This is a genomic window from Collinsella aerofaciens ATCC 25986 (assembly GCF_964237925.1).
Taxonomy (GTDB): domain Bacteria; phylum Actinomycetota; class Coriobacteriia; order Coriobacteriales; family Coriobacteriaceae; genus Collinsella; species Collinsella aerofaciens_BJ.
The window spans coordinates 1-57,671 of sequence record NZ_CAXSKI010000003.1 but is presented as its reverse complement, the minus strand read 5'-3'; the positions used below and the strand labels follow the sequence as shown (position 1 = coordinate 57,671).

The window sequence follows — 57,671 nt, the reverse complement described above, 5'->3', positions numbered from 1 at the left end:
CGACTTAAGCCCCCGTCCTACCCCAGCTCCTGCATGCGGCGGTAGATTTCGCAGATGCCCTTGATGGTGAGTTGTCCGTCGACCACGTCGAAGGCATCGGTCGAATCGGCGACGATGCCGGCGAGACCGCCCGTGGCGATAACGGTGGCGTCCTCGCGCCCCAGCTCGCGCTTCATGCGCGCAACCAGGCCCTCGGCCATGGCGGCGGCGCCCGTTACGGCGCCGACCTTGATGCACTCCTCGGTATCGCGGCCGATGGCATGCTCGGGCGCCTCGAGCGGAACGCTGGCGAGCTTGGCGGCGCGGGCGGCGAGCGCGTCCATCGAAATGCGGATGCCCGGCGCAATCGCTCCGCCAATGTAATAGCCGTCCTCGTCGATGACGTCGATATTGGTTGCGGTGCCAAAGTCTACCACGATTGCCGGGGCGCCGTAGAAGGTTTCGGCAGCGACGGCGTTGGCGATGCGGTCGGCACCAACGGCCTGGGGGCGCGCCGCCCGCAGCTTGGTCACGGCGGCCGTCTGCGGTCCGATGACAATGGCATCCGCCGCGATGCGGTCGGCCACGGCGTGCCACTCGCGCGAGAGCTGTGGCACCACGCCGGCAAAGGCGATCGCGTCGACTGCGCCGAGCGAGAGGTCGTACATCTTAAAGAAGCCCATCAGGCGCACGTGGATCTCGTCGGCGGTATAGGAGCGGTCGGTGGGCATACGCCACGACTGCACCAGCTCGTCTCCGTCAAACAGGCCCATGGCCGTCTGCGTGTTTCCCATATCGATAGCGAGCAGCATGTCTACTCCAGGTGTCGGCGTAAAAGGACGCGCACCATTGTATACGCGCCGCCGACGCCGCTCGGCTGCGATTCGTTTACGGTGATATGGCTGAGGGGTTTAAATATGAAGGAATTATGCTCTACGAGATTTTCCTTGCCGTTTACCGAACTCCCGCGTAATATTCTTTCTTGCGCACATGAGGCGCCCAGACATTGCGGGGTGGAGCAGTCTGGTAGCTCGCCGGGCTCATAACCCGGAGGTCGTAGGTTCAAATCCTGCCCCCGCGACCAAGAACTTGCAGCTCGTCGGCCTAGCCGGCGAGCTTTTTTGTTATCGCGGGACTGTGTTTTCGGTCCAATTCTCGGCCTCTCAAACAAAATCTCAATCTGTAACATCTAGACCCGATTTGGGCGGATAGGTGTTACAGATCTAGATATTCCGGTGGGTTGGGCCCCGTTTGTCTAAATCTGTAACACGAGGAACGGATTTTGCCGAGTTGTTGTTACAGATTGAGATCTTTCGGCAGGCCAGATTGGTTTGTCTCGATCTGTAACAGTAAGACCCGGTTTTGCCGAGTAACTGTTACAGATCGAGACAAACCGACGGGCCGCCCCGTTCCATCCACCTGCCGCCACCTGATATTCGCCGATTTTCGTTGTGCCGCCGTGCCCCCATGCCATATCCTCTAGACAACTACGCGGCATCATCGCCGCCGCGCCTACAAGAGAGGAATGTCCATGACCGCACCTGCATCCAAGCTGCTCCAGCCCATTACGGTTGGCCCCCTTGAGCTCAAGAACCGCATTATGTTCCCGCCGCTGACCACCGGCTACGAGGAGCGCGACGGTTCCATTGGCGAGCGCAGCCTGGCTTTTTACGAGCGCCTGGCCCGTGGCGGCGTGAGCTACATCGTCATCGGCGACGTCGCTCCCGTCATGACCGCAAGCCCCACGCCCAAGCTGGCGACCGACGCCCAGATCCCCACGTTTAAGGCCCTGGCCGACACCGTTCACAAGCACGGTGCCAAGGTCGCGCTGCAGCTGTTCCACCCCGAGTACGACGTGCCCGGCGTCGGCCGCATGGTCATGGGATCCATGGCCGCTGCCAAGGCCGCGCAGGAGGCCAAGGCCGCCGGCGACGAGGAGACCTTTGCCGCCAAGATGGCCGAGTCCAACGAGATCCGCAATCAGGCCTACGCCAAGCTGCACCACGACATGCAGCACTTTGTGAACGAGGCCAGTGTGGAGCAGCTCACCCAGATCAAGGAGGCCATCGCTGCCTCGGCCGCCCGCGCGCAGCAGGCCGGCATCGACGCCATCGAGGTCCACGGCGACCGCCTGGTGGGTTCGCTGTGCTCGGCCATCCTCAACCAGCGCACCGACGAGTACGGTGGCTCGTTCGAGAACCGCGTTCGCTATGCGCTGGAGGTCGTCGCTGCCATTAAGGAGGCCGCGCCGCAGCTGATGGTGGAGTACAAGCTCCCCGTGATCATGGAGAACCCCGACGGCACGCCGCGCGGCAAGGGCGGCCTGCAGCCCGACGAGGCCTGCAAGTTTGCCAAGCTGCTCGAGGGCGCGGGCATCGATATGATCCAGGTCGCGCAGGCAAACCACACCGGCAACATGGGCGACACCATTCCGCCCATGGGCGCCATGCCCTATAACTGGACGCTGCCCGTGGCCGAGCGCGTCAAGGCCCTGGTCTCCGTGCCGGTGGCAACCGTGGGCCGTGTTGTCTCGGTCGAGGCCGGCGAGAAGATTCTGGAAGACGGCGCTGCCGACATCATCGCCTATGGCCGCTCGCTCATGTGCGACCCCGACATTGCGCTGAAGGCCGCGACCGGCGAGCCCATTCGCGAGTGCCTCAACTGCAACAAGGGCTGCGTCGACGCGATTCAAAACCGCAAGTACATCTCGTGCGTGCTCAATGCCGAGAACGGCGACGAGGCGACCATCGCCATCAAGCCGGGCGAGGGCGACAAGAAGATCGCCGTGGTAGGCGGCGGTATTGCCGGCCTGGAGGCCGCGCGCGTGGCGGCCAAGCGCGGCTACGATGTGACCGTCTACGAGGCGAGCGATCATCTGGGCGGCCAGATCGTGCTGGCGGCCGCGCCTCCGCGCAAGGACGAGATCATGCGCTCGGTCGAGTACTACGAGAAGATTCTGCCTGGCCTGGGCGTGAAGGTTGAGCTCAACCATGCCGCTACTGCTGAGGACCTCAACGCCGCCGATGCCGCGATTGTGGCCGTGGGCGCGCACGACGTGGTCATCCCCGTTCCGGGTGCCGATTCGGACAAGGTCGTCTCGAGCTGGGACGTGCTGGCCGGCAAGGTGGAGCTTACGGGCCGCGTCGCCGTCATTGGCGGCGGCCTGGTGGGCACCGAGACTGCCGAGTACCTGCTGCAGCACGGCTGCGAGGTGGCGATCGTGGAGATGCTCGACAAGATTGCCGCGGGCGAGTCCGAGACCATTCTGCCGCTGATTATGAGCGACTTCGCCGAGCACAACGTGGAGCAGCACGTGAAGACCCGCCTGACCGCCATTACCGACGAGGGCGTGGAGGCCATTCGCACCACCGAGGACGGCGCCGAGGAGCCGGTGAAGATCGCCTGCGATTACGTGGTGATGGCCGTGGGCTCCAAGGCCAACGCGTTTGACCTGGATGGCGTGACGGTGCCCGTGACCTGCGTGGGCGACTGCTCGGGCGAGCGCACCGCCGATATCGCGAGCGCCATTCGCACGGCATATCACGCGGCCAACGAGCTGTAGTTAACTTCGCGGCCAGGCGGGGCGGTAGCACGGATCCGTTTCGCCCGGCTGTGTCCCGTCGGGTGTCAATCGGTGCGGGGCCTGCAAGCGCAGCAGGTCCCGCCCTTTTGTTTTGCTCCGGTGGATGGCAATGCGCGGTAATCATGAGGAGTGAGGACGTCTACTGCCTTGCAGATCACTCAAAATTATTGGGGGAGGGGTTAATAACTATATCCTCTATACCAAAGGACATAAAGAGATGCCAATTTTGTTGACAAGCGAATGACGATTAGCTGCGAGTCAGCTACCAGCGTAAATAATCGATAAAGAAATGTCGTAATTTGGTGCCAAATGCCCAGATAACGCCGCGTCTATTTTAATTAACTGCTTTGAGCAAACAGTAAAATGCTACTATCTAACTTGCACGTAAGAAAGCAGATTAACGGCTAAGGCTAAGAAGTGGCAGGTATGTCGGAAGCAACTAGGACTCGCACGCATGCGCCCGAGGTTAGACAGCGCGCCGTCGAGATCCTCCAAGAGGGGGTCGGTCATCGCGCTCTCGCCGCGGAGCTTGGCATTCCCCAGGCCACGGCTCGTCAGTGGGCCCGCGCGTATGCCGTGGGCGGTGCCGACGCCGTTCTCAATGCCGGTTCGCATCATCACACCTATTCGTACGACGTAAAGCTCGCTGTGGTTAAGGACCGTCTGGAAAACGGCTTGACGGTTCGCGAGGCCATGATCAAGCACAAGATTCCCAGCGAGTCTTCGGTCAAGGCTTGGTGCCGTCAGTACCGCGAGAGCGGTGAGTCCGCACTGGTCGATAAGCCGCGCGGTCGCAAGCCGCGCGTTAAAAAGGCGGAATAGCAAACGGGATGGTGCGCCCACAGGGGCGCATTTTTCTTGCCGCCCCTCTACTCCAATGCGGACAGGCTCCTTGCCTCGTACGCCTAAAACTCCCCAGTTGACCGAAAACCTGTCGCCGCTACTCCTCAATTGAGCTATAACGTTAAACAATTGCAGCGTTTTTGCACGGGGGAGTGATGGTATGACGCTACTGTATTTCCTTACCCTGTTTCCGCTGGTACCGGCGCTGGGCATGCTGCTCGCGCGCGGTGACCGCGCCCGCGATGCGGTGGGGCTTGTAGGCTCCGGCATTATTATGGCGGTGACAGTTGTAGTCGCCGTCATGTTTTTTGGCACGGGTCCGCAGAGCTTTGAGGTTGCCCCCGGCACCTCGCATGTGCTCTCGATCATCAGCTCCGTCATCGACGTCATCCTGTGCGCCGTAATCCTGTACAACGCGTACAAATATAGGAACGCGCTCACCACGGTGCTCGGCATAGTCCAGCTGGTGGGCTCGCTCGCCTTTGCAGCCATGACGTTGCCCGCGGCCGAAGCCGTCACGGCAACGCCGCTCTACCTGGACTACATGAGCGTGATCATGGTGCTCGCCGTCGGCATCGTCGGCAGCCTAATCTGCGTGTATGCCTTGGGTTATATGAAGGACTTCCAGGCCCATGACGAGCACGAGGCCGCGCTGCGCGGGCAGACCGCGCCCGACCGTCGCCCGCAGTTCCTGGCGCTCATGTTCCTGTTCCTCTCGGCCATGTTCGTCATCGTGACGAGCGATAACCTTGAGTGGCTGTTCTGCGGCTGGGAAATCACCACCGTGTGCTCGTTCCTTATGATTGGCTACACGCGCACGCCCGAGGCCATCAAAAACGCCTTCACCCAGATCATCCTCAACATGCTGGGCGGCATCGCGTTTTTGGTCGGACTCATGTACCTGCACGTTAACGGCATGCCGCTGACCATCTCGGGCATGATCGAGCTTTCCGGCGCCGGCACCGCGCAGTCCGCGCTGCTGGTGATGCCGGTCATCTTGCTATCGCTCGCCGCCCTTACCAAGGCCGCACAGATGCCGTTCCACACTTGGCTGCTTGGCGCCATGGTTGCCCCCACGCCCACGAGCGCCCTGCTGCACTCGTCAACCATGGTCAAGGCCGGCGTGTTCCTGATGGTCAAGCTGAGTCCGCTCTATGCCATCTATCCCGTGACCGGCTTTATGGTTACGAGTGTGGGTGCCATCACGTTTTTGCTCGCGGCCCTCATGGCCATCTCGCAGAGCAATGCCAAGCGCGTGCTCGCATTCTCCACCATTTCCAACTTGGGTCTCATCAGTGCCTGCCTGGGTGTCGGCGCGCCCGAGGCCGTATGGGCGGCCATCTTCCTGATCTTGTTCCACACGGTGGCTAAGTCGCTGCTGTTCCTGTGCGTAGGCACCGCCGAGCACCATATCGGCAGCCGCAATATCGAGGACATGGACGGCATGTTCAGCCGCATGCCGCACCTGACGCGTCTGATGATGCTGGGCATTATGGGCATGTTTGTGGCGCCGTTTGGCATGCTCGTGTCCAAGTGGGGCGCCCTGGTGGCGTTTGCGCAGACCGGCAACGTGCTCATGATCATGGTGCTTGCCTTTGGCTCGGCCGCGACGTTTTACTTCTGGGGCAAGTGGCTTGCCAAGCTTTCGGGCGTCGACCCCACGGCTCAAAACGTTGAGGTCAATGTCCATAAGACCGAATGGATGGCGCTCAACACCATCGCCGCGCTGCTGATTCTGTGCTGCGTGGCGTTCCCGCTCATCTCGAGCGGCCTGGTGTCGCCTTACTTGGCCATGGTGTTTGGCCGCGTGCCGTACGTTATTGGCAAGGACGCCATGTATCTGATGGTGGTTATCGTGGCGTTTATCGCCGTGGTGCTGCTGACTTCATTCCGCGTGAGCAACAAGCCGCACGTAAACGTGTACCTTTCGGGTGTGGGAACCGACAATTACCGCCATTTCCGCGGATCGATGGGACACGAGGTGAAGGCCGAAAAGCGCAATTGGTACTCGGAGGACGCCCTTGGCGAGAAGCGTATTGGCCCCGCGGGTAGCGTCGTGTGCTGCAGCATTATCTTGTTTGCGCTGCTGTGTTGCGCGTGGATTGGGCCCGAGCGGCTTGCCATGAGCGCACCCTCGGTGCTGCGCGGCAAGTATTTCGAGGGTTCGGGCGTCGTGGGCATCTTTATAGGCACCGTGGCGTTTGCCCTGATTGCGCCTTTGGTTGGTGGCCTGATCGATGGTCTTGACCGTAAGCTTTCGGCCCGCATGCAGGGCCGCGTGGGCCCGCGCCTGCTGCAGCCCTTCTACGACGTTGCCAAGCTGCTGCGCAAGGCCCCCGCCAGCGTAAACACCATGGACGATACCTACATGGCGTGCGCGCTCATCTTCACCGTCGTGGGCGGCGGCATCTTTGTGTCGGGCTCCAACACGCTGCTGTGCGCTTTTATGGTTACCCTCGCCGCGATCTTTGTGGTGTTGGCGTCCGCCTCGACGCAAAGCCCGTTTGCCCAGGTTGGCGCCGATCGTGAGTTGCTGCAGGTTATGAGTTACGAGCCCGCCGTTTTGCTGATGAGCGTGGGCCTGTACCTTGCCACCGACAGCTTTGATTCCATCGCCGTGACGGGGCAGTCGGCCCCCATCATCGTGTACAGCGCGCCTATTTTCCTGGCGCTGCTCGCGGTGCTTACCATCAAGCTGCGCAAGTCGCCGTTTGACCTTTCGTACTCGCATCACGCGCATCAGGAGATTGTCCAGGGCGTCGCCACCGAGATGAGCGGCGGCACGCTGGCCAAGATGACCCTTATGCACTGGTGCGAGACCGTGCTGTTTTTGATGTGGGTGGGCATGTTCTTTGTTTGGGACAACCCCGTGAGCTGGGTCGTAGCCCTGGTCGTGATGGCCGCGACGTATTTTGTCGAGGTCCTGATCGATAACACCTTCGCACGCAGCACCTGGCGCAGCTGCTTTAGGCTCGGATGGGGCGTGGCGCTGGTGTTTGGCCTGCTCAACCTTATGCCCATCCTCGTCGACGTATTTATTTAGGAGGCGGCATCCATGGATCATAAAATGTCGCGCTCGCCGTGGGTTATTCATTACGACGGCTCGAGCTGCAACGGATGCGATATCGAGGTGCTGGCCTCGCTTACCCCACTGTTTGATGTGGAGCGCTTTGGCGTGGTCAACACCGGCAACCCCAAGCATGCGGATATCTTTTTGGTGACGGGGTCGGTCAATGCCCAGAACCTGCCTGTCGTGCGCCAGATCTACAACCAGATGCTCGAGCCCAAGTGCGTGGTGGCGTGCGGCATCTGCGCGTGTTCGGGCGGCGTGTTCCGCGATGCCTATAACGTGATCGGCGGCGTGGACCGCGCGATTCCCGTGGACGTGTACGCGCCCGGGTGCGCCATTCGCCCCGAGACGGTGATCGATGCCATCGTGGAGGCGTGCGGCATCCTGGACCAGAAGGAGGCCGTGATGCGCGCCGGTGGCGACCCGCTTACCGTGGGCGGTGCCGCTACTTGGGACGGTGGCGTTGAGCTGGGCGAGGACGGGTTTGTGACCGCTGCGGAGGCCGGCGACGCGCCCGCCGCTGCAAAGGAGGCCGAGTAATGCAAAAGGCTATCTATACCGCCGTCGGGATCGATGAGCTGTTGCCGCATGTGCAGGCGCTCAAGGGTGCCAGCGCGCGCTTTGTGCAGATGCACGCCGAGCGCAACGTCGACGATGGCTCGTATCGCTTGGTCTATACGTTTATCAACGTTCGTGCTGCTCAGGAGCATATTGCGCAGGACGGCAGCTATGCGATTGAGAACCTGGTGGTTGAGGGCATCGGCCAGTACCAGGAGATTCCGTCCATCAGCTCGTATTACCCCGCGGTGTTCCCGTTTGAAAATGAGGCCCACGACCTGTTTGGTCTTGCCATCACTGACATGCAGGTCGACTTTAAGGGCTTTTTCTACCAGGTTTCGACTGCCGAGCCCATGAGCGTTATCACGCCCGAGGTGAAGGCCGCGCGCGAGAAGGCCATGAAGGTCCGCGCGGCTGCCGAGGCCAAGGCGCGCAAGGCTGCGGCCGAGAAGGCCGCCGTTGCCGCTGCGGGGGAGCCCGCTGCGAGCGCCGGCGATGCCGCGGGCGCTGTTGCTCAGCCCGCTGCGGCTGCCGGCTCCGATGCTCAGCACGATGAGGCTGCTGCGAAGGCCGCGCTCAAGGCTGCCGAGATGGAGGCAAAGCTCGCCGCCATGGATCCCGAGAAAGCAGCCAAGGTCCGCGCGGCGCTTGCCGCCAAGGCCGCCCGCGACAAGCAGAAAAAGGAGGCGTAAGGCCCATGGCACATCGCTCCGTCATTCCGTTTGGCCCGCAGCACCCGGTGCTGCCCGAGCCGCTTCATCTAGACCTGGTAATCGAGGACGACCGCGTCATCGAGGCAATTCCGCAGATCGGTTTTGTGCACCGCGGACTCGAGAAGCTCACCGAAAAGCGTGACATGCACCAGTTTGGCTACATCGCCGAGCGCATCTGCGGCATTTGCGCCGTGGGCCACAGCTGCGGCTATGCCAGCGCCTGCGAGCGCATGCTCGACATCGAGGTACCCGGCCGCGTGCAGTATATCCGTACCATTTTGCACGAGCTTTCGCGCATTCACTCGCACCTGCTGTGGCTGGGCCTGCTCGCCGATGCCTTTGGCTTCGAGGCGCTGTTCTATCGGTCGTGGACCCTGCGCGAGCAGATTCTCAAGATCTTCGAGAGCACCTGCGGCGGCCGCGTGATCCTTTCGATTAACGAGATCGGCGGCCTTAAACACGACATTGAGGACTCCGAGCTGGCGGGCATTGTCCAGACGCTCGACGCCATGCGCCCCGACTACGAGGCCCTGGTGCATACGTTTTTGGACGACAATAGCTGCGGCGAGCGCCTGCATGGCGTGGGCGTGATCAGCAAGAAGGACGCGCTGGAGCTTTCGATGGTCGGCCCGTTCGGCCGCGCCTCGGGCGTGGACTACGACGTGCGCATGTTCGGCGACGGTGCCTATGCGGACTTGGCTGCGTTTGAGCCCATCATTGCTAGCGATGGCGACTGCTATGCCCGCTGCCAGGTGCGTTGTGCCGAGGTCACGCAGGCCATGGACATCATTAAGGAGCTTGTCGGCAAGATTCCGCACGACGGAATCGGCGGGCGCACCAAGCTCACGCCGGCCGACGGTGCGCGCGGCGAGGTTGTGATTGAGCAGCCGCGCGGCGAGGCGTATTACTATGTGCGCGGCAACGGCACCAAGAACCTGGACCGTTTCCGCGTGCGCACGCCGACGTCGCAGAACTTGGCGGGTCTGACGCATGCGCTGCAGGGCGTACTCCTTGCCAACGTTCCCATGATTATCCTGACCATCGACCCTTGCATTAGCTGCACGGAAAGGTAGGCGCGGCATGAGTTTGCTGACATTTGCCAAGACGGCCTTGGGCTCTATGGTCAAGCAGCCGGTCACGGTGTGCTATCCGCAGGAGAAGCTCGCGGCGCCCGAGCGCTTGCGCGGGCATATCGTCAACGACATGGACGTGTGCATCTGCTGCGGCATGTGCGCTCGTCGCTGCCCGGCGGGCGCGCTCGCGGTCGATCGCAAGGGCGGAACGTGGTCGATTGATCCGTATGCTTGTGTGGTGTGCGGCGAGTGCATCGAGAGCTGCCCCAAGCACTGCCTGACTATGGACACCGCTCGTACTCCAGTTGCGGCGAACAAGACTCCCACGGTAGAAACCAAGCCGGAGTAACGCGGGGCTAGAGCTGGAATAGGGGCCGGTGGGGCAAAAATACCCCACCGGCCCCGCGCTTGAACGCGCGGTTGTGCCGTCGCGAACAAAACTATGCCGGATTACGGGGCTGGATAGCGAATCCCCAACCATATCGAAAACCACGATAATAAAACCGCAGGTAGAACGCTTGCTGTTTTTCAAAAATAGGGGGTATGGATGAGGGCTCCGACTTTAGCCCCGTAATCCGGCATAGTTTTGAAATGACACCATATCCGTAACAGCTCCTGATCCCCCAAGGACGGAGGAAAGTGGGTCATTTTTGCCTGATGGCTCCGAGTCGCACCCGTTTTCCTGCGAAAACGTCGTGTCTCAACTTTGGTGAGACATTTGTCTCACGCTCAAAACTGAATCTGGAACATGTGTCACCTGCCCTAATTGTGTCTCATTCCGTAACTTTAGGCTGATGCAAGGTCTGAGACCGCGAGAAGGGAGACACGATGGGTAAGTACACGAGGGGTCTCTTGGCGGTGATACTGGCCGTAGTGCTGGTGTTGCCGGCTGCAGCATTTGCCATGCTGCCCGAGGCCAACGCCAGGTCCAGCACCGGAATGGACGGACCGACGGTGAGCGGAAAGATAGTCGACCCTGACACCACCGGCCGCTGGCAGTATTGGGCGTCGGGCGGCGAGCAGGACCAGACGACACGTTATGTAGGCCGAATCTGGACGGACAAGACGGTCGAGCCAGCGCAGGACGAAAAGTCCGACTTTGTGACGACGCTCTCCACGATGTCTTCGACTTCTGACACAACGTCGCTGGTCACTAAACCGCTCGATATCGTGATGGTGCTTGATGCCTCCGGGTCGATGGATGATGACATGGGTGACAGCGATTCGACCAAACGCATCGACGCACTCAAGGCAGCTGCCAGTTCCTTCATCGACACCATCGCCGAGCAAAACAAGAGCATAAAAGATACGAATAAGCGGCATCAGGTTGCCATCGTTAAGTTTTCGGGTGCAAAGAAAAACGAGATCGGCAACGATACGTATCGCGATCGTCAGGGATACACGCACAACTACTCGCAGACCATGAAGAGCCTGACGCCGTGTGTCGATAGCGCTGCGACGGAACTTAAGAATACGGTCGGCTACATCGAACCTGCCGGTGCCACGCGGGCTGATTACGGCCTTGAACTTGCTCGCGACATGTCGGGCCGCGAGGATGCCCAGAAGGTAGTTGTGTTCTTTACGGACGGCACGCCCACAGACTCCAGGAACTTTAACTCTACGGTTGCCGATAATGCCATAGCCGCCGCCAAGAAAATGAAGGGGAAAGGCGCTACGGTCTACACCATCGGCATTTTTGATGGTGCGAATCCCGCTGACGATCCTACGGACTACTGGACGAGCGACGAAAACAAGTTCATGCACGCCGTGTCGAGCAACTATCCAAACGCCACGTCCTACACAACCAATAAGCTTGGCAAGCGCACCGAGAATTCCGATTTCTACAAGGCTGCGTCGAAAGCCGATGAGCTCAAGAAGGTGTTTGATGATATCTCGAGCTCTATCACCTCGGGCAAGGGCTCTCCCACTCAGATCGAGGATGGTTACGACGAGAGCAAGTCCGGCTACATCACCTTCAGTGATGAGCTGGGCGACTTCATGCAGGTCGATACGTTTGTCAGTGCTCAGATTAATGGCGTCACCTTTGATGGGGCGACCAAGACCCCCAAGGGCAATACGGACACGTACGAGTTTTCGGGCGTGGCCAAGGACCTGGTTATCACCGTTGAGCGCTCTGCCAACGCGCAGCAGGGCGATATCGTGACGGTCAAGATCCCCGCATCGCTGATCCCGCTGATCCGCTATCACGTGGACATGGAAAACGGGATCTTTGAGCGCACGTCGCTCAATGACATCAAGCCTATTCAGATTAAATACACCTCGAGCGTCAAAGACGCCGCGCGTAACAACCTGTTTACGCCCGATAAGGTGCTCAAGAAGTATATCGATGACCACAAGGACGCCGACAACCAGACGGTCTCCTTCCTGGCCAACAAGTGGTCGGGCGGCGAGCTGGGCGATGTTGTCGCCGAGTTTGAGCCCGCCGATACCAACAGCTACTATTACTTCCAAAAAATCACGCCTATCTACACGGACAAGGAATGCACCCAGCGCACGACGGTAAAGCCGCAGGGCAACGACGTCTATTACTACAAGGACGAGTTTGTGGCGATGGGCGCAAACGGCAAGCCGAAGGACGACTATGCCGTTGTGGAGTTTGAGGGGCACGAGATCGCCAGCTACGACGGCGCTCTGGTCAAAGATGACGGCTATTGGTCCTTTAATAAGGGAACCGCGCGCTTGGCCTATATCGACCAACTGCATACCACCAAGGACGATGTGGAGGCGAACGGCAACAAGACCGAGACCGCGCCCGACGTGCTTAACCCCAGGTGGAATGACCTTTCCTCCGTTGCGACTTCCACGCACGTGCATTCGCACCTGGGCAACAACGGCAAGATTATCTTTAGCCTTGCAACCAAGCCGACAACGGTGGATACCAAGACTGACTTTGGTCTGACCAAGGTGCTCGAGGGCCGCGAGTGGGCGGATACGGACAAGTTTGAGTTTGAGCTCTCCGCAACGTCCGAGGGCGACGCCCCGATGCCCGAGTCTGCTACCGCGACTGTGACCATGGGCAACAAAGCCATCGATTTCGGCAAGATCGAATACACCGAGCCCGGCGCGTACGTTTATAAGGTCAGCGAGAAGAACGCTGGTCAGACCATCGACGGCATCACCTACAGCGATAACGTTGCGGAGATCACCGTGACGGTAACGCCCAACGCAAAGGGCGAGCTCAGCGCTGCCGTGAAGGTGACCTCGGGCGAGACTGAGTTTGTGAACACCTACGCCGCTAAGCCCGCCAAGCCCAGCGTCACCGACGAGATTGGGGTCACCAAGGTCCTGACCGGCCGCGACCTCAAGGCCGGCGAGTTCAGCTTTGAGCTGCGCGAGATCAAGGGTGAGGACTCTAAGCTTATCGAGACCGTCAAGAATGACGCCAGCGGCAAGGTTACGTTCAGCCCGATCAAGTACACCGAGATCGGTCAGCACACCTACACGCTGCGCGAGGTCAAGGGCAACGCCGGTGGCATCACTTACGACGAAACCGTCTACACCATCGTGACGACCATCAGCGATAACAAAAAGGGCCAGCTGGTGGCTACGCACGAGCTACAGGGTGCCGAAGACGTCAAGAACATTGAGTTTAAGAATGCTTACAACCTGACCCCCAAGAGCTCCAGCGTCACCGACCAGATCATCGCGAAAAAGGTCCTGGACGGGCGCGACCTCAAGGCTGGCGAGTTCCGTTTCGAGCTCGTCGAGGGTAACGATGTCGTCGCCAGGGGCACCAATGCGGCCGACGGCAAGATCACGATGGACAAGATCACCTACACCGAGGCCGGCGAGCACACCTACACGCTGCGCGAGGTCAAGGGCGACGCCGGTGGCATCACCTACAGCACCGCGACCTACACCATCGTGACCACGGTTACGGACAATGGCGATGGCACGCTCGATGTCCATCATGTCCTGAAGGATGCCAAGGCTGCCGAGTTCAAGAATTCTTACGGCCTGACCCCCGAGAGCTCTAGCGTCACCGACCAGATCGTCGCGACCAAGTCCCTGGACGGGCGCGACCTCAAGGACGGCGAATTCTCCTTCGAGCTTGTCGAGGGCGATAAGGTTGTTGCTAGGGGCACCAATGCTGCCGATGGCACAGTCGTCATGGACAAAATCACTTACGATAAGCCTGGCAATCACACCTACACACTGCGCGAGAAGCTCCCCAACGAGGCGGGGCTGAGCAACGGGATTACGTACGATAAGACGAACTACACCATCAAGACGAGCGTCATCGACAACGGCGACGGCACGCTTAAGGTGACCCATGCTCTCGAGGGCACCAAGCCGGCACGCTTTGAGAACAAGTACAACACTGCCCCGAACGAGTCCAGCGTCACCGACCAGATCACCGCGAAGAAGGTCCTGGACGGGCGCGACCTCAAGGCTGGCGAGTTCCGCTTTGAGCTCGTTGAGGGCAACAACGTAGTCGCCACCGGCACCAACAATGCCGACGGCAAGATCGTGATGGATCCCGTCGCCTACGCCGCGGCTGGCGAGCACACCTACATGCTGCGTGAGACCAAGGCCGGCGCTACCGAGAACGGCATTACCTACAGCACCGCTGAGTACACCATTGTGACCATCGTCAAGGACAACGGCGACGGCACCCTCAGCGTGGAGCACAAGCTGCAGAACGCCGAGAAGGCGATCTTCGAGAACACCTATACCGTAACCCCCAAGAGCTTCAGTGTTACCGATCAGATCACGGCGACCAAGTACCTGACCGGTCGCGACCTCAAGGAAGGCGAGTTCTCCTTCGAGCTCGTTGAGGGCAACGATGTTGTCGCCACCGGCAAGAACGATGCCCGCGGCAAGATCACGATGAGCCCCATCGAGTACACCGCTGCCGGCAAGCACGCCTACACGCTGCGCGAGGTCCAGGGCGACGCCGGCAACGGCATCACCTACGATGGCAAGACCTACACCATCGAGACCACCATCACCGACAAGGGCGACGGCACGCTCGAGGCGAAGCATGCCCTGAAGGGCGACGACGAGGCGAAGTTCAACAACAGCTACAAGCCGAATCCTGACGAGTTCAGCGTCACCGACCAGATCACCGCGACCAAGGTTCTGACCGGACGCGAGCTTGCTGCCGACGAGTTCTTCTTCGAGCTGGTCGAGGGCGAGGGCGAGGACGCCGAGGTCGTCGCCACCGGCAAGAACGCCGCCGACGGCAAGATTACGATGAGCCCCGTGAAGTACACCAAGGCCGGCAAGCACATCTACACGCTGCGCGAGGTCAACGGCGGAACCACCAGCAAGGGCATCACGTACAGCGACACCAAGTACACCATCGAGACCACCATTACCGACAACGGTGACGGTACCCTCAGCGCTACGCACGAGCTGAAGAGCGCCACGCCTGCGACCTTCAAGAACACCTACAGCGTGACCCCGCTCGATGCAGAGCTCGACTTTGACCTGAGCAAGGTCATCAGCGGCCGCGAGTGGACGGATGGGGACGAGTTCAGCTTTACCATTACCGCCCCCGATGGCGCCCCGCTCCCCGATCCTGCGACCGTAACCGTGAGCAAGCACGATGCGAAGGACGGCATTGCCGCCATCAAGTTCGGCAAGATTCACTACGCTGCCGCCGGAACCTATAAGTACGAGATTCGCGAGAACGCGGGCAGCACGGTCGGCATGACGTATGACGCGCATGTCGCAACCGCCGAAGTGACCGTGACCGAGGGCAGCGAGGGCAACCTGACCGCAAACGTCACCAAGAAGGAAAACGGACGCTTTACCAACACGTACCACACTGAGCTTAACTACACCGCGGCCGGCGGTCTGTGGCTCAGCAAGTATCTGGACGGCCGCCCCATGACCGAGGGTCAGTTCACCTTTACCGTGACACCTGCTGACGACGCTTCGGCTCGCGCGCTCGGTCTGCTGCCCGGGGCTAATAGCTTCAAGTCCCCCGCAGCGGCAGAGGCAACGGTCGGACTGATCGACATTCTGGCTGGTCATGAGGTTATATTTACGCAGGCTGACGCCGGCAAGACCTTTACGTACACCGTGGCCGAGAAGAACGACGGCCAGCCCGGTTACACCTACGACGACGCCGTGCGCACGGTGACGATCGCCATCGCCGACGACACCGCCGGCACGCTCACTGCTACGACGACCGTTTCCGGCGGTCCCGAGGGCACGCATGAGACGGTCCACAAGAGTGGCGAGAACAAGGTCGAGAAGGCCTTGGTGCCGTTCCACAACAGTTACAGCGCTACGACCAACACGCCTGGCGGCACCGCCGCTCAGGTCGTTGCCACCAAGACTCTGACCGGCCGCCCGATGGCCGACGGCGAGTTCTGGTTCGGCATTGCCTATCAGGGCGAGCTTGTGGGCTACGAAAACCTCAAGCCCAATATCGGCGGGCATGTGAGCTTTGATGCGCTGCACTACGACACCGAGATGCTTGCCAATCTTGAGGCTGCTGGGCTTGCTTATCGTACCGATAAGGACGGCAAGCTTGCCTGGACCATTAACTACACGGCCTACGAAGATTTATTCGGGCTGCCGAATGGCGTTTCCGCTACAACGTGGAGCTTTGGCTTTAAGGTTATCGTCGTCGACAACGGTGACGGTACCCTGACGGCGACGGTCGACTACGGCGGCGTCGAGCCCTTGTTCGAGAACGCCTACGGCGCCGACGCCGTGGATGCCGCGCTCACCGGTACTAAGAAGCTCCAGGTTGCCGAGGGCCTGACCCCGGCCGACATCACGGGTAAGTTCACCTTTACCGTGACCGCCGACGAGGCAGGTGCCCCGATGCCCGAGCGCACGACCGTAACCAACGACGCAGCCGGTAACGTGGACTTTGGCAAGATCCACTTTACGCTCGAGGACCTCAACCGCGCTCTGGGCGTGACGGACGATGCGACCGATAAGGCCGAGGCAGACGAAGCTGACGACGTCGACGCTGACGAGGCAGAGGCCGACGCCGACGCTGATGCCAACGTTGACGAGCCCGGCGACGAGTCCGAGCCCGCAGCCCCCACCGCCCCGCGCTCGCACACCTTTACCTACACGGTGACTGAGTCCGGCAGCGCCCCTGGCGTGACCAACGACGCCAACGCCACGCGCAAGGTTTCCTACACCGTGACTGACGATGGTGCCGGACATCTGAGCGTCGTGCGCGACGGCGATGACGGTGCGGCCTTCACGTTCACCAACACCTATGGCGTGACGCCCACCGATTCTTCCGTGACCGATCAGGTCAAGACGGTCAAGCGTCTGACCGGCCGCGACCTTGCAGCCGGCGAGTTCACGTTTGAGCTGCTCGAGGACGACGTGGTTGTCGCTAACGGCACCAACGACGCTAACGGCACCGTGACGCTGAGCCCGATTCGCTACGAGGCGCCCGGCACGCACACGTACACGCTGCGCGAGGCTTGCCCCAACGCGCTCGGCCTGTACAAGGGCGTCACCTATGACGGCACGACCTACACCGTCGTGACCACCGTCTCCGACAATGGTGATGGCACGCTGACCGCGGCGCACAAGCTCGAGGGAGCTACCGAGTCGGCTGGCTTTACCAACAAGTATCACGCCATGCCCACGCAGGTCTCCATCGGCGCCATCAAGGTGCTCGAGGGACGCGAGCTCAAGAAGGACGAGTTTAGCTTTAAGCTCGTTGGCGAGGACATCGAGTCTACGGTTGCCAACGATGCCGACGGCAAGATCAGCTTCGACAAGTTCGAGTACGACGAGCCCGGTACGTACGTCTATACCATCAGCGAGGTCAAGGGCGACGAGGCCGGTATGACCTATGACAAGTCCGTCTTTACCGCGACCGTCAACGTGGTCGACGACGGCGAGGGCAACCTCAAGGCGAACGTCGCCTTTACCAAGGGCGACAAGAGCGTCGAGGGTATCGTGTTTAACAACACGTACAAGAAGCCCGAGACGCCCGTGCCGACGCCTGATCCTGGCACGCCCAAGACCGTGACGAACATCGTCAAGACGGTCAAGGGTTTCCTGCCCACCACAGGCGACCAGCAGGCTGCCGCATTGCTTATGGCATTCGTCATTGCCATGGCCGGCGTCGGTGCCCTGGTCTGGGGTATCCGTAAGCGCTAGGCACGCTGGCAGCGCCCGGGGCCAAAAGGCCCCGGGCGGCCGGCGGGGAGCCAGAACATAGCCCCCACCCCCACCCCCAGTCGCCACGGAGGTATCTCCCTCCTCCGTGGCGGCGCTTTTGTGCGTAGGCGAGAAGGGTTCGCCACGAAACCGGCCCATCTACTACGTTTAGCCCCTTACCCCCAACCATGCCAAAAAACGCGAAAACAAAACCGCAGGTAGAACGCCTGCGGTTTTGTTCAAAACGAAGGTATGGTCAGGGGTATCGAGTCAAACGTAGTAGATGGGCCGATTTCGTGGCGAGCGGTTCCGGCTGATCCCTTGGGGATGGAGGAAAACGGATCATTTTGGTCCCGCGAGGCTGGCGGAGACACTCGTGCAGGGCCGCCCGAACAAAACTATGCCGGTTTACTACGATGAATCCGAGATTCCTGACCACACCCGCATTTTTGCAAATATCGCAAGTGTTCTACCTGCGGTTTTGTAAGTGCGCAATTTACCGTGGTCGAAGGCGGGCGATTCATCGTAGTAAACCGGCATAGTTTTGAAATGGCATTAAATCGGTAGCAGCCATTTTGCTATGCCGGGGCGGTCGGCCGTTGGGTAATTACCCTCGCAGATAGGCGATGGCGATTTGGGTGCGGTTGCGCAGGCCCATTTTGGCAAGGATCGAGCTGATGTGGTTGCGTACGGTGCCTTCGCCCATGTAGGCGGTGGCGGCAATCTCCTTGTTGTCGAGGCCACGGGCGATGAGCTCTGCGACTTCGAACTCGCGGTCGGTCAGGCCGGCAAAGGCTGCGGGCCGGCGGGGCGTGCCCGCCTCGACGCCCGTTCCGTCAAAATCGATGTCCTCGATCGCCTTGCCCTCGAGCACGCGTTTGCCATCCATGACCTGTGCCAACGCCGGCGGAATGGCGGCGACATCGGTCTTGATCAGGTAGCCGCGGGCGCCCAGTTTAAGCGCCGACACAATGTACTCGTCATCCGAGAATGTCGTCAGAAACACCACGCGCGCCGTGGGGTCGCGCTCAAGGATTTCGCGTGCCGCCGAAAGGCCGTCGCGTCCCGGCATCTGAATGTCGAGCAGCGCGATGTCGGGCGCGTGCTCGCTGTAGAGCGCGACCGCCTCGTCGCCATTGGCGCCGGTGCCCACCACTTCGATCTGCGGCTGGGCGCCCAGGATAATCTTGAGCGAATCGACCACTAAGCGGTCGTCGTCGACAACGATGAGCCTCATCGGTCCTCATCTCCTTGCTGTTTGGGAACGGTGGCAAACACGCGCCAGCCGCCGGCGCTGGCACGCGGGCCGGCGGTGAAGGTGCCGCCAAGCGCCTCGATGCGCTCGCGCATGGAAGCGAGCCCCATGCCCTCCGCAGCGCCGCGGCCGCTTGCTTGGACCCCGCCCGCGCCATCGTCGGTAACGACAAGCTGGTAAAACGACGGATGTTCCATGCATCGTACGGTGACGGTCTGGGCGCAAGCGTGGCGCATGGTATTGGAGAGTGCCTCGCGCAGGACCGCTGCAAAGCAGTTGGCGACATTTGCGGGCGCATGCTCGGCCAAAACTTCAAGCTCAATCTGCGGGCCGCCGTCCGAGCGTGTGCCTTCGACAATGCGTTCGAGCTGCACGGAAAGGTCGACGGCGTTGTCGTTGAGCGCGTGGACGCTGGTGCGCACAAGCTGGAGCGCCTCGTCAACCGTGCGTTTAACGTCGGCGAAATCGGCGGCGACGCCAGGCTCGTCGGCGTGGACCACGCGTAGGGCTTCGGCCTGCAGTGAGGCGCGCGTGAGCTGGTGCCCGACGTTATCGTGGATCTCGCGCGCGATGCGGGCGCGTTCGGCGAGCGTCGCGAGCTCGACTTCGTAGTCCTGGCGATCGGCAAGATCGCGGTTGCGCGCCTCGAGCGCGAGGGCTCGTTCCTGCAGCTCGTCGCGGGTGCGGCGCATGCGCCGCTGCTCGCGCTCCAACTGGGCGGTGCGTAGCGATAGCAAGGTGGCGGCAACCGAAAGGATGGCGGTTAACAGCAGCGTTCGGGTGGTGAGCACGCCACCACGAAGGTCCGCGACAAGCGCGCAGACAAACACGGCGCCAATCGCCAGCGCGGGCCAGATTCGTTCACGGCGAACGCGTCGCGCGATGTCATAGAGAGCGAGAGGCGCAAACGGCACAAACGGCGGCACGAAGACAGCCGCGATGATGCAGGCGTAGCTCGCGGCCTCGCTCACACGGCGGGCGCGGTTTCCCTGTACGACCTCGGCCAGCGAGGTGGCAATAACGCCAAGGCAAAACGCCGCGACCAGGCGAGCGTCCACAGCAAGACCCATGGCGGCCGCAATACAGCACGCCAGCACGATCGATTTGTCGAAAAGCCTGTTCATACGGGTATTGTACGCGAAGCCGCGCGTGGTGGAGGGACCGCCTGCGCAACCGTGACATTCCTCCCACGCGGCAAAGCAGGGACGTCGGCAGGCCGCACGGCCAAGCTCCGCACTCGTGACAAAGCTCACTGGTGCGCGCCGCTCGCTCCTGCGATGATGCAATCGTACCGGGCCGCAATCAACAGAAGGGCCGCCTCATGACAGACATCGTCCACGTCGAAAACCTCGTCAAGCGCTACGACGACCTTATCGCGCTCGACCACTTTAGCCTGAGCATCGCCCCCGGCGAGATCTTTGGCCTGCTGGGCCCCAACGGCTCGGGCAAGACCACGTCCATCAACTGCATTCTGCAGCTGCTCGCCTACGACAAAGGCACCATCGAGCTGTTCGGCGAGCCCATGACGCCCGCCCGCTACGACCTCAAGCGCCGCATCGGTGTGGTGCCGCAGCAGGTGGCGGTGTTTGACGAGCTTACGGTGCGCGAGAACATCGACTATTTCTGCAGCCTTTACGTCAACGACCGCAAGCGCCGCCGCGCGCTGGTGGACGAGGCGATCGACTTTGTCGGGCTGGGCGACTTTACCAAGTTTCGCCCCGGCAAGCTCTCGGGCGGCCTGGCGCGTCGCCTCAACATCGCCTGCGGTATCGCGCACAAGCCCGAGCTCATCTTCTTTGACGAGCCCACGGTGGCGGTCGACCCGCAGAGCCGCAACGCCATCCTGGAGGGCATCTGCCGCCTGCGCGACGAGGGCGCCACGGTGGTGTATACCAGCCATTACATGGAGGAAGTCGAGCAGATTTGCAGCCGCATCATGATCATGGACGGCGGACGTGTGCTGGCGCAGGGCACCAATGACGAGCTCAAACGCATGATTCAGATGGGCGAGCGCGTGACTGTCGAGGTCAGCGCCGTAGAGACCGCCACGGTCGAGCGGCTGCGCGCCCTCGAGCACGTGCTTTCGGTTGAGTTGTCCGGCGGCGAGCTCGTCTGCACCTGCGAAGCGAGCCCGCACAATTTGGTCGACATCCTCGACACGCTGCGCGCCGCCGATGTGGCGCTCGGCCGCGTGTGGAGCGAGCCGCCGACCCTCAACGACGTGTTCCTCGAGATCACCGGCCGCGAGCTGCGCGACTAGGGGGCAGCCATGTTCAACACCATTATCATCACGGTCAAAACGCTGCTGCGCCGGCCGAGCACGTGGGTCTGGGGCGCCCTCTTTCCCATCGCGCTTTCCACGATGTTCATGTTTATGTTTGCGAACCTGAGCTCCGACGGCACGGTCGACCCGGTGCCGGTTGCCGTCGTGGCGGACAAGGTCTGGGACGCTTCGACCTTTAAGGATGCGGCGGCTTCGCTTGCCAAGGAAGGCGACGACCAGCTGCTCGAGATCCACGAGCTCGACGACGCAGCCGATGCGAACCGTGCGCTCAAGGCCGGTGAGGTCGCGGGTATCTATACGGTCGACGCTGCGGGCACGCCCAAGCTCACACTGCTATCGAGCTACGACAGCTCGCGCGCATCATCGGTGCTCACCGATCGCAGCATCCTGGAGACGGTGGCAAGCTCGTATACACAAAATGCCGAGCTCATGTCCCAGATTGCCCAGGACAACCCGGCGGCGCTCGCCGACCCCGAGGCGGTTGCGCGCGCCCTGTCGCTCGAGGGCGGCACCCGCCGCGTAAGCCTGACACGCACCACACCCGACGGCACGGTCATCTACTACTATGCGCTCTTTGGCCTGGTCGCGATGATGTCTGCCGAGTTTGCCGCCTTGAGCGTCATCGACCTGCAGCCCAATCTGTCGGGTCTTGGCGCGCGTCGCTGCGTGGGCGGTCTTTCCAAAACGGCGTCGCTGGCCGGTATCTTTGTGGGCTCGTGGCTGGTCTCCTTTGCCTCGATGGCGATCGCGATCGGCTACGTGCGTCTGGTCGTGGGCGTCGACTTTGGCGGGCGCGAGGGGCTGTGTTTGGTGGGCGGCGCCGCTTCCGCGCTTGCCGCCACGGGCCTGGGACTCTTTGTGGGCACGCTTCCCGTTAAGGGCGGCAAGGCGTCCAAGTCCGGCATCCTCACGGGCTTTGCTACCACGTGCGCCCTGTTCGCTGGCCTCTACGGCGAGCCGGCGATGGCGCTTGCCGACGACGTCGCCCGCGCCTGCCCGGCCGAGTGCTGGCTCAATCCCGTCAAGCTTATCTGCGACATGTTCAACCGCCTGTATTTCTTTGAGGACCTGGGACCTTTTGCCGTTCGCGCCGGCGCGCTGGTTCTTATGGCGCTGCTGTTCGTTGCCGCCGCCACGCTGATCTTTGGAAGGAGCCGCTATGAGCACCTTTAAGACCGCGCTTCGCATGGCGCTGGCACACCCGTTCTACCTGCTCATCTACACGGTGTTCATTTCGCTGATGGGCGTATTCATCGCGGCATCGGTGAGCTGGAACTCGTCGCAGCTCACCGAGTACAAGCCCTACGACGCCAACGTGATCGTGGTCGACCGCGATGGCAGTGATCTTTCACGTGCGCTCACCAAGCACCTAGGTTCGCGGTTTGACCTGGTCACGGGCGTCGGCGATGACACGTACGACCTTGCGGACGCGCTCTCCAAGAGCAACAGCGCCAAGGGCAGCGCCGACTGCGTGTTCTTTATCCCGGAGGGGTTCGAGGACGACCTGGTCGCGGCTGCCCGCGCGGGGGAGTCCCTGCCCAAGCTCGATGTGACCTACGGTGCCGGCACCATGGCGGCGGCGCTTTCGTCTGCCGAGGCTTCGCGCTGGATCTCGCTCGCGGGCGCTGCAGCCGCACTTGAGCCCACTGCCTCCAACGGCGACGTTGCCAAGGCCGCCGAACATGCCGCTGCAAAGCGCGCGGAGGTCCAGATCGAGCGGGTCAAGGTCGACTCGGCTGCTGCCGCCACGCTCGAGTCGTACTTCAACTTTGGCGCGTACGCGATTATCTCGTCGGTCATCGTGTCGGTGGGCTTGGTGTTTTCGGGTATGAACGAGCCCGAGCGCGTGCGCCGCATGGATGCCGGCCCAATCTCCGATCGCCAGCGTTCGCTTGCCGTGTTTGCGGCCGCCGCCGTGCTCACCGTCTGTATCTGGTTTGTGTCGAGCATGATGGGCGTCGTGGGCTTTGCCAGCGCGGTTGCCGAGGTCGGCGTGGGCCGCGTCTGCCTTGCGCTGGCGGCAACGTTTGCCCTAGCGCTGACGCCACTGGCCGTTGGCTTTACGCTGTCGAGCCTGGGCGCGCGCGAGGAGCTGCTCAACGGTGTGGGCAACCTGCTTGGCATGCTCATGACGTTTTTGGGTGGCGCCTGGATGCCGCTGTCGCTGATGGGCTCGGCCGTGCAGACCGTGGCGCACTTTGTGCCGACATATTGGGTGAACGACGCGATTGGTAAGGCGCTTGCCTCGGATTTGACGTCCGCCGTGCTGGGGGACATCGCCTGCGACCTGGGCGTCACCGTGCTCTTTGCCGCGGCCATCGCCGCCGTAGGCCTAGCCCTCGCACGCACCAAATCCCACGCCTAGCCACCTAGTCATCGGGTACTCATTGGGGACAGTCTTTGCCGAACCGCCGGCTTGCCAAGGACTGTCCCCAGCTGCCGGCAGAAAGGGAACGTCCCTAACTGCCGGGTGGCGAAAGAGTGTCCCCAACAGCTAGTCATTTAAGAACGTCCATTACAGTCGAAATTGTCAGCCCGGGACCGTCTCGGGCTACGATTGAGGCGCGCCCAGAACGGGCCGCCGACCGGGCGCCCGCGCACGGCCGAACGTCCCTGCCCCCGAGAGGGCCAATTGGGTGCTGCCGGCGCGGGACGCGCCGCCCCCGACGGCTGATAGGAAAGTGCCGGGCAGGTGCCGCGGCTGGTAATGTGAGTGCCGAGGGGGAGGCCATCCGGTCGAACGACTACCGGAAGGATACCACCGTGAAAGCGCCATCCACCAGACCCGCGGCCGTGCTCGGCCTGGACGTCGGCAAGTCATCGCACTGGGCCTGCCTGATCGACCGCGACGGGGAGGTGCTGGCCAGCGCCCCCGTCCGCAACAGGGAGGCCGAGCTCGACGCGCTGTTCGCCTCCGCGCCCGCCGGCACGCTCGTCGTCGTCGACCAGTTCCGCAACATAGGGTCCCTCGCCGTGAGGCGGGCCCGCGCCGCGGGGCTCGGGGTCGCCTACCTGCCCGGGCTCGCCGCCAGCCGCGCCGCCGGCCTGTTCGCCGGCGAGGCCAAGACCGACGAGCGCGACGCCGCGGTGATCGCGCGGACCGCCCTGGGCGTGCCGGACTCCCTGTCGGGGATCCCGGGCCGCGGCGAGGCCCTCGAGGCCGCCCGCGCCCTCTCGTCGCAGCGCGACCACGTCGTCGCCTGCGCGACCAGGGACAAGAACCGCCTGCGCGCGGTGCTGCTCGAGTCCTGCCCGGCCCTCGAGGCCGCGGTCGACCTGTCGGACCGGCGGTGGCTGGAGCTGCTCGCCGGGTTCGGCGGGGCGTGGGGGATCGCCCGCTCCGGGGCCGGGGGCCCGCGGGCCGAGGCCGCCGGGGAGGCCGCGGCCGCCTCCACCGCGCCCCCGCCGGCGCTCGTCGAGGCCGAGAACAGGCAGGTCAGGTTCCTGGCCGCCCGGATATCGGAGGCCCTCGACGAGGCCGGGGCCCTCGAGGCCGAGACGGCGGCGCTGCTCGAAGGCGACGAGACCTACGCGTGCCTGCTCACCGTGCCCGGCATCGGCCCGAGGACCGCGGCGCAGCTCGCGGTGTCGGTCGATATCGGGAGGTTCCCGGACCACGACCACCTGGCCTCGTACTGCGGCATAGCCCCGAGGGTGAGGAGCTCCGGCACGTCGGTGAGGTCGGTCAGGGCGTCCAGGCGCGGCGACGCGAGGCTCAAGTCCCTGCTGATCTTCTCGTGCAACAGCCTGGTGAGGTCCTCGGGGCGCTACGGCGAGTACTACCGGGCCTGCAGGGCGCGGGGCATGGGGCACGGGCGGGCGCTCAAGGCCGTCGCGAGGAAGCGGCTCAGGGCGATATACGCCGTGATGCGCGACCGGGTGCCCTACCGGGAGTAGCCCCGACGGTTGACAAAACTATAGGAACACCCAATGACTAGTCTGAAATAAAATCCAGGCCACGCTCCAAAATAGTTCGCCATGGTTTACTATTACGCTCATAAAGTAGTACGAGGCTAACAACGGGGGATACCATGGCAACGCAGGAAGCCTATGTCCAGGTTAAGGATCTCAAAAAGCATTACGGCGACGGTGATGCACGCCTGACGGTACTCGATGGCATCGACGCGTCCATCAACCGCGGGGAGATCTGCGTCATGCTGGGGCCCTCGGGCTCGGGTAAGTCGACCTTTCTCAACCTGATCGGCGGCCTGGAGGATGCCGACGCCGGCTCCATCATGGTGGACGGCTGCGACCTCACGGTGCTCAAGCCCGCCGACCTGGGTGAGTACCGCCGCCGCGAGCTGGGCTTTGTCTTTCAGTTCTACAACCTGGTGCCCGACCTCACCATCAAGGAAAACATTGAGGTCACGGCGCACCTGTCCAAAAACCCGCTCAATGTCGACGACCTGCTGCGTTCGCTGGGCCTCTACGAGCACCGCAACAAGTTCCCGCGTCAGGTTTCGGGCGGCCAACAGCAGCGCTGCGCCATCGGCCGTGCGCTCGTCAAGAACCCGGGTCTGTTGCTGTGCGACGAGCCCACGGGCGCGCTCGACTACAAGACGTCCAAGGAAATCCTGCAGCTCATGGAGGATGTCAATCACGAGTACGGCTGCACCATCATCATCGTCACGCACAACGCCGCCATCGCCCGCATGGCCAATCGCGTGCTGCGCCTGCGCGACGGGCGCATCGTCGAGGATGAGCTCAACGAGTCGCCCGTCGCAGCCGCCGAGCTCGATTGGTAGGCGGCGCCATGACACCTCTCGCAAAACGTCTCCCGCGCGAGCTGCGCCGCAATATCGGCAAGTACCTGGGCATCTTTCTTCTTATGTGCGGAAGCATCGCTCTCACCTCGGGCTTTTTGCTCGCAGCGCATTCTATCGGTTGCCTTATCGATGACATGCGCGATGCGTACACGATTGAGGACGGCCGCGTGACCACCTCCTTCGAGGCTACCGACGATCAACTCAAGGCCGCCGAGGATGCAGCCGGCGACGTCGGCGGCGTCACGCTCTACAAGAATTTCTCCATCGACGCCATCATCAAAAAGACCGCTGGCGACGACGGCACCAAGCGCACGCTGCGCACCTATGCGCACCGCACCAAGGTCGATATCGCGTCCTACTGTGAGGGCAAGGAGCCCAAAACGGACGATGAAGTGGCGATCGACCGTGTCTTCGCCACCAATAACAACCTGTCCGTGGGCGATAAGGTCGAGCTTGAGGGCCGCACCTACACCATCTGCGGCATCATGACCCAGCCCGATAGCCAGGCGCTGTTCCTCAACAATTCGGACTTTACGGTGAACACCATCACTTATGGCGTGGCCGAGGTCACCGATGCCGGCTTTGCCGCGCTCGAGGATGCCGGCGGCGCGCCCGCCTACACCTACTCCTTTACCTTTGCCGATCGCGACCTCCCCACCGCGGATCGCATCGATGCGGAGCAGGATATGGTCGAGGCGCTGACCGACGCCGATGCGCGCGTGGACGATCTGATCGATGCCGATTCCAACCAGGGCATTGGCTATGCGCGCGACGACGTAGACGGCGACTCCATGATGTGGATGACGCTGCTCGACATCATCATCGTGATCATGGCGTTCGTCTTTGTGGTCCTTACCGACGCCACCATCGAGGAGGAGAGCGCCATCATCGGCACGCTGCTCGCCAGCGGCTATCGTCGACGCGAGATCGTCCTGCACTACCTTGCGCTTCCCGCTACCGTGGGCGTGATCGCGGCGCTTTTGGGCACCGCGCTCGGCGTTGTGTTCTTTACCGAGCCCATGCGCAGCCTCTATTACGGTTCGTACAGCCTGCCTCCCTTCCAGGTGTACTGGAGCTGGGGGATCTTTGTGAAGTGCGCCGTGGTTCCCGCCGCTGCGCTCATTCTCATCACGCTGGTGGGCCTGCTTCGCAAGATGGACAAGACGCCGTTGCAGTTCCTTCGTCACGAGGCGAGCGGCAAATCTGGCACCAAGCGCGGCCTGCAGCTGCCGGAGCGCGTGGGTTTTGTTTCGCGCTTCCGCCTGCGTATTTTCCTGCGCAACCTGGGCAACTTCGCCACGCTCTTCGTAGGTATTGCGTTTGCGTCGCTGCTGCTGCTCTTTGGCCTGGCGATTCTGCCCACGATGACGCACTACGCGGATAACCTCGAGACGAGCCTGGTCGCCGAGTACCAGTACACGCTCAAGGCGCCGCTGGAGCTTGAGGGCACCGCCGAGGAACGTGAGCAGTGGTCGGCACTCGAGCGCTTGCAGTCGGTGGACGGCGCGCTGCTTTCCGCCGCTCAGGATGCCGATGACGAGCTTGACGACGCGGCCGATGCGGCGCAGGCGGCAGCCGATGCCGCGACCGCATCTCCGTCTGCCGAGAGCCTGACCGCAGTGCAGGATGCGCTTGCCAAGGTCCAGGACAAGAAGGATGCGCTTTATGCGCGCCTCGATGACCTTGCCGACGCTCTCGGCTGCGACCGCGATGAGACTATCGACCTGATCGGCAAGGCCTCTAAGATCGACACTGACAACGACGATATCCACCCGGTCAATACGACCGATAACGGCGCGGGCGCAATCGCACAGGCCGAGAAATACGCCGTTTACCAGCTGCAATACGACCGCGGCGATGGAAATGGCGAGGAGACGATTTCCGTCTACGGCATTTCAACCGATTCGTGCTATTGGAAAGGCCTCAACGTCGGCGACGGACACGTCGTCTTTGGCGGCGGCCTGCTCGACAAGTTTGGCTGGAGCGAGGGCCAGAAGGTCACGCTCGGCGACAAGTATGAGGGCGAGAATTATTCCCTTGAGTATGCGGGCAAGGACTGTGCCTGGGGCTCCAAGTCGGACATGAATATCTATATGAGTATCGATGACTTTAACGAGCTCTTTGGCAACGATGCGGCCTACTTTAACGGCTATGTGAGCGACGAGAAGCTCAACCTCGATGCTCGTTACTTTGCCGGCGACACCACGCCCGACGACATGCGTGCCGTGGGCGACCAGTTCATCGGCATGATGAGCAAAATGATCGGCATGATGGTCGGGCTCGCGGTGTTCATCTTTCTGCTGTTTATGTACCTGCTGACCAAGGCTGTGATCGACCACAGCGCCCGTTCGATTAGCTACATGAAGGTCTTTGGCTATCGCGATGGCGAGATCTCGCATCTGTACATCCGCTCGATCACGCTGTGCGTGGCGGCGTCGCTCGTGCTGAGCCTGCCCGTGATCATCGGCTCGCTCACGGCCATCTTCCGCTCGATGCTGCTCGCCTACAACGGCAATATCGAGATCTACGTGCCCGCTTGGTCCATGGCGGCGTGCGCAGGAATCGGCTTTGCGACCTACCTGGTCGTGGCGCTGCTGCACACGCGCTCCATCAAGCGCGTCAGTCTGGCCGAAGCCCTCAAAGTCCAAGAGTAGTCATTTAAGAACGTTCCCAACGACTAGGTGTCGTACTTGACTTTAACTCTGCTTTAACTGGTACCATCCTCTATGTCTGTAACGCCATATAGACCGAGGGGATATATCTATGACCGCAACTGCACCCGCAGCACCCGCTAAGGTGTACTTCACCAACCTGCGCACGCATGCTCGCGAGAGCCAGCTCGACAAGCTCAAGCGCCTCATCCGTCACGCCGGTATTGAGCAGATCGACTTTGAGAACAAGTTCGTCGCCATTAAGATTCACTTTGGCGAGCTGGGCAACCTGAGCTTTTTGCGCCCCAACTACGCTCGCGCCGTCGCCGACGTGGTGAAGGAGCTGGGCGGCAAGCCCTTCCTCACCGACTGCAACACGCTCTATGTCGGTAGCCGCAAAAACGCGCTCGAGCACATCGACACCGCCTACCAGAACGGCTTTACCCCGTATGCCACGGGTTGCCAGATCATCATCGCCGACGGCCTCAAGGGCACCGACGAGGCGCTCGTCCCGGTCGAGGGCGGCGAGTACGTGCACGAGGCCAAGATCGGTCAGGCGCTCATGGACGCCGATATCGTGATCAGCCTCACCCACTTTAAGGGCCATGAGCAGGCCGGCTTTGGCGGTGCCATGAAGAACCTGGGCATGGGAGGCGGTAGCCGTGCCGGCAAGATGGAGCAGCATGCCGCCGGCAAGCCGAACGTCGCGACCGAGCACTGCGTTGGCTGCCATGCCTGCGAAAAGATCTGTGCGCACAACGCCATCTCGTTTGACGATACCCGCGAGCGCGAGCTTGCCAACGGCAACACTCGCACGGTGCACGTGGCTGCCATCGACCACGATCGCTGCGTGGGCTGCGGACGCTGCATTGCGGCATGCAACCAGGACTGCATCAAGCCCGGCTATGAGGCCGCGGCCGACGTGCTCAACTGCAAGATCGCCGAGTATACGAAGGCCGTCGTCGACGGCCGCCCGAGCTTCCACATCTCGCTTGCCATGGACATCAGCCCCAACTGCGATTGCCATCCCGAAAACGACACGCCTATCGTCAACGATATCGGCATGTTCGCGAGCTTCGACCCGGTCGCCATTGACCAGGCCTGCGCCGATGCCGTCATGGCATCCGAGCCGTTGCCCAACACCGAGCTCACCGATAGCGCGGCCAAGATGGAGCACAACCACGAGTATCTGGAGGGCGAGCAGGCCAAGGATCCCTTCTGCATCACGCATCCCGACACCGACTGGCGCGTGTGCATCGCGCACGCCGAGAAGATTGGCCTGGGCACGAGCGAGTATGAGCTCATCGAGGTCAAGTAGCGCCTAGCTATTGGACAAAATAAGCGCCTTTGTAGCGTTAGTTGAGCAAAAGCCGCCCGTGAGCACAGCGCTCACGGGCGGCTTTTTGGAAGTGCGGCGAAAAATCGAATCCCGCCGACCACAAACCGTTTTTTGGCAACAAAACCCCAGACGTTGCTTTTTGCCTAAAAATACTCGTCGAGGAAGTTGTCGACCGTGTTCCAGTAGAGTTCGGGGTCGACCTGCGCGCTCTTGGCGTGGGTGGCGCCATGGATAGTGAGCTTTTGCTTGACCTTGCTGGCGCACGCGTCGTAGTTTTGGTCGAGCATGCTGTACGGCACAAAAGTGTCCTGGTCGCCGTGGATAAACAGCATGGGAACCGTCGCGTGTTTGAGTTGCTCCACGCTGCTCGCCTTATGAAAGTCGTAGCCCGCGCGCACGTTGCATACCAAGTTTGCTACATCGAGCAAGGGAAAGCTGGGCAAGCCGAACACGTTCTTGAGCTGCAGAGAAAACTCGTCCCAAACACTCGTATAACCGCAGTCCTCGATAATGCATTTCACGTTTGCGGGCAGAGGTTCCCCCGCGACGTTTATGGCGGTTGCCGCACCCATCGACTCGCCAAAGACCAGGATGCGTGCCTCGGGGTCAGCCTGAACGATTTGCTCGATCCATGCGACGACATCGAGCCGCTCGGGCCAGCCCATGCCGATATAGTCGCCGCCGGAGCGCTCGTGGGCGCGCGCGGCGGGCGCGAGTACGTTCATGCCGCGGTCGTGGAATCGCTTGACGTATCGGGCCATACCGATGGGCTCGTTGGTATATCCATGCAGGCAGACGGCGTAGTCGTGCGTGCTCTCCGACGCAGCAAAATACCAGGCGGCAAGCTCGGTCCCGTCGTCCGCGGTGAGGCTCCTGCTCTCGCGGTTCTCTTTAAACCATGCCCGCGCCTCGGTATCCTCGGCATCCGGCTGCTCACCTTCTTTGTCGTTCTTGCTATCCTGCATCATCTTCATGGTGTATGGCGCGCGGGGATTCAGCGCGAAGTCAAACAGGAAGTTGCCGGCAAATCCGAGCAGCGCAACGACAACCACCAGTGCAACGACGCCGGCTATCTTGAGCTTTCGATGGGAACGTGCGTTTTGAGACATAAGAAGCTTTCCTATAAGATGTTAATACATCAACATTTAATGCAAGCGCATTATGGACGTTCGCCGTTGATGCGTCAACAGGCAAAGAATGGGTAAACAAAGGGTCACGTATGGTGCAAATTTCGCACGTACCTAGACGCTTTGATATAGTGTTGAGAACTCTTTACGTTGGAGGATGTAACCGGCATGTCCGATTCGAGCGACAGTTCTAAGCCGCGACCCAAGACCGCGGCCGTTCCACACTACACAGTGGGCGAGGAGATCATGAACTCCGTCACCCATGGTGTCGGCTGCCTGCTGGGTATCGCGGGCCTGGTGCTCCTGATCGTATTCGCCGCCCTGCGCGGCGGAGGCCCGGCCCATATGGCCGCGGCGATTGTCTATGGCGTCAGCATTATCCTCGAATACCTAGCCTCCACGCTCTACCACGCGATTCAGCCCGCGCGCGCCAAGCGCGTGTTTCGCATCATCGACCACAGCTGCATCTACCTGCTCATAGCCGGCAGCTATACGCCGTTTTGCCTCATCACGCTCGCAAACGACGGCGGCGCTGTGCTGTTCTTTGCCGTATGGGCCATCGCCATCATCGGCATCGCCCTCGAGTGCTTCCTACGCGAGCGCCAGCCGCATTGGGTAAGCGGCCTGGTCTATCTGCTGATGGGCTGGCTCGTTGTCTTTAAGCTGCCCGAGCTCGTGGCGCTGCTCAACCCCGTGGCACTTGCCCTGCTCGCCGTCGGCGGCGTGTGCTACACCGCGGGCGTGCCGTTCTATATCGCCAAAAACGTGCGCTATCTGCACAGCGTGTTTCACCTGTGGGTGCTCGCCGGCAGCATCTTCCAGTTCATGGCGGTGATCCTCTTCGTAATCTAGCGACCACGCCAGCGCCCGTGCCCCCGCTCGGTCGCCAGTGCAATTGCCGTATCCGCCACCAACGTTTTAATCCGACGTCCCGAATCTTGGAGGTTCGAGAAACTCCCGATGGACATAACCATCTCCCTTATCACCACCCTCGTTTTGACCCTCATCAACGGCTACTTCTCTATGTCCGAGATGGCGCTCACCACGGCCAAGCGCGCCGTGCTGGAGCACGAGGCCGAGGAAGGCGACAAGCGCGCCGAGCGTGCCATTAAGCTGGCTGCCGACTCCGACCAGCTGCTCGCCACCATCCAGGTCGCCATCACGCTCGTGGGCTTCGCCTCGTCCGCCGTCGCCTCGACGAGTCTGTCCGACCCGCTCGCCACGTGGCTCATGAGCTTTGGCATCGCGCCGCTCTCCGCCATCGCGCGCGGCCTGGCGCCGGTCATCATCACCGTCGCGGTCGCCTTCGTGTCCATTGTGATCGGCGAGCTTGTGCCCAAGCGCATCGGCCTGGCCAACGCCGAAGGCGTGTCCAAGCAGGTTGTGGGGCCGTTGTCGTTTTTCCAAAAGATCGCCCGTCCGCTCGTGTGGCTAACTGGTGCTTGCTCCGATGGCCTGGCTCGTATCCTGCGCATCAAGAGTGCCGACGACCGCCAGAACGTCTCGGAAGAAGAGATCAAGTACATGGTCTCGGAGCAGGACGACCTGCTCGACGAGGAAAAGCGCATGATCCACGAGATCTTCGACCTGGGCGACACCGTTGCCCGCGAGGTCATGGTGCCGCGCGTGGACACCACCATGTGCGAGGACGACGAGACGGTCGCCGACGTGCTGTCCACCATGCGCCAGACCGGCTTTAGCCGCATCCCCGTCTATCACGAGGATCCCGACAACGTCGCCGGCATCGCGCACATCAAGGACCTGATTCAGCCCGCGCTCGACGGCAAGGGCGACCAGCCCATCGCCGGCTTTTTGCGCGACGCCACCTTTGTGCCCGACACCAAGGACATCCTGCCGCTGCTGTCCGAGATGCAGACCTCGCACGACCAGATCGTGGTGGTCGTGGACGAGTACGGCGGCACGGCCGGCATCATCACCATCGAGGACATCGTCGAGGAGATCGTCGGCGAGATCGAGGACGAGTTCGACCCCGACAACAAGTATCTCACGCGCCTTTCGCGCCGCGAGTGGCTTGTCGATGGGCGTTTTTCGTGCGATGACGCGATTGAGCTTGGTTGGCCGCTTGAGGAAAGCGATGATTATGAGACCATCGCCGGCTGGATTTTGGAGCTTTGTGACTCGGTGCCCGACATCGGAGAGGTGTTTGAGGTCGCGGGGTACAAGTTCAAGGTGCAGTCGATGCGTGGCCAGCGCATCTCGCTCATTCGCGTGATTGCTCCGGCCGAAACCGATAAGAAGGATTCCGAGTCTTCGGTAGACGAGCCGACGACGTCGGGTGCGGGTTCTGCGAATCCGCACGACGGCGACGAGTAGGACAAGGAAGAGTAGGGGAGAGTTATGGCAGGCCTGTTCAACATCCTTAAGGTCACCGTCAGCGAGGACAAGATCTGCGCGCACGTGCTGGTGAACCCCGGCATGCCGCTCATGACCTCGGAGGATATCGAGGCCACGGCGCGCGTGTACTACCTGGTGCCGGCGATTGCCAAGCACCTGTGCCTGGGTGATTCCGGTCGCGAGTTCCAGGACTGCATGGGCCAGACCGAGCTTTGCCACCTGCTGGAGCACGTGACGGTCGAGCTCATGAACGAGACCGGTCTTGCCGGTAGCATCTCGTGCGGCCGCACGCGCGTAAGCGAGCACGATGAGCGCGTCTTTGAGGTTGAGCTTTCGTGCCCCGACGACGCGCTGGCCATCGGCGCGCTGTCTTCGGCCACCTTTATGATGGACTGGGCCTATCTGCACGCCGACCAGCCTGCCCCTGACGTGGAAGGCACGGTCGCGGGCCTGCGCAACCTGGTATTGGGCATGCGCGCCGAGGCCGAGGGCAAGGATCCTCACGAGGCCGTCGCCGCTGCGAACGGCGAAGATGCTGCCGAGGACGAGGGCGCTGACGAGGGCGCTGACGAGGGCGATGCGCCGGTCGACGCCGGGCCCGTTTCCGATGCGACCGCCGAGCCCGTTCCCACCGAGCCCCAGGGTGTCCCCAACTTTGACGACGAGCCCCAGGTGGCGATTGATACCGAGGGCGCGGTTGCCGAGAACCACGAGGCTTCCGCTGCCGTCTTTGGCGGTGCGGCGACGGTTCCGGCAGGACCTGCGCATGAGGGCAGCCTGCCGCTCGTGGACGGCGCCGGCGAGGACCCGGGTGCCACGGCGGCCATGCCGGCTATGCCCCAGGAGTAGGCCTACGCGTTTATCACCATCACGTACCTGCGCCTTTGCCGTACGCAGATGAGCGGAGCGGCAAGTGATGCGCTGCGGGTATAATGGACAGCATTCAAACGGTGGGCACCGACGTGCCCGCAGGAGAGGAATGATCATGGGTAAGACTTTCAGCTTTGTCTCCGGCGCACTTTTTGGTGCCGCTGCCGGCGCTATTGTCGGCGTTGCTCTGGCCCCGCGTTCGGGCGCCGAGACCCGCGCCATGGCTGCCGATATCGCCAACGACGCCTGGGACAATATGCGCGACACCTACGAGCACAGCGCCGAGGAGGCCCGTGCTGCGGTGAATGACTTTGGCCCGATGGTCGACGCCAAGACCGATGACCTGCGCGCCAAGGTCGACCTGGCCCGCGAGCGCATGGACCAGCTGCGCGAGCAGCTCAACGACGCCATTTCGGGCGGCAACGTGACGCCTGCCGCCGACGTCGTGGTCGAGAACGCCGTCGAGGCTGATACCGAGGCTGCGGAGCCCTCGACCGAGGCATAATGCGCGCCGGGGATTTTGTCGGCGCCAAGATCTATCGCAAGCCTACCGAGGACAAGCGCACCAAAAAGGACGGCACGCCGCGCAGCCCTAAAAAGCTCGGAAAGATTCACTTTCCGGTCTTTACCCCGGGCGGTACGCGCGTGGTCGGCTTTATGGTCCGCCAGTCCGATATCGCGGGCATGATCGAGCGTCCCGACCGATTCGTAGCGCTCGACGCCATTGGTGTCTACGAGGGCGCCATTGCGGTCAATGACGTCAAGGACACGTACGATGCCGCCGCCGCCAAGCGCCTCGACATCAACCTGGACGATTGCATCATCTGGGTCGGTATGGACGTGCGCACGGAATCGGGCGACGTCGTGGGCTATTGCTCGGATGTGGAGTTCAAGCCGCGTTCGGGCATCGTGCAGGCATTCTATGTGACCGCCGGTGCTGCTTCGAGTGTTTTGGTTGGTGACACGCAGGTGCCGCCGACGATGCTGCGCGGCTACGAGAACGGCGCGATGGTCGTCTCGGACGAGGTCAAGTCGCTCGGGTATTCGGGCGGTGCGGCTGCCAAGGCCGCCGAGGCCAGCGTCGTGGTGGGCGACAAGGTCAAAAAGGGCGCCAAGGTGCTCGACGACAAGGGATCGGTTGCCGTGGACAAGGGCAGTCGCGCACTGGGCAAGCAGCTCGGCAAGACGCGCGGCATGTTCAAGGCCTTTAAGGACGAATACCAAAAGGCGAGCGGAGGCTCGTCAAAAGCTACAAAATAGCGACGTACCAAATGATGGGAGGCAAGCCGGAGACCTGTTGCTCCGGCTTGCTGTGTTTATGGGGGAGGGCATATGCGCCAAAACGGATCCAACTTAAACGGGCGTTCGGGTGCGCGTCCGACGGCGCGCCGCGACCTGGGGCAGCTGCCCAGCGGTCAGCGCCGCCGTCACCGTAAGCCCGGCGCGATGTATCTCAACCATAGCCGCGGCTTTAGCGACCGCAGCGCTCGCATCGGCAACAGCCGCACACCCCGTCGTTCGTCTCGCCTGCCCTATGCGCTCATCGCCGTGGGTTGCGCACTCGTGCTGTTTATCGCTGCCGTCGTGGGCTACGTCAACCGCAGCGTGGACGTGGAGCTCAACGGCCAGAAGACCGCAGTGCGCGTCGGCTCTACGCTACAAAACCTCATCGACGACCAGGAGTTGACTGACACCTACGACGCAGGCGACCTGCTGGCCGTCGATGACAGCGTGCTCAAGCGCCATGGGGGCGAAAAGCTGTCGGTGAAGGTCGACGGCAAGCGCGTGAAGCAGGGCAAATGGGATAGCCGCGAACTTGAGGGCGGCGAGAAGGTGACGGTCAAGGATGGCCGTAACATCTACGAGAAGCACGAGGTTCAGGCTACGGTTATCGAGCCCAAGCTCAAGGTCGAGGGTACGGGCGCTATCGAGTATGTGCAGACGTGGGGTGTCCAGGGCCGCTCCGAGGTGTGGGTTGGTGAGCAGTCGGGCAAGACGCAGGACCGCGGCGAGGTTGTGCCCGCCACCGATTGCGTCGTTGCGTGCGCCAGCGTGGCGCCCAAGGGCAACAAAAAGTACGTGGCGCTGACGTTTGACGAGGGTCCGAGCGGCGCCACCAAGCAGATCCTGCAGGTGCTCAAGGAAAAGGGCGTCACCGCGACGTTCTTCCTTTCGGGCGATGCGGTCGAGGCCTCGCCTGCCACGGCCAAGGCGATTGTCGATGCCGGGTGCGAGATCGGATCCAACAGCTACAGCGACGATTCGCTCAAGGGTCGGGACCGTGAGGCGGTACGCGAACAGATCACGAAAGGCACCGATGCGATTAAGTCGGCGACCGGCGTGAAGACGATGCTGCTGCGTGCTCCCTACGCTGCCTTTGACGAGCAAAACTGGATTGATGCGAGGGACCTGGTCTCCGCCGTGGTCTCGTGGAATATTGACTCGGGCGACTGGCTGCTCAACGGTGCCGACGAGCAGGTCTCGACGGTGCTCGATTCGGTGACGCCGGGCAATATCGTGCTGCTTACCGATAGAGACGAATGCGCCGAGCAGACGCTCGAGGCGCTGCCGCAGATTATCGACGGCCTCATTGCCGACGGCTACAAGATCGTGACGCTCAGCGACCTGGTCAAGACGGACACGTCGCTGAGCAAAAAGCTCACCTCGCTGACGAAGGCCGCCATGCCCAAGGACGCCGTGTTCCCCCAACTTGCCGAGGACGACGACACCACAGAGTAGTTATTGGGTAGTCGTTTAAGAACGTCCCCAACAGCTATGTCACGGATGCGTCAGCGTTTGGTATGCCTGCAATGTGCAGCGCATAAATTCGATGCCGCAGGGCGATGCTGATGCTATAGTTACTGCGGTTAATGAGGGTCAAGAGAAAGGTTACAGGTGAAATCCAAACCTCGACCATACAGTCGATGACCCCATGCAGGTGCTATTTGCGCATGCACGGGGTGTAAGCGTCGAGCGGCGTGCCGCCCGCGCATGCGTATACATATCCAGAAGCCCCCGGACGCCGCACGCGCGGTCGCGTCCGGAGGAATAATGATGGGGAGCACCATTGAATTATCTGAGTGAGATGCTCAAATTGCCGGTCTTGGACGTCGACGGCGAAAAGCTCGGCGTTGTGAACGATTTTGGCATTGCTACCGGCGAAGTTTTTCCACACGTGACGTCGCTCGCGTTCCGCGGCCCCGGCAAGACGCCGTTTATGATCAGCTGGCGCAAATGGGTCGACCGTATCGACGAGACGGGCGTACACCTTAAGTCGCCGGCCACCGAAATCCGTTTTTCGTACCTGCAGCCGACCGAACTCTTGCTTGCCCGCGACGTGCTCAACAAGCAGATTGTCGACACGCAGGGCATGAAGGTCGTGCGCGTCAACGACATCAAGTTTTCCATGTCGGGCGAAAACCAGCTGCGCCTGCTGGGCGCCGAGGTCGGCGCCCGCGGTCTGCTGCGCGCCATCAGCCCCGCGCTCGAGCATATCGTCGAAGGCTTTATGAAGCACCTGGGCAAGCCGCTCAGTGAGGACATCATCGCTTGGTCCTACATGGACCTGCTCGACCGCTCGACCAAGAACATTCAACTCTCGGTGTCGCACAAGACGCTCGGCGAGCTGCACCCTGCCGATATCGCCGACATTATCGAGCAGCTCGACCCGCGCCTACGTGCGCAGGTGTTTGCGCAGCTCGATACTGCCCAGGCCGCCGAGGCCATCTCGGAGTTCGATGACGACGAGCTTATGACCGAGATGCTCGAGGGCCTGTCCGACACGGACGCATCGTCGATGCTGGCCATGATGGACCCGGACGATGCAGCCGACCTGATCGACGAGCTCGATTACGAGAAGGCCGAGAAGCTCCTGCGCCTGATGGGCGTCAAGGAGGAGAAGGCGATTCGTAACCTGCTGGGGTATGAGGACAACACCGCCGGCCGCATCATGACCTCGGAGTTTGTCTCCCTGCCCGCCACGGCAACGGTCGGTGACGCCATCGAGGCGATTCGCGAGCTCGACGAGGACTTCGAGAGCGTCTACTACGTCTATACCGAGGATCCGAGCGGCATGCTGACCGGCGTGCTTTCGCTGCGCACGCTGATCGTAGCCGACCGCGACGCCACGCTGGGTCAGCTGGCCTATCGCGACCTGGTCTACGTGTCGCCCGACGAGGACCAGGAAGACGTGACGGACGAGATGACCAAGTATGACCTGGTCGCCATCCCCGTCTGCGACGAGAACCGCCACATCCTGGGTATCGTAACCTTCGACGACGCCATGGACGTTATCGCCGAGGAGCATCAGGAGGACCTGCAGATCGCCGGTGTCGGCTCGGGCGACAGCGCGTCCGACGACTCGACGAACGTGCTCAGCTGGTTCGTGCATCGCCAGTACTGGGTTGTTGTATGGGGCATCGCGTCGTGCATCATGGCGACCGTGCTGGGAACGGCGCTCGGCTCCGCGCATCTGGTGGTGTTCCCCATGTGCGCCATGCCGCTCGTGCTGCTGGCGGCCTCGCGCATGGTGTCGTTCGTCAAGAACTACTTCCTGGAGTATGACGGTCACGACGACGAGCCCAAGCCGTATCTGGGATTCTTCTTCCAGAGCACGGGCATGGGCCTGATTCTGTCGCTCGTGATCTACCTGTGCGCCCAGCTGGTGCGCACCGCCGCGTTCCCCGATGCGCCCATGTTTGAGGAGCAACTCTTTACCGGGTGTTTTAATATCGCTGCAATCATTTGCCTGGTTGGCAACATGAGCGCCGTGATTTACCTGATGGTGCTGTTCTGGCGTGACGAGCATGACCTCAACACGTCGGGCACCGCCATGAACGTTATTGCCGTCATGATCTCGTGTGTGGCGTATTGCATCGCCGCGGTGCTGCTCGCCATGTCAGTCATGGGTTAGGTGGTCGCGTGCAAAATACCAAGCAAAAGTCGGGCACCAAGCAAAAGCTGACCATCGCGGCCATCTTTGGCGCTATGGGTCCCGGTCTGCTGGCGGCGCTTTCGGGCAATGACGCCGGCGGCATTGCAACGTATTCCAGTGCGGGCGCCAGCTATGGCTACAAGATGCTCTGGATGCTTCCCGTCATGACTGTGCTGCTCATCGTGACGCAGGAGACCGCGGCGCGCTGCGGCTGCGTCACGGGCAAGGGCCTGGCATCGCTCATCCGCGAGCGTTTTGGCGTGCGCAAGAGTGTACTTGCTATGGCGGCGCTGTTGATCGCCAACACGGCTGTGACCATTTCGGAGTTTGCGGGTATCGCCAGCGGCCTTGCTCTCTTTGGCGTGCCGGCGAGCATCTCGGTGCCGTTGGTGGCGCTGCTGGTGTGGATGCTTACCATGTCGGGTAGTTTCCAGCGCATCGAGAAGATTCTGCTGCTGGTAAGCTGCGTCTTCGTGACCTATATTGTCGCCGCGTTTATGGCTGGCCCCAACTGGGGTGAGGTCGCGGTCGACCTGGTCGTGCCTAACATTCAAAATGACCCCAGCTACGTGTCGCTCGTGGTCGCAACGATCGGTACCACCATCGCGCCGTGGATGATTTTCTTGGCGCAGAACAACGTGGTCGATAAGAACGCGGGCGAGGACGACATCGTGCTGCAGCGTATCGATACCGTGAGCGGCTCGATCGCTGCTGATATCATTGCGGGCTTCATTATCATCACGACCGGTACGGTGCTGTTCCCGGCGGGTATTCAGATTAGCGATGCCGCCGATGCCGCCCGCGCGCTGGAGCCTATTGCGGGTCAGTGGTCCACGGTACTGTTTGCCTCGGGCCTGGTCGCGGCGAGCTTCTTGGCCGCCTGCGTGCTGCCGGGCGTTACGTCGAGCGCTATCTGCGAGGCATTTGGCTGGGAGCGCGGTGCCGACCGCAGCTGGGACGAGGCCCCGGTTTACCGCGGCATCATTACGGCCATCATCGGTATCTCTGCCGTGCTGGTGCTTATGCCCGGCGTCGATCTGTTCCAGATTATGATGACCTCACAGGTCATCAATGGCGTGCTACTGCCCGTGGTTCTGGTGTTCCAGGTGGTTATCGCCGCCGACCGTCACATCATGGGTGCCAACCGCAATGGCCGCGTGTGGAACGTGCTCACTTGGGCGACTATCGCCGTGATTACGGTGCTCACGGTCGTCATGTTTGTGCTGCAAGCGATGGGCTACAGCGCTTAACGCCCACTTTTGCTTCCGAACAGGCCGCAGCGATGGGCTGCGGCCTGTTTTTTGTCTGCTATAGGGCGTTAGTTATATGGCGGTGGGCAAAAAATGCCAAATATGAGTACTGTTGCTAAGTGAATAGCATTTACATCCAAAAAGATAATGAACATAACCTATAGTATGTTCATTAAAATTGGCTTCAATACGCCTTAAACCAGTCAGGTTGGCTGCTTTAGGGGGCTGTAGGGGTCGCCCGAGCGTCATTTTGGGTGGTTTTTCCTGCTACTAAAATGGTAACAGTACTCATATTTGCCCTTTTTTGCCCACAGACCTTTGAGGGTGCGGCGAAAAGGGCTTGTTTTGTTTGTTTGGGGCAGGCACGAGGCGCGGAAACGATGTCTGGAGCGACGGAGCGGCCTGGAATTCATCCGTAGAGGTCTTCATTGGCTGCGCCAGGAGTGTCCCTAACTGCCGGAGGGGGTGTCTGCCGTGGCAGACACCCCCTCCGGATGTGGGAAGTTTGCGCTGCAGGTTACTTGTCGGTGCCCAACTTGTGCGGCTTGAGAGCGAGCGCATTGACGAGCGCGTCGGTGGCAGACTTGACGGCTGCCGGCTGCGGATCGTTGACGTGATCCTCGGGATGCACGGGCAGGTCCTTCTTGACTGCGTCGTGGATCAAGTTGAGGTACTCAGTCACGCCAGTGGTCGATAGGTGCGTGCCATCGCCATCGAACAGGTCGTTGCGGTTGGCGCTGTATCCGTACCAGTCGATAACGCGCACGTTCTTGTAGCGCGTAACGGCGTTAGCGATGGCCTGGTTGGTAGAGCCAACCCACGGCTGCGGACTGCGCGTGTTCACAAACACCACAATACGCTTATCTCCTGCATCGGCCATGATGGCGTCGATTTGGTCGTCGGTTACCAAGCCGTTGGTGCCCAGCGCAAAGACCACGATCTTGCCGGCAAGGTTCTGTTGAAGATAGCCCTCAAATGTCGCACGGCCCGCATCGAACTGGCGGCCCTTTTCGGCATCGATATGGCTGTGCGGGAACACGCCGTCAAAGGTGTCCACGGCACGCAGCGACACGGAGTCACCGATCATCAACAGGTCGTAGGAGCCGTCGGGGAAGCCGTCGTTGTCCTTGTCGGTGTCGTCGGCCGCCTGCTGGTCGGTGGGTGCGGCGTTCTTGGCTTCCTTGTTCAGAACTTCGGCGCCCTCGCCGCTCAGCGCAGACGTCTCGGGCACAAAGATCAGGCCGCCCAGTGCAACGACCAACACGACAGCGCAGGCTGCGCAGGCAGGGACGTGCGCGCGCACCCAGTTGGCGGGCGTGGCGGTGCCGTCGCGGAACTCGGATACGGTGCGCCCAAAGGCGCCCTTTCTAAACGGCGTCTCGATAAAGCGATATGAGCATTCGGCCACGGCGACCACCAACAGCACCTGCAAAATGTACTGCCACCACGGTGTATCGTTGATGTTGGCGACCGGGTTCATGAGCAACAGCAGGGGATAGTGCCACAGGTAGATGCTGTACGAGCGCTTGCCAACCCACACGAGCGGCTCGGCGGACAGCGCGCGGGCAACCATTCCCTGGGGCTGCACGCAGGCCGCGATGACCATGAGCGTGAGGATCGAGCACAGCAGCGTGCCTCCGCGATACTGGAAGGCGGTGTAGCCGTTGGTGAGCGCGACCATGGCGGCAAGGCCAACCAGACCCACGACGCCCAATACATCGATGGATGCGGGCGAGGACCAAAAACGCACGAGGGCGCTCGGCTGTGCCGGTGCGGTCTCGGCTGCTTCGTCGGCCTTCTCGCCAGGCTTGTCCTCGGCGTTCTTGCCGTGCTTGGCGGCGCCAGCCAGGCGATTGAGCCCCAGACGACGAGCGAGACGCACCGGAGCCAGGTCGCGGTCGGGGATAAAGGCCATCCAGGCACCCAGCAGCAGCGAGAAGACGCGGGTGTCGGTGCCGTAGTACACGCGGCTGGGGTCGGTGGCGGGATTGTAGAGCACCATCATGGCGATGGCGGAGACAGCAGCCAGGCCCAGAACCACGCGGCGCGTGTTGGGCTTGCTCACATGCATGGATACCATGGCAAACAGCAGTGGCGGCCAAATCAGGTAGAACTGTTCCTCGATGGCAAGCGACCAAAAGTGCGTGAGCGGCGAGGGGTCGCCCAGAGCATTGAAGTACGAGACGTTTTGGGCAATCTGCCACCAGTTGTTGAAGAACAACAGCGACGGCAGGATGTCGGGACGCATCTTGGTGAGCATCACGTGGTTGAAGACGGTGCACAGCGCACAGGTCACCACCACGACGGTCACCACGGCGGGGACCAGGCGACGGATGCGGCGGATCCAGAAGCTCTTGAGGTCGATGCGGCCGGTCTTAGCGACTTCGTTGAGCAGCAAGCGCGTGATCAGATAGCCCGAAAGCACAAAGAAGATCGTGACGCCGAGCAGGCCGCCCTGAGCCCACGTGAGGTTAAGGTGATAGAGCACCACCGCGACGACGGCGAGCGTACGCAGGCCGTCGAGTGCAGGGATGTAGCGGGACTTGGGGCGAGCAGGCGTCTGCTCCGCGGCGGGAGTGTTGGCGCGGCCCGCGTTGTTGGCAGAAGCGCGATGGGGGCTCGCGGTGCGTCGCGGTTCGTTAGCACGGCGTTCGCCCTTCACGCGTTCGTGCGGCGCTGGCTCGTTGCCCGTGCGGCGTCGACCGCGCGAGCCCGATTGCGAGAGTTGTTCCATAAAACATCATCCAATGACGAGAATAATCAGCACGCCTTCATTGTAGCTGCCTGCTCCTGTGAATGCTTGCTGCTGGCGCAAGCTCAAGCGCGCGTTCACATCAAAGTGAACTAAAGTTATAGAGGTGCGAGAGCACACGATTGACGGCCGACAGCGGGTGCAGAGCCCGCGGACGAGGAGGTTTCCATGGCAGATCGCGGCATCGTTGCGGTGTTCGGCAGCATGAACATGGACCTTTCGGTGGCGTGCGAGCGCATACCGCGTGCGGGCGAGACCGTCGGCGGCAGCGGGTTTATCACCAACGCCGGAGGCAAGGGCGCCAATCAGGCCGTAGCTGCCGCGCGTATGGGCGCGTGCACGCACATGATCGGCGCGGTCGGTCGCGATGCGTTCGGCGCGTCGCTCGTGGTGGGGCTCCAAGACGCCGGCGTGGACTGTGACTTTGTAGTGCATCGCGATGACGTGGAGACGGGAACGGCGACCATCATTCGCTGCGAGGGCGACAACCGCATCATACTGTCACCGGGCGCCAACCATGCGCTTGCGGGCGCGGACGTTGCCTGCGCGCTGAGGCGTCTGGTGGCCCATGAGCTCGACGGCGGCGCCAGCGAGATTGCCCCGGCTGCCGGAAGCGTCTTTATCGCCCAGGGCGAATGCGACCTTGCGGCGACGGCCGAGGCGCTTGTTTGCGCTCACGAGCTGGGGTTCTATACGGTCTTTAATCCAGCGCCCGCCTGCGAGCTGCCTGCGGAGGTCTGGCCTGCGGTCGACCTGGTCTGTCCCAACGAGACCGAGTGCCAGGTGCTGACGGGCATTCTGCCCACGGATGACGCGAGTTGCGTCACCGCGCTCAATGCGCTGCTCGACAAGGGCGCCGGCGCCGCGGTCATCACGCTGGGCGGTGCCGGCTCGGTTATGCTCGGCGATGGCGGTGAGCTGCTGCGCATGCCGGCACTTTCGAGTACGGTAGTCGATACCACGGCCGCCGGCGATACGTTTATCGGCGCGTTGGCGGCGGCTCGCCTAGAGGGCTTGCCGCTCTTTGAGTGCATGGCCGCGGGTGCTCGCGCCTCGGCAGTGACGGTGTCGCGCCTGGGCGCTCAGCAATCGATTCCCACGCGCGCCGAAGTTGAACATTGGTTTGGTTAAACGATAAAGACGGAGAAGCGGAGTAGAACAATGGCAATCAAGAAGCTGATCCTTGATCTGGATATGGGTGTGGACGATGCGATGGCGCTGGCCTATGCCATCGCGAGCCCCGAGGTGGAGCTCGTGGGCATCACCACGTGCTTTGGCAACGTGCGCGTCGAGCAATCGGCGCACAATTGCCTGGCGGTGCTCGATCTGCTGGGTCGTCCCGAGGTGCCGGTGTACCTGGGCGCCGACCGTCCTCTGCAGGCGACTGAGCCTTATACGCCGCCGGCGTCCACCGCGCTCATTCACGGCAAGAACGGCATCGGCGACGCGAGCGTGCCCGCGTCGCCCTACGAGCCGGTGGGGGCGACCTCGGCCGACGGCAACGCCGCGGTCGATTATCTGATCGATGCCGCGCGCACCTATGGTCCCGATCTGGTCTACGTGGCGACTGGCCCGCTCTCCAACCTGGCGCTCGCCCTGGAGCGCGATGCGGCAGCGATGATGTCCATCGGCCGCGTGGTCGTGATGGGCGGCGCCCTTACCGTGCCCGGCAACGTGAGCGCGGGTGCCGAGGCCAATATGGCGAGCGACCCCGAGGCAGCCGACGCGGTGCTGCGCTCGGGCCGTAAGCTCACCATGGTGGGTCTGGACGTGACGCATCGCGTGGTGCTTACACGCCGCGACATTGCCGGCTGGACGGGCTCGGGCACTATGGTGGGCTGCGCATTTGCGAGCATGGTCGAGCACTACATTGGCTCGTACGAGATGAACGCACCCTACCTGGGTGGTTGTGCGCTGCACGATCCGCTGGCCGTTGCCGTGGCGATCGACCCCACGCTCGTAGGTGCGCTCGGCTGCAACCTGCGTGTTGATCTGCTGGGCGAGTACCGCGGTCGCACCATCTGCGATGAGCGTCGCCTGTCCGATCCGGACAAGAGCGCGCTTGTGGCACTGACCGTGGATGCTCCGCGCTTCCTGTCCGAGTTCAAGACGCGTATGGCCCGCGTCCTGGGCTAAGTTGTCTTTTTGGGACGGGGCTTTTTTGACTGTTATGATTGGTGCGACCATTCGAACCAGCTAAAAGAGCCCGTCCCAAATTGACTACCGAGAGGATCTGCCATGGAGCGCATTGCGAGCTTTTCCGTTGACCATCTGTTGCTTGAGCCCGGCGTGTATGTGAGCCGCATCGACCGCGATCCGGCGACCGGGGCCGCCGTCACCACCTTTGACCTGCGCCTGACCACGCCCAACAAGGAGCCGGTCATGAACACGGCCGAGTGCCACACCATCGAGCACCTGGGCGCGACGTTCCTTCGCAATCATGCCGAGTGGTCGGGCCGCATTGTCTACTTTGGCCCCATGGGCTGCCGCACGGGCTTTTACCTCGTCGTATTTGGCGAGGTGACGAGCGAGGAGATCCTGCCGCTCGTGCGTGAGCTGTTCGAGTTTGTCGCCGACTTTGAGGGCGATGTCCCCGGTGCCGCTCCCGAGGAGTGCGGCAACTACCTGGACCAGAACCTTCCCATGGCTAACTGGCTCGCGCGCCGCTACCTCGACCGCGACCTGGCCGATATCGACGAGAAGCACCTGCACTATCAGCAGGCATAAGGGCTTTATCGTCCAAAACGCGCGCATTGGGCGCCTTCGCTTATGCGGGGGCGCCTTTTTGTTGATTGGTCGGGGCGAGCGTTCAAAATCGCTCATGTTTGTTCTAGAATGTTCGTATAGTCACATTTACGAACAGGAGTGAACATGCATATCTACTCTGTCAACGATCCCGAGTTCAAGTCCTATGGCAACGTTTGGGATAACGTTCCGTCCGAGCTTACGTCGCCCGTGCTCGAGGCGCTCTCTGCCACGCCCATTCCCGAGGGCAGCAAGTACGTTGCAAGTGCGCCGGAGCTCGAGGACGTCAAGGATGCCGATAAACTGGGCTTTCTCATGTTTGGCGGCCGTCCCTTCCAACTGGGCTGGTGCAACGGCCACAACACGCAGCTCAACTGCCTGGAGTATCACCGCGCCAGCGAGTTTAACCTGGGCGCCCGCGATTTTATTCTGCTCGTGGCGCATCGCTGGGAGATCGAGGATGGCAAGCTCGACACCGCATGCGTCAAGGCGTTCCGCGTGCCGGCGGGTACGGTCGTCGAAGTCTTCAACACCACGCTCCACTACACGCCGTGCATGGTCGACGACGGTGGCTTCCAGGTGATGGTGGCGCTGCCCGCCGGCACCAACGGCCCGCGCCCCGAGGTCGCGGCCGATATGCCTGCTGCCGGCGACAGCTACTGCTACTGGAAGGCCGACAAGTGGGTCCTCTGCCACGCCGACAGCCCCAAGGCAGCCGAAGGCGGCTACGTAGGCCTCATCGGCAAAAATCTCGACATCACCGTGGACTAGCGCATCGCCCCAAACCACCACAAAGGTGCCTGTCTCCTTTGCGGTGGTTTGGGGCGGGCAGATATCGGGAAGTGCCAGACGGGGGAGGCTGCCGGGCGCCTTGCCGTCTGCGGATTTTGGGACATGCGGCCCGCTTTTTCGACCCATCTGTCGGTACACTAAAAGCACTATGGGTACCCGCGAGCGACATATCGGCAACGCGGCCGCCCGATTCGCACCCGTGGCGGATCCCAGGGGCGGCAGGCTCTTCGCCATGCCGCGATTCCTTGTTGGCATAACCCATCAGGTGTACCGCCACCGCGTCTTTGCTATCGCCGGTGTCATCACCGCGATGTTCCTCATGCTTTTGGCAGTCTTGCCGGCGCTGTTCGCCTTCGACCCCAAACTTTCTAACGCCGTGCCCGCCTATAGCGAGGTGTCCGAAGAGGTCGTGGATGCGCTCGTCCATTCGAGCTCTCTGCCGTTGCTTGTTGCCGCAATTGCATTTTCGATCTGGGGCGTATCGGTCTATCTGCGCTGTTTGGACTATGTGTTGCGCCGCCGTCTTGTTGCCGTCGCCACCATCTGCGCCCTGTGGATGATCGAAGTCATTCTCAAGTACAAGTCGTTCACGCCGTTCTATGCCACCGTGCTGTGGTACCTGTACTACGTGCCCATGACGCTCATTCCGCTGCTCTACCAGTTGTGTGGTCTGCGCCTTGCGGGCCTGGAGCAACACCGCCTGGGTCGCCGCTACTGCGCTGCGCTGTGGATTATGGCTATCCTGCTTATCGGATTTGTGCTCACCAACGATTTTCACCAGCAGGTCTTTCGCTTTGACCGCACAAGCGACACCTGGAGCAACGATTACACGTACGGCTGGGGTTATTTCGCCGTGCTCGTGTGGACGGCTTTTGACTTCGTGGCCTTTTTTGTCCTGGTTGGTCGGTCCTCGTCCTTTCGCGTCCAGCGTTTCTCGGGCACGGCGGCGCTCGTACTGCTGGGTGGCGCATTCTTTGCCATCTCGTATGCTCTGCGCGTGCCTTGGGCATGGAGGCTCAACTTTTCGCTCGTCTATTGCGTCCTGTGCGTGGTGGCGATGGAAATCTGTCTCGATTGCGGTGTCATTCCGTCGTATCACGACATCGCCGGCATCTTCGACACCTTGCCGCTTGACCTCAAAGTTCTAACGCGCGACCTGCAGGAGGTCTATGCCACGCCGGTGTCGAAGCCAATGCCGGCGGACGTGTGCGAAGAGCTGCGAGCCCAGGAACACGGGCATGTCCATGCCTTTGCCGTGGAGTCCAATCCCGATGTAATGTACCGAGCCTTTCCACTGCTGGGCGGATCGGCCCTGCTTGCCCAAGACGTGTCGGATCTCAACGAGCTTAACCGTGAACTGGCACACCGTCGCATGGAGCTGCAGCGTCAAAACGAGCTGCTCGCTGCCGACTACGACCTTAAGACGCACCTGGCAGATCAAGAGGCCGAGACCTTGCTGGTCCAAGACGTGGACCAGGCGCTTGCCCGCGCGCTCGAAGGGATGTATGACCTGCTGAGCTCGCTGCCGCCGTTGACCGACGAGGCGTCTTCGCACGAGCGTTACCGCATGCTGCAGCGCGCCAAGATGCTCGTCGCCTATTGCAAGCGCAAAGGGTCGCTCACGTTGGCACAGCACGGGGAGAGCGGTTTTGATCGCGACCGCATTCAGCTCATTGCCAACGAGCTCGCAAGCGACCTGCGCACCATCGATATCGATTGCGCTTCGATTATCGCCATACGGCGCCCGATGCACGCCAGTACGGTAAGCGCCCTGTACGACTGCGTGTATGACTTTGCGTTTTTTGCCTACACCACCGACCATCCGGCGCTTATGTATCACTTGGGCGACCATGACCGATGCAGTGTCGAGCTGCGCGCCACGCTTTTTTCCAACGATGATGAAGATCTTTCGCAGACGCCCGCCGCGCAAGAGCTCGAAAGCGCTCTGCAAGGGCGCAACGTGGCATACCGCCTTGAGGGCGAGCCCGGCCAGCTGCGCATGATCGTCTTGATGCCGCGGGCGGGTGAATGACGATGCAGATTTCGCTCATCCTTCCCCAAATCGTTGCGCTCGATGTTGTCTTTGCCCTGGCTGCGTGTCTGCAGACGATCCACGTCCCGCTCATCGCATCGCGCCGCTCGTCCTATAACCGTAAGGTGGTTTGTGCCTACGAGGCGAGCCTTGTGCTTCACCTAGTTATTTCGGCGCTCATCTTGTTCGCGTCGTCTGGCTCATATCTGGTGGCGCCGCTTGACGTTTGCGCCAGGGCAATGGGCAGAGCGTTGTGGCTCAATGCCGTGATCTTTGCCTACGGCGTGGTGCTTATGGTGCGCTATCGTCGCCCCGTCATGCTGGTCGAGCTGCTGCTTGTTGTCACCGTTACGCCGCCGATGGTTTTTGCCATGGGCTCGGCGTGGACCGTTGTCCTTATCGCAGAGGGAGCGTTCTTCCTGTTCCGTTCCATCGCGGCGCTCTTGATGGATGTCCGTAACCGCCAAGAGGATATCACCATGTTCTCGACGATCGAGACCATCAACGTGATTCCCGTGGGCATCCTGTATCTGGACCCGAGGGGTCGTCCGCTGCTCATGAACCGCTGCATGCGCAAAAACCTGGTGGAGCTTCATATGCCCACCGACCTAGACGATATGAGCGGTACATGGAACGACCTGCGCAAACTCAGCATGCAAATGCCCGAAAGCAGCAGGAACCGTGTGCGGATTAATCTGGACCGCTTTGGTGAGGCGCGCGTTGTGGTCGAGGTTTCTCCCGCCGAGATTCGCTTGTTCGTGCACGATGACGTTATGGTTTCGGGCCGCCTCTTTGAGCGCATTATCGGTCTGGATGTAACAGAGTATGCGCATGCCCATGATCGCCTAGCGCAAGCCAACCACCTGCTTGAGCTTGCGGGCCAAGAGCTCCAAGCCCAGATCGAAGAAGTCAAAAAAGTTGCTGACAATGCGGCCTATCTGCGTATGCGCGCTCGCGTGCACGACGTGATCGGGCAGCGCCTATCCATTCTCCATCGTTATCTGGAGGAAGGGCGCCTGGATGACGAGTCACTCGAGCAGATCGACCCGCTGCTGCGCTCAATCGCTGCCGATCTGCGCAGTGGGGGCGACACCGAACCGACAGAGCAACTGGGCGATATCGTCCATGCCTTTGGCCTGGTGAGCGTGCAGATCGATGTGGAGGGCGAGCTGCCTGAGGACGCGCGTGTCGCCGCAGCCTTTCTGCAGATTATCCGCGAAGCCTCGACCAATGCCACCAAGCATGCACAGGCCCATCGGGTCCATGTGCGCCTGTGGCGGGAGACGTCGGAAGGCAGCGCTGTTGCGCGGATGACCGTTTCTAACGACGGCGCGCCTGCACCCGTATCGTATCGCGAGGGAACGGGTATTCCAGGTATGAGGCATGTCGCGCAAGATCTGGGCGGCTGCCTGGAAATCCATGCCGCCCCGCCCTTTACGCTTGCGGTGTCCATCCCGCTGAGCTCCAACGCCACGGTCCAAAGGAGAAGTTCATGATCCGCGTCCTTATAGTCGAAGACCAGGCCATTCTGCGCGAGAGCCTGGCACGCTCCGTTGGTGACCAGCCCGATATGACCGTCGCCGCCGCGATCGCCGATGCCTCCGAGGCCTTGGGTGTCGCGCTCAAGGAGCGCCCGGACATGATACTGATGGACGTGTGCACCGAACACGATTCAAACGGCATCGTGGCGGCGGCGCGCATCAAGGAGCAACTGCCCGAGTGTCGCATCATTATCATGACCGGCATGCCCGAGATCACCTTTGTCGATCAGGCCCGCGAGGCGGGCGTCGACAGCTTTGTGTACAAGAACGTCGGTATCGACGAGCTGTTCGCCGTGATGCGCTCCACGCTGGCGGGCTATTGCACGTTTCCCAAGCCGCCCGAGAGCATTTTTTCGGGCACGGCGACCCTCGACGATGTCGAGCTGTCGATTTTGCGCCTTGCCTGCGAGGGCAAGAGCCGCCGCGAGATCGCGGCCGAGCTGTTTATGAGCGAGGGCACCATCAAACGCCGCATCTCGGAGATTCTCAACAAGACCGGCTACGACAACATCATGCGCCTGGCCGTGCGCGCGGTAACGGAGGGCAGCATCGTTCCCAACATGGAGCGCTAGCGCTCGTTACGCATCGGCATAAAGCGACGGGGCCGCAGGATCAACTCCTGCGGCCCCGTCTGGTGTGCGCGGATGTGTCCGCCAATCCGCGGCTATCGGTGTCTGCCGTTACGCGATGGTTGCGCTGTAAGAGGCGACGTCCTCGTAGGAATCGGTCAGGTAGGCGTCGATGCCGATGGTCGTATTGACGAGGTCGTCAAGGCTGTCGAGCGTGCCGTTCGAGAACGTGAATTCCTCGGTGGCGTTGGTGCCGGGCATCAGGTGAGCCGAGAACCAGGCTTCCTTCATGGTGCCGTTGACGTTGGTCTTGCCGGTGGGGGCGTAGAAGGTCAGGTCCTTGTCGCTCTTGTTGGTGATGTTGACGACAAAGCCGATGTCGCCCCAGTCGTCCTTGAACTTCTCGGTGATGGTGATGGTGCACAGGTCGTCATCGGCGACGGTGACGGCGGGGGAGATTTCAATCTTCTGGACGTCGTCGTCTTCAACGGCCTCATCGATCTCCTCTTCCTTCTCGGCCGCCTCGCGATCCTTCTTTACCGTACCGGACAGGTCCTTGTCGGACTTGGTAAAGACAAGATTGCCGTCATCTTCTTCGAGGATGAGTTTGCCGTCCTTGAGCTTCATGTCGTGCGACTCATCTTCGGCGGTGATGGTTACGGTGGTGGCGTCCTTTGCCTCCCATTTAAGGTCGACGACTTCAAGGAACAGGTCGAGGGCGCCTGTACCGTCCTCATCGAGAATCAGGACGCAGTGGACACCCCAATCCTCGAGCATCTTCATGTACTCATCGGTCAGCTCTTCGCCATCCACGGTTCCACCCGAGAGTTCCCAGCTGCCGACGAAGTTGGCCTTGGGGTCCTTGCCGCCGCCGCTGCAGCCCGTCAGGGCAAAGGCGAGCGCCAGGACGCATGTCAGGAATGCGAGTACGGATTTTTTGAACGTTGTCTTCATGGTGTCCTCCTTTATCGAACGAAACCCATAGAAGCAAATGCGGGGGTGGCGGATCCCCCGCCAATTACCAGATAGAGGGGCTAGGGCCGGGGCGTTCCGCAGTTGCTGCAGAACTTGCCGCCGTTTTCGCTGCCGCAGTTGGGGCAGAACCACTTGGCCGGTGCCGAGGCGGGTGCGGGACTACCGCACTCGGAGCAGAACTTGCCGGTGTTGGTGGCGCCGCAGCTGCAGGTCCATGCGCCGGCCGCAGGTGCGGCGGTGGGAGCCGGTGCGGGGGCGTGAGCCGGAGCCGGCTGCGGAGCGGCCTGCTGCTGTGCCTGGCCGGCGGCGAACAGCTGGCTGGCGTTCATGCCGCCCATGCCACCTGCCATGCCCATGCCCATAAAGCCTGCCATCGCGCCGTTGGGGTTGGCGGCTGCCGCGCGCATTGCGTCGCTCTGGGCGCTGGCAATGTTGGCTGCCGCCATGGTGGGATCGCGCATGACCGCGGCTTTCTGCAGGTCCTTGATCATCTGCTCGTCTTCTTGCGAGGCGGCGATGGAGTTGACGCCAAAGCTCACGATCTCGACGCCGCGCAGGTCACGCCAGTCGGCAGAGAGGACCTCGTTGAGCGCGCGGGCGAGCTCGGTGGTGTGGCCGGGGATGGCGCTGTAGCGGATGCCCATCTCCGAGATCTTGGCAAAGGCGGGCTGCAGGGCGGTGAGCAGCTCGGACTTAAGTTGGCTGTCGATCTTGTCGCGCGTGTAGCTATCGGTCACGTTGCCGCACACGTTGGTGTAGAACAGCAGCGGGTTGGTGATACGGTACGAATACTCGCCGTTGCAGCGCACGGAGATGTCAACGTCGAGGCCAATGTTGTTGTCGACCACGCGGAAGGGCACGGGCGAGGCGGTGCCGTACTTGTTGCCGATAATCTCCTTGGTGTTGATGAAGTAGACGCGCTGGTCCTTGCCCGCATCGCCGCCAAAGGTAAAGCGGCTGCCGATATTGGCGAAGGTCTCCTTGATGGAGTCGCCCAGATTGCCGCTAAAGACGCTCGGCTCGCTGCCGGTGTCAAAGACAAACTCGCCGGGCTCCAGCGCGACCTCGATGATCTTGCCGTTTTGCACCACGAGCATGCCCTGGCCATCGTTGACGGCGATGACGGAGCCGTTTGAGATGACGTTGTCCTCGCCGCGCGTGTTGGAGCTGCGGCCACCGGTGCGCTTGACGCCCTTGCAGGCCAAGACGTCAGCGGGCATCGATTCGCAATAGATAAATTCCTTCCACTGGTCGGCCATGACGCCGCCGGCAGCTCCCAATCCAGCTTTCAAGAGTCCCATGGTGATTTTCCTTTCTCGTCAAAGGTCGGGTGGTATTGGTCAGAATGGCTAATCGTCCTTGTTGTCCTTCATGACGACCGAGGTCTCGGTATGGCTAAAGGTGTCGTGCTTCTCGGTCAGGTCGAGCTCGCCACAGTAGCAATCGGCGTGGGTGGCCTCGTTGGCCGTCTTGAGCTGGCCCACCAGCAGCACGTCTGCGATGACCACGATGATCAGCGGCGCGACGATGTTGATGAGGATGCCCTCGATATCAAAGGTGAGGTAATCCGGATCGAAGGCGTTCTCACCCATGAAGAGGATCTGGGAGAGGACAAATCCGATCACAAAGAACAGCACCGAGGCGATAGCGAGCTTGGGCTTGGAGCAAGGAAGCTCGCCGACCAAGCGGCCGGTCTGGCCGTTCATGGCAAACAGGTAGCTCTTGCCGTTCCACGAGGTGGAGAGCATCCACACGGGGAACAGGGCATAGTCGCTGTCTTCCCAGGTGTAGTCGAGCTGCTTGCTTTCGACCGTGGCATCGTCGTATTCGTCGACGACGGTCTCGCGCAGGGCCGAGATCGTGCTTTCTTCCATACGGCGCTCGGCGCGCGCCTTGCAGGTCTCGCAGTCCTCGTCGTAACGGTTGGCGATGTAGCCGGGCATATATGCGACCGAGAACGGACGCAGTGCGTCGTAGTCAAACGGCTCGATGGCGTCCATGTGGCCGTCGGGCATCTTGGACGATCCGTCGACGGGCACGCGCTTAAACGAGATATTGCCCTTGCGATAGGCATCGTAGTGGTCGGTGGTCGTGACGGTGCGGTCGGATTCCTCGGTCACGGTCTCGTTGGTCGCGTCAAAGTACACTTCGCCGTCAACGCGGGCACCGTAGAGCCAAAACGGCACGTAGACACCTTGGACCTCGTCGATGTGGCTGCCGGTGACAAAGCTCTTGGGCAGCAAGATCTTGCCCTTGTAGTGTTCCTTGAGTGCGGCCGTGACGTCATCGCGCCCGAGCTTAAATGGAATCACCAGGTCGGGCGAGAAGTCGCCCGAAAGCTGACCGGGCGCTACGGCGGAGTTGCCGCAGTACGGGCAGGTGGTGACAGCGACGGTGCCGTCGGACACGAGCTCGGCGCCGCACGACGAGCAGATGTAGCCGGCGTTTTGGGCGAGCTCCTGCACCGCGTCGTCGGCGACGGGCTTTGGCGTTGCGGCTGCGGCATCGGCTTTGGCGTCTGCCTTGTCCTGGCGCTCGCGATAGAGGGCCTCGACTTCTTCGACTTCAAAACGAGAATCGCAGTAGTCGCAGACGAGCTTTTGCTCGGCGCTTGCAAAATGCAAGGGGCCACCGCAGGCAGGGCACTGATAGTTAACGCTCTCGAAGGCCATGATCGGTCCTTTCGCTGCCGGAGGCTATGCGCCGATGGCGCCGCCGCAGTATTCGCAGCGCCCACTGGCATCGGGAATGGTGGTGGCTCCGCAGAAGGGGCAGGTGACCGCGGTCTTGGGAGCCTTGGCGGCCACGACACTGTCGCGCGTTTCCTGGCGCAGCTGCACCAGCGCATCGCGGACTTCGGTTGCCTGGCGCTTGGCCTCGCGGTATTCGATGGAGCCGCGCTGATCGATGGTGGAGTCGTTCACGCGCAGGTTGATCTCGGTAAAGTACGGCGTGTTGACGTGGATGGTCAGATTAAAGTCGTAATCCAGGTCGTAGCGCGGCGGGTTGTAGCTCTCGCGCTCGCCGTCCTTGGTCTCGCGATAGATCTCGGTGCGCTGCTCGTCGATATCCATATCGCAGCCGAGTACCTGCGAGAACTCGATGATGTCGGGATTGGCGTCGCGCCAGCGGCTCTGCGAAGTGATGATCAGCAGGCCCGCGTCCTCATCGAGCATAATATTGGTGCGCCCGGCAGAAAGCGTGCGCGTGGGGTTGAACGAAGACAGGCGCTCGGCGTTGGCCTCGCGGTAGGCGAGTTGCTCACGGATATCGTCCGCGGTGCTGGAGCGATAGCCGTGAAAGTAGGGGGAGAGCTTGCCGGCGCACTCTTTGCACAGGTAGCCTTCATTGATTTTTGTCTTACCTAGAAGTCCCAGCTCGGTACCGCAAATCGCGCACTCTTTCTTCTCGAACATCTTGTCAAAGAAGCCCATGGCTGCCTCCCATCAACTGGTAGCGTGTGTCACTTTTGATGATGGGGGAGTGCGCGATCCTTCGCGATACCCAGACGGCTCAAGGAGTCTCCACAACTGGGACACATGGCCCATTTTGACTAGTCGTTGGGGACGTTCTTCGGCCACTCATTGGGGACGTACTTAAATGAGTGGTAGTTGGAGACACTCCTGGCCGAGCTAGAGATCGCGCGCGTCCCTTCTGGTCCATGCGGCTCAAAATCGCGGCGTGATGTGGACGGCTGGGGTCGAATTGGCAGCATTTCGAGCCTGGCTTCGATATTGAGACTGGTTCTTTATTAAAATAGATTTCCAGACAATTGAGCGGCTGGGGGTTAACCATGAGGGGCATGGGAGATACAACCGTATATTTGCGTCGGGGCATTCGGGAGATTATATGCCTGGCGCTGTTCTTCTTCACGTTTTTGGCGTGCGAGTATCTTTTTGATGTGCGCATGGCCGAGTTCGTGTCTCCGAACGAGGTCGTTATTTATGAGAGCCTTGTCATCGGCGCGAGCGTGATTGGCTTTTTTTGTGCGTCCCATTCTGTACTATCGCCGTCCCCATGCTATCGACGCAACGAGTGACGTCACGGGCGTTTTGCTGGTGGCGGCATTGCTGCTGTTGATTATGGCGGTTCAGGTTGAGGTGGTAATTGCCGGCGGTTTGGTGGCGTGCTGCGCGCTGGGCTACTGCGGATCGACTGCTCATGCAAATTTTGCGAGGCGCTTTGCGCGAACGCCCTGCTTGGCGCGCGCCGCCGCACTTTCTTACGCCATGGGCGTTCTGGTGCAGGTGCTCAACCACATGGTGATGCCTGTCGGCATTCCTCAGCAGGCTGTTCTGGTCGTCTGTGCGATCGCGCAGGTGGCGTTGCTCCACGGTGCCCGACGCGCCAAGCTGCGCGACGAGTCCGATCCCAACTTTGAACCCAGTGCTGCCGGGCTTTCGGTAGATGCTCTGGAATATGGCGCCAAGTGGCATGACGATCCCGAGGCAAAGGCGGCATTCCGTCGCGCCGTAGTTCGCCTGACCGTGGCGACGGCGTATCTTTCCAGCGTATTCGCCGCTCTCAACGCGGGCTTCACGACCCTGCATGCTGTCGGAGCCGTCGATTTGGGCGATTGGCCGCGCCTGCTGCTTGTCGTGAGCTCGTTGGTCGCTGGCGCACTATTTGACCTGCACGGCCGCTCGTATATGAATATCGGCATGACATGTGCCGCCATACTGTCCACGCTTTCGTTCTTTGTGCTCATCGTCGATGGCAATGGCGGCAACGAGCTTGCTGCCACGACCATCTTTTATCTGGGCTCGGGCTTTTTCGTGGTGTTCTTTACCACATACTATGCCGCCGTCTCGCTCTATGCGCGCTGGTCATATTTTTGGCCGTGCATGGGTCGCGTCGTCAACAACGTGTGCTCGATGTTCGTGACGGCGCCGGCAGTGGCGATTATCTCGAGTCAAAATGTGCTGGCTGCGGTCGGTGCGGCGCTCGTGATGTTTGTGGGCATTGCGATTACGCTGCTGGGGCAGTTGGGGCAACGAGCCGATGATGCCGTGATGCAGGATGGCCTGCCGCTTGCCACCGACGATCTTGGTGGGGATCTTGCGCCCACATGCTCCGACCCCGAGCCCGTGGAGGCAGCGGAGCTCACGTCCGATGAACGCCTTGATGCCTTCGTCGCCACCTTTGGGCTTACAGAGCGCGAGCGCGATATTCTTGAGGTCTTGGTCGTTTCGGACCAGAGCGTTCAGGACATCGCCACAACGCTCTTTCTTTCGCGCTCCACGCTCTATCGCCACATTTCCTCGATCAACAAAAAGACCGGTACCGCCTCGCGCGTGGCCCTCATCAACTTCTTCTGGTCCTGGACACCCAAGGACTAGCTAATCTCCCAATAAGTTGCGGTGGAATAGTCCCTAAATTAAAGTCACGGGGCTTTAAACAGGAACTATTTCACCGCAACTGCTGGGGGGTGTTCCTATAGTTTTGTCAACTGGGAAATGCTCTCCGTGCGACCGAATCGCGGCATGCTGACGCCAAGCCAT

40 protein-coding genes and 1 tRNA gene are annotated in these 57,671 nt (G+C 61.5%); 32 read left to right on the top strand and 9 right to left on the bottom strand.

Going from position 1 to position 57,671, the window contains the following annotated elements:
* Window positions 1-17: 17 nt before the first annotated feature.
* A complete protein-coding gene (locus tag ACESWY_RS02170; RefSeq protein WP_148331738.1) occupies window positions 18-791 on the bottom strand; it encodes a type III pantothenate kinase in 774 nt (257 codons plus the stop codon).
* A gap of 195 nt (window positions 792-986) precedes the next feature.
* Here ACESWY_RS02170 and ACESWY_RS02165 point away from each other — a divergent pair.
* The 9 genes from ACESWY_RS02165 to ACESWY_RS02125 all read left to right on the top strand — a co-directional run bounded on the left by ACESWY_RS02165 (window position 987) and on the right by ACESWY_RS02125 (window position 17,934).
* Window positions 987-1,063: transfer RNA gene (locus tag ACESWY_RS02165), tRNA-Met, on the top strand.
* 447 nt (window positions 1,064-1,510) lie between these two features.
* Window positions 1,511-3,541 (top strand): bilirubin reductase, long form, encoded by a 2,031-nt coding sequence (bilR, locus tag ACESWY_RS02160; RefSeq protein WP_373092723.1) that lies wholly within the window; start codon window positions 1,511-1,513, stop codon window positions 3,539-3,541.
* A gap of 447 nt (window positions 3,542-3,988) precedes the next feature.
* Window positions 3,989-4,384 (top strand): helix-turn-helix domain-containing protein, encoded by a 396-nt coding sequence (locus ACESWY_RS02155; protein ID WP_006235758.1) that lies wholly within the window; start codon window positions 3,989-3,991, stop codon window positions 4,382-4,384.
* A 181-nt stretch (window positions 4,385-4,565) separates the two neighbouring features.
* The gene (locus tag ACESWY_RS02150) at window positions 4,566-7,448 is read left to right on the top strand and encodes a proton-conducting transporter transmembrane domain-containing protein (RefSeq protein WP_373092727.1); all 2,883 of its coding nucleotides are present in this window, start codon (window positions 4,566-4,568) and stop codon (window positions 7,446-7,448) included.
* Window positions 7,449-7,460: 12 nt separating this feature from the next.
* On the top strand, window positions 7,461-8,015 hold the full coding sequence (locus ACESWY_RS02145; protein WP_373092729.1) for an NADH-quinone oxidoreductase subunit B family protein: 555 nt from the start codon (window positions 7,461-7,463) through the stop codon (window positions 8,013-8,015).
* Window positions 8,015-8,725 (top strand): NADH-quinone oxidoreductase subunit C, encoded by a 711-nt coding sequence (locus ACESWY_RS02140; RefSeq protein ID WP_373092731.1) that lies wholly within the window; start codon window positions 8,015-8,017, stop codon window positions 8,723-8,725. The genes ACESWY_RS02145 and ACESWY_RS02140 overlap by 1 nt, the downstream gene beginning before the upstream one ends.
* A gap of 5 nt (window positions 8,726-8,730) precedes the next feature.
* Window positions 8,731-9,819 carry a hydrogenase large subunit gene (locus ACESWY_RS02135; protein WP_373092733.1) on the top strand — a complete coding sequence of 363 codons (1,089 nt, stop codon included), beginning with the start codon at window positions 8,731-8,733 and terminating at the stop codon, window positions 9,817-9,819.
* 7 nt (window positions 9,820-9,826) lie between these two features.
* Window positions 9,827-10,168, top strand: coding sequence for a 4Fe-4S dicluster domain-containing protein (locus ACESWY_RS02130; protein ID WP_373092735.1), 342 nt, complete (start codon window positions 9,827-9,829; stop codon window positions 10,166-10,168).
* Between the two features lie 479 nt (window positions 10,169-10,647).
* A complete protein-coding gene (locus ACESWY_RS02125; RefSeq protein ID WP_373092737.1) occupies window positions 10,648-17,934 on the top strand; it encodes a Spy0128 family protein in 7,287 nt (2,428 codons plus the stop codon).
* Between the two features lie 607 nt (window positions 17,935-18,541).
* On the opposite strand, the gene ACESWY_RS02120 is transcribed toward ACESWY_RS02125, so the two are convergent.
* A complete protein-coding gene (locus ACESWY_RS02120) occupies window positions 18,542-19,171 on the bottom strand; it encodes a response regulator (RefSeq protein WP_373092739.1) in 630 nt (209 codons plus the stop codon).
* Window positions 19,168-20,313 carry a sensor histidine kinase gene (locus ACESWY_RS02115; protein WP_373092741.1) on the bottom strand — a complete coding sequence of 382 codons (1,146 nt, stop codon included), beginning with the start codon at window positions 20,311-20,313 and terminating at the stop codon, window positions 19,168-19,170. The genes ACESWY_RS02120 and ACESWY_RS02115 overlap by 4 nt, the downstream gene beginning before the upstream one ends.
* A 197-nt stretch (window positions 20,314-20,510) precedes the next feature.
* Here ACESWY_RS02115 and ACESWY_RS02110 point away from each other — a divergent pair, with 197 nt between their 5' ends.
* From ACESWY_RS02110 to ACESWY_RS02080, 7 genes are all read left to right on the top strand, one after another.
* The gene (locus ACESWY_RS02110) at window positions 20,511-21,449 is read left to right on the top strand and encodes an ABC transporter ATP-binding protein (protein WP_349071247.1); all 939 of its coding nucleotides are present in this window, start codon (window positions 20,511-20,513) and stop codon (window positions 21,447-21,449) included.
* A gap of 9 nt (window positions 21,450-21,458) precedes the next feature.
* Window positions 21,459-22,646, top strand: a complete 1,188-nt coding sequence (locus tag ACESWY_RS02105; RefSeq protein WP_373092743.1) for an ABC transporter permease — start codon at window positions 21,459-21,461, stop codon at window positions 22,644-22,646.
* Window positions 22,633-23,838, top strand: coding sequence for an ABC transporter permease (locus tag ACESWY_RS02100; protein WP_373092745.1), 1,206 nt, complete (start codon window positions 22,633-22,635; stop codon window positions 23,836-23,838). Before ACESWY_RS02105 ends, ACESWY_RS02100 begins: the two co-directional genes overlap by 14 nt.
* Window positions 23,839-24,182: 344 nt before the next feature.
* Window positions 24,183-25,370, top strand: a complete 1,188-nt coding sequence (locus tag ACESWY_RS02095; protein WP_373092747.1) for an IS110 family RNA-guided transposase — start codon at window positions 24,183-24,185, stop codon at window positions 25,368-25,370.
* Between the two features lie 134 nt (window positions 25,371-25,504).
* A complete protein-coding gene (locus ACESWY_RS02090; protein ID WP_148332911.1) occupies window positions 25,505-26,218 on the top strand; it encodes an ABC transporter ATP-binding protein in 714 nt (237 codons plus the stop codon).
* An 8-nt stretch (window positions 26,219-26,226) separates the two neighbouring features.
* The gene (locus ACESWY_RS02085) at window positions 26,227-28,893 is read left to right on the top strand and encodes an ABC transporter permease (protein WP_148332910.1); all 2,667 of its coding nucleotides are present in this window, start codon (window positions 26,227-26,229) and stop codon (window positions 28,891-28,893) included.
* 109 nt (window positions 28,894-29,002) lie between these two features.
* The gene (locus tag ACESWY_RS02080) at window positions 29,003-30,208 is read left to right on the top strand and encodes a DUF362 domain-containing protein (protein WP_148332909.1); all 1,206 of its coding nucleotides are present in this window, start codon (window positions 29,003-29,005) and stop codon (window positions 30,206-30,208) included.
* 164 nt (window positions 30,209-30,372) lie between these two features.
* Here ACESWY_RS02080 and ACESWY_RS02075 read toward each other — a convergent pair whose 3' ends face one another.
* Window positions 30,373-31,338 (bottom strand): alpha/beta hydrolase, encoded by a 966-nt coding sequence (locus tag ACESWY_RS02075; protein ID WP_373092750.1) that lies wholly within the window; start codon window positions 31,336-31,338, stop codon window positions 30,373-30,375.
* 186 nt (window positions 31,339-31,524) lie between these two features.
* Between ACESWY_RS02075 and trhA the strand changes: the two genes are divergently transcribed.
* From trhA to ACESWY_RS02035, 8 genes are all read left to right on the top strand, one after another.
* Window positions 31,525-32,208 (top strand): PAQR family membrane homeostasis protein TrhA, encoded by a 684-nt coding sequence (trhA, locus tag ACESWY_RS02070; protein ID WP_172676303.1) that lies wholly within the window; start codon window positions 31,525-31,527, stop codon window positions 32,206-32,208.
* A gap of 108 nt (window positions 32,209-32,316) precedes the next feature.
* Window positions 32,317-33,690, top strand: coding sequence for a hemolysin family protein (locus ACESWY_RS02065; RefSeq protein WP_055285343.1), 1,374 nt, complete (start codon window positions 32,317-32,319; stop codon window positions 33,688-33,690).
* 24 nt (window positions 33,691-33,714) lie between these two features.
* Window positions 33,715-34,560, top strand: coding sequence for a cyanophycin synthetase family protein (locus ACESWY_RS02060; protein ID WP_373092753.1), 846 nt, complete (start codon window positions 33,715-33,717; stop codon window positions 34,558-34,560).
* Between the two features lie 136 nt (window positions 34,561-34,696).
* Complete coding sequence (locus tag ACESWY_RS02055) at window positions 34,697-35,086, top strand: YtxH domain-containing protein (protein ID WP_035136593.1); 390 nt, start codon at window positions 34,697-34,699, stop codon at window positions 35,084-35,086.
* Window positions 35,086-35,841: a PRC-barrel domain-containing protein gene (locus ACESWY_RS02050; protein ID WP_148332907.1), complete on the top strand. Its 756-nt coding sequence runs from the start codon at window positions 35,086-35,088 to the stop codon at window positions 35,839-35,841. The genes ACESWY_RS02055 and ACESWY_RS02050 overlap by 1 nt, the downstream gene beginning before the upstream one ends.
* 72 nt (window positions 35,842-35,913) lie before the next feature.
* Window positions 35,914-37,320, top strand: coding sequence for a polysaccharide deacetylase family protein (locus tag ACESWY_RS02045; protein ID WP_373092756.1), 1,407 nt, complete (start codon window positions 35,914-35,916; stop codon window positions 37,318-37,320).
* A gap of 328 nt (window positions 37,321-37,648) precedes the next feature.
* Window positions 37,649-39,493, top strand: coding sequence for a magnesium transporter (locus ACESWY_RS02040; protein ID WP_373092758.1), 1,845 nt, complete (start codon window positions 37,649-37,651; stop codon window positions 39,491-39,493).
* A 74-nt stretch (window positions 39,494-39,567) separates the two neighbouring features.
* Window positions 39,568-40,764 carry an Nramp family divalent metal transporter gene (locus ACESWY_RS02035; protein WP_117640528.1) on the top strand — a complete coding sequence of 399 codons (1,197 nt, stop codon included), beginning with the start codon at window positions 39,568-39,570 and terminating at the stop codon, window positions 40,762-40,764.
* A gap of 517 nt (window positions 40,765-41,281) precedes the next feature.
* On the opposite strand, the gene ACESWY_RS02030 is transcribed toward ACESWY_RS02035, so the two are convergent.
* Window positions 41,282-43,498 (bottom strand): acyltransferase family protein, encoded by a 2,217-nt coding sequence (locus tag ACESWY_RS02030; RefSeq protein ID WP_373092760.1) that lies wholly within the window; start codon window positions 43,496-43,498, stop codon window positions 41,282-41,284.
* 186 nt (window positions 43,499-43,684) lie between these two features.
* On the opposite strand from ACESWY_RS02030, the gene ACESWY_RS02025 reads away from it, so the two are divergent.
* The 7 genes from ACESWY_RS02025 to ACESWY_RS01995 all read left to right on the top strand — a co-directional run bounded on the left by ACESWY_RS02025 (window position 43,685) and on the right by ACESWY_RS01995 (window position 51,198).
* Window positions 43,685-44,647, top strand: a complete 963-nt coding sequence (locus ACESWY_RS02025) for a ribokinase (protein ID WP_373092762.1) — start codon at window positions 43,685-43,687, stop codon at window positions 44,645-44,647.
* A 30-nt stretch (window positions 44,648-44,677) separates the two neighbouring features.
* Window positions 44,678-45,652, top strand: coding sequence for a nucleoside hydrolase (locus ACESWY_RS02020; protein WP_373092764.1), 975 nt, complete (start codon window positions 44,678-44,680; stop codon window positions 45,650-45,652).
* A gap of 102 nt (window positions 45,653-45,754) precedes the next feature.
* Window positions 45,755-46,243 (top strand): S-ribosylhomocysteine lyase, encoded by a 489-nt coding sequence (locus tag ACESWY_RS02015; RefSeq protein WP_195521906.1) that lies wholly within the window; start codon window positions 45,755-45,757, stop codon window positions 46,241-46,243.
* Window positions 46,244-46,387: 144 nt separating this feature from the next.
* Window positions 46,388-47,032: a DUF4867 family protein gene (locus ACESWY_RS02010; protein ID WP_316365001.1), complete on the top strand. Its 645-nt coding sequence runs from the start codon at window positions 46,388-46,390 to the stop codon at window positions 47,030-47,032.
* Between the two features lie 169 nt (window positions 47,033-47,201).
* Window positions 47,202-49,085 (top strand): histidine kinase N-terminal 7TM domain-containing protein, encoded by a 1,884-nt coding sequence (locus ACESWY_RS02005; protein ID WP_373092767.1) that lies wholly within the window; start codon window positions 47,202-47,204, stop codon window positions 49,083-49,085.
* Entirely contained in the window at window positions 49,082-50,581 is a 1,500-nt protein-coding gene (locus ACESWY_RS02000; protein ID WP_373092769.1) for a sensor histidine kinase, read from the top strand. The genes ACESWY_RS02005 and ACESWY_RS02000 overlap by 4 nt, the downstream gene beginning before the upstream one ends.
* Window positions 50,578-51,198, top strand: coding sequence for a response regulator transcription factor (locus ACESWY_RS01995; RefSeq protein ID WP_373092771.1), 621 nt, complete (start codon window positions 50,578-50,580; stop codon window positions 51,196-51,198). Before ACESWY_RS02000 ends, ACESWY_RS01995 begins: the two co-directional genes overlap by 4 nt.
* Before the next feature lie 108 nt (window positions 51,199-51,306).
* Here ACESWY_RS01995 and ACESWY_RS01990 read toward each other — a convergent pair whose 3' ends face one another.
* The 4 genes from ACESWY_RS01990 to ACESWY_RS01975 all read right to left on the bottom strand — a co-directional run bounded on the left by ACESWY_RS01990 (window position 51,307) and on the right by ACESWY_RS01975 (window position 55,604).
* Window positions 51,307-52,149 (bottom strand): hypothetical protein, encoded by an 843-nt coding sequence (locus ACESWY_RS01990; protein ID WP_373092773.1) that lies wholly within the window; start codon window positions 52,147-52,149, stop codon window positions 51,307-51,309.
* 80 nt (window positions 52,150-52,229) lie between these two features.
* Entirely contained in the window at window positions 52,230-53,471 is a 1,242-nt protein-coding gene (locus tag ACESWY_RS01985) for an SPFH domain-containing protein (RefSeq protein WP_373092775.1), read from the bottom strand.
* A gap of 48 nt (window positions 53,472-53,519) precedes the next feature.
* Complete coding sequence (locus ACESWY_RS01980; RefSeq protein ID WP_368152454.1) at window positions 53,520-54,842, bottom strand: hypothetical protein; 1,323 nt, start codon at window positions 54,840-54,842, stop codon at window positions 53,520-53,522.
* A 24-nt stretch (window positions 54,843-54,866) separates the two neighbouring features.
* Window positions 54,867-55,604 carry a DUF4428 domain-containing protein gene (locus tag ACESWY_RS01975; protein WP_055310636.1) on the bottom strand — a complete coding sequence of 246 codons (738 nt, stop codon included), beginning with the start codon at window positions 55,602-55,604 and terminating at the stop codon, window positions 54,867-54,869.
* A 540-nt stretch (window positions 55,605-56,144) separates the two neighbouring features.
* Here ACESWY_RS01975 and ACESWY_RS01970 point away from each other — a divergent pair.
* On the top strand, window positions 56,145-57,509 hold the full coding sequence (locus ACESWY_RS01970; protein WP_373092778.1) for a helix-turn-helix transcriptional regulator: 1,365 nt from the start codon (window positions 56,145-56,147) through the stop codon (window positions 57,507-57,509).
* Window positions 57,510-57,671 lie beyond the last annotated feature (162 nt).

What these genes read in the sequence shown, in the direction of transcription:
- ACESWY_RS02080 (WP_148332909.1), top strand. Translation starts at nt 29,003, where the DNA reads ATGACCGCAACTGCACCCGCAGCACCCGCTAAGGTGTACTTCACCAAC.
- ACESWY_RS02045 (WP_373092756.1), top strand. Translation starts at nt 35,914, where the DNA reads ATGCGCCAAAACGGATCCAACTTAAACGGGCGTTCGGGTGCGCGTCCG.
- ACESWY_RS02140 (WP_373092731.1), top strand. Translation starts at nt 8,015, where the DNA reads ATGCAAAAGGCTATCTATACCGCCGTCGGGATCGATGAGCTGTTGCCG.
- ACESWY_RS02020 (WP_373092764.1), top strand. Translation starts at nt 44,678, where the DNA reads ATGGCAATCAAGAAGCTGATCCTTGATCTGGATATGGGTGTGGACGAT.
- ACESWY_RS02060 (WP_373092753.1), top strand. Translation starts at nt 33,715, where the DNA reads ATGGCAGGCCTGTTCAACATCCTTAAGGTCACCGTCAGCGAGGACAAG.
- ACESWY_RS02025 (WP_373092762.1), top strand. Translation starts at nt 43,685, where the DNA reads ATGGCAGATCGCGGCATCGTTGCGGTGTTCGGCAGCATGAACATGGAC.
- ACESWY_RS02090 (WP_148332911.1), top strand. Translation starts at nt 25,505, where the DNA reads ATGGCAACGCAGGAAGCCTATGTCCAGGTTAAGGATCTCAAAAAGCAT.
- ACESWY_RS02065 (WP_055285343.1), top strand. Translation starts at nt 32,317, where the DNA reads ATGGACATAACCATCTCCCTTATCACCACCCTCGTTTTGACCCTCATC.
- bilR (WP_373092723.1), top strand. Translation starts at nt 1,511, where the DNA reads ATGACCGCACCTGCATCCAAGCTGCTCCAGCCCATTACGGTTGGCCCC.
- ACESWY_RS01995 (WP_373092771.1), top strand. Translation starts at nt 50,578, where the DNA reads ATGATCCGCGTCCTTATAGTCGAAGACCAGGCCATTCTGCGCGAGAGC.
- ACESWY_RS02000 (WP_373092769.1), top strand. Translation starts at nt 49,082, where the DNA reads ATGACGATGCAGATTTCGCTCATCCTTCCCCAAATCGTTGCGCTCGAT.
- ACESWY_RS01990 (WP_373092773.1), bottom strand. Translation starts at nt 52,149, where the DNA reads ATGAAGACAACGTTCAAAAAATCCGTACTCGCATTCCTGACATGCGTC.
- ACESWY_RS01985 (WP_373092775.1), bottom strand. Translation starts at nt 53,471, where the DNA reads ATGGGACTCTTGAAAGCTGGATTGGGAGCTGCCGGCGGCGTCATGGCC.
- ACESWY_RS02015 (WP_195521906.1), top strand. Translation starts at nt 45,755, where the DNA reads ATGGAGCGCATTGCGAGCTTTTCCGTTGACCATCTGTTGCTTGAGCCC.
- ACESWY_RS02115 (WP_373092741.1), bottom strand. Translation starts at nt 20,313, where the DNA reads ATGAACAGGCTTTTCGACAAATCGATCGTGCTGGCGTGCTGTATTGCG.
- ACESWY_RS02030 (WP_373092760.1), bottom strand. Translation starts at nt 43,498, where the DNA reads ATGGAACAACTCTCGCAATCGGGCTCGCGCGGTCGACGCCGCACGGGC.
- ACESWY_RS02035 (WP_117640528.1), top strand. Translation starts at nt 39,568, where the DNA reads ATGGGTCCCGGTCTGCTGGCGGCGCTTTCGGGCAATGACGCCGGCGGC.
- ACESWY_RS02055 (WP_035136593.1), top strand. Translation starts at nt 34,697, where the DNA reads ATGGGTAAGACTTTCAGCTTTGTCTCCGGCGCACTTTTTGGTGCCGCT.
- ACESWY_RS02075 (WP_373092750.1), bottom strand. Translation starts at nt 31,338, where the DNA reads ATGTCTCAAAACGCACGTTCCCATCGAAAGCTCAAGATAGCCGGCGTC.
- ACESWY_RS02135 (WP_373092733.1), top strand. Translation starts at nt 8,731, where the DNA reads ATGGCACATCGCTCCGTCATTCCGTTTGGCCCGCAGCACCCGGTGCTG.
- ACESWY_RS02145 (WP_373092729.1), top strand. Translation starts at nt 7,461, where the DNA reads ATGGATCATAAAATGTCGCGCTCGCCGTGGGTTATTCATTACGACGGC.
- ACESWY_RS02105 (WP_373092743.1), top strand. Translation starts at nt 21,459, where the DNA reads ATGTTCAACACCATTATCATCACGGTCAAAACGCTGCTGCGCCGGCCG.
- trhA (WP_172676303.1), top strand. Translation starts at nt 31,525, where the DNA reads ATGTCCGATTCGAGCGACAGTTCTAAGCCGCGACCCAAGACCGCGGCC.
- ACESWY_RS02005 (WP_373092767.1), top strand. Translation starts at nt 47,202, where the DNA reads ATGGGTACCCGCGAGCGACATATCGGCAACGCGGCCGCCCGATTCGCA.
- ACESWY_RS02120 (WP_373092739.1), bottom strand. Translation starts at nt 19,171, where the DNA reads ATGAGGCTCATCGTTGTCGACGACGACCGCTTAGTGGTCGATTCGCTC.
- ACESWY_RS02125 (WP_373092737.1), top strand. Translation starts at nt 10,648, where the DNA reads ATGGGTAAGTACACGAGGGGTCTCTTGGCGGTGATACTGGCCGTAGTG.
- ACESWY_RS02170 (WP_148331738.1), bottom strand. Translation starts at nt 791, where the DNA reads ATGCTGCTCGCTATCGATATGGGAAACACGCAGACGGCCATGGGCCTG.
- ACESWY_RS02150 (WP_373092727.1), top strand. Translation starts at nt 4,566, where the DNA reads ATGACGCTACTGTATTTCCTTACCCTGTTTCCGCTGGTACCGGCGCTG.
- ACESWY_RS01975 (WP_055310636.1), bottom strand. Translation starts at nt 55,604, where the DNA reads ATGGGCTTCTTTGACAAGATGTTCGAGAAGAAAGAGTGCGCGATTTGC.
- ACESWY_RS02010 (WP_316365001.1), top strand. Translation starts at nt 46,388, where the DNA reads ATGCATATCTACTCTGTCAACGATCCCGAGTTCAAGTCCTATGGCAAC.
- ACESWY_RS02110 (WP_349071247.1), top strand. Translation starts at nt 20,511, where the DNA reads ATGACAGACATCGTCCACGTCGAAAACCTCGTCAAGCGCTACGACGAC.
- ACESWY_RS02100 (WP_373092745.1), top strand. Translation starts at nt 22,633, where the DNA reads ATGAGCACCTTTAAGACCGCGCTTCGCATGGCGCTGGCACACCCGTTC.
- ACESWY_RS02085 (WP_148332910.1), top strand. Translation starts at nt 26,227, where the DNA reads ATGACACCTCTCGCAAAACGTCTCCCGCGCGAGCTGCGCCGCAATATC.
- ACESWY_RS02155 (WP_006235758.1), top strand. Translation starts at nt 3,989, where the DNA reads ATGTCGGAAGCAACTAGGACTCGCACGCATGCGCCCGAGGTTAGACAG.
- ACESWY_RS01980 (WP_368152454.1), bottom strand. Translation starts at nt 54,842, where the DNA reads ATGGCCTTCGAGAGCGTTAACTATCAGTGCCCTGCCTGCGGTGGCCCC.
- ACESWY_RS02130 (WP_373092735.1), top strand. Translation starts at nt 9,827, where the DNA reads ATGAGTTTGCTGACATTTGCCAAGACGGCCTTGGGCTCTATGGTCAAG.
- ACESWY_RS02050 (WP_148332907.1), top strand. Translation starts at nt 35,086, where the DNA reads ATGCGCGCCGGGGATTTTGTCGGCGCCAAGATCTATCGCAAGCCTACC.